Source organism: Pseudoclavibacter sp. VKM Ac-2888, from assembly GCF_015351285.1.
Taxonomy (GTDB): Bacteria; Actinomycetota; Actinomycetes; order Actinomycetales; family Microbacteriaceae; genus Pseudoclavibacter.
In genome coordinates, this window is sequence record NZ_JADKSM010000001.1 from 1605484 (window position 1) to 1660030 (window position 54547).

Consider the following 54547-nt stretch of genomic DNA (forward strand, 5'->3'; position numbering starts at 1 on the left):
GCATTGACGACCTGCTTGGCGCGGATCTCGAACCGCTCGCCGGTCTCGAGGTCGACGACCTGCGCGCCGACGACGCGCTGTCCGACCTTCAGGAAGCCCTCGACGCGCACTCGCGGAGCGACGTGCGCCCCGTAGAACGACGCGGTGCGGGCGAGAACGGCGACGAAGCGAGCGTCGTCGACGCCGGCGTCGTAGTACGTGAGACCGCCGGAGAAGGCGTTCTTGGAGAGCCCAGGCGACATCTTCGCGACCTGGCCGCGGGTGTAGTGGCGGTGCATCGGCACGCCGGGACGCACCTCGCCGGTCTTCGCGAAGAGGTCGTACATGAGCATCCCGGCCCCGATGTAGAACCGCTCGAGCGGGTTCTTCAGCGGGTAGAGGAAGCGGATGGGCTTGACCAGGTGCGGCGCGAGGCGCTGCAGCAGCAGGCCGCGCTCGAGCAGCGCCTCGCGCACGAGCCCGAAGTCCATCTGCTCGAGGTAGCGGATGCCACCGTGGATGAGCTTCGACGAGCGGCTGGACGTGCCGGACGCGAAGTCCCGCGCCTCGACCATGCCGACGCTCAGGCCGCGCGTGACGGCGTCGAGCGCCGCACCTGCGCCGACCACGCCGCCACCGACGACGAGCACGTCGAGGTTCTTGGTCTTGAGGGACTCGATAGCCGCCGCGCGTTCCTGGGGGCCGAGCTTGTCGCTTCGAGAGACGCTGTTCGCCATAACCTGCTCCTCGTTCTCAGTTGCTGCTTGTGGGGGAAGTCTGGACGCTCAACCTTCGGCCAAGCCGTCAGGCGGCTCAGTCGTCCTGATCAGGCGGTCGGCGTGTAGGGCGCGACGACCATCTCGGCTCGCTGGAACTCTTTGAGCCCCGAGTAGCCGGTCGTCGCCATCGAGTGGCGGAGCGCGCCGGTGAGGTTCGAGATGCCGTCGGCGCTCTCGGCGGGGCCGGCGACGATCTCCGCCATGGGCGCGACCTGGCCGACCTGCACGCGGTTGCCGCGCGGGAGCTTCTCGTGGCGTGCCTCGGCACCCCAGTGCCAGCCGCGACCCGGAGCGTCGGTGGCACGCGCGAGCGCGGCACCGATCATGACGGCGTCCGCGCCTGATGCGATGGCCTTCACGAGGTCGCCGGAGGTGCCGATGCCGCCGTCGGCGATGACGTGCACGTAGCGTCCGCCGGACTCGTCGAGGTAGTCGCGGCGCGCGCCAGCGACGTCGGCGATGGCCGTCGCCATGGGTGCGTGGATGCCGAGCACCCGACGGGTGGTCGAGGCCGCTCCCCCGCCGAAGCCGACGAGCACTCCAGCGGCACCGGTGCGCATGAGGTGCAGCGCTGCCGTGTAGGTCGCCGCACCGCCGACGATGACGGGAACGTCGAGCTCGTAGATGAACTGCTTGAGGTTGAGCGGCTCCTGGTTGCGAGACACGTGCTCTGCGGAGACGGTCGTGCCGCGGATGACGAACAGGTCGGTGCCTGCCTCGAGCACATCGTCCATGAACTGCTGCGTGCGCTGCGGGGAGAGTGCGCCGGCGGCCGGCACTCCGGCCTCGCGGATCTGCTGCAGGCGCTCCTTGATGAGCGTGCCCTTGACCGGCTCCCGGTAGATCTCCTGCAGCTTGGCCGTCGCCTGCTTCGCCGGCAGATCAGCGATCTGCGCGAGCAGCGGGGCCGGGTCGTCGTAGCGAGTCCACAGGCCCTCGAGGTCGAGCACGCCGAGGCCGCCGAGCTTGCCGAAGCCGATCGCGGTCTCGGGCGACATCACCGAGTCCATAGGGGCTGCGATGAGCGGGATATCGAACGTGAATGCGTCGATCTTCCACGTGATGGACACGTCCTCCGGGTCACGGGTTCGCCGCGATGGCACGATGGCCACATCGTCGAAGGAGTACACGCGGCGGGCTCGCTTTGCGCGGCCGATCTCGATCTCAGTCACCTGCCTAGCCTAGCCCTCCGCGGTGCTCGCTGCTGCGGCGCGGCGGCGGGGAGACCCCGACCCGCCGCGCCGATCAGGCTGCTAGCGACGGTAGTTGGGGGCTTCCGAGACCATCTGCACATCGTGCGGGTGGGACTCCTTCAGCCCTGCCGGAGTGATCCGCACGAAGCGGCCCTTCTCCTTGAGCTCCGCGACGGTGCGAGCGCCGACGTAGAACATCGACTGGCGCAGGCCGCCTGTGAGCTGGAACACCGACTGGCGGATCGAGCCGCGGTACGCGACCTTGCCCTCGATCCCCTCGGCGATGAGCTCGTCATCGCTCGGCACGTCCGCCTGGAAGTAGCGGTCCTTCGAGTACGAGGTGCGCTCGCCGCGCGACTGCAGGGCGCCGAGAGATCCCATGCCGCGGTAGCTCTTGAACTGCTTGCCGTTGACGAAGATGAGGTCGCCCGGCGACTCGTCGGTGCCCGCGAGCAGCGATCCGACCATGACTGCGGATGCGCCGGCGACGAGCGCCTTCGCGATCTCGCCCGAGTACTGCAGGCCGCCGTCCGCGATGACCGGCACGCCAGCCGGGGTCGCGGCGAGCGACGCCTCGTAGACGGCCGTGATCTGGGGGACGCCGACTCCCGCGACGATGCGCGTCGTGCAGATGGAGCCAGGACCGACGCCGACCTTGACGGCGTCGGCACCCGCATCCACGAGCGCCTGAGCGCCCTCGCGGGTCGCGACGTTGCCGCCGACGACCTGCACGTGGCCCATGACCGGGTCGCTCTTGAGGCGGCGGATCATGTCGAGCACGCCGGCCGACTGGCCGTTCGCCGTGTCGACGACGAGTACGTCGACACCGGCAGCCACGAGGCGCTCCGCGCGCTCCCAGCCGTCGCCGAAGAAGCCGATCGCCGCGCCCACGCGCAGGCGCCCGGCGTCGTCCTTCGTCGCGTTCGGGTACTTGTCGCTCTTGTCGAAGTCCTTCACCGTGATGAGGCCGGCGAGCTTGCCCTCGTCGTCGATGAGCGGCAGCTTCTCGATGCGGTGCTTGCCGAGGAGCTTGTAGGCGTCGTCACCGGAGATCCCGACGGGACCGGTCACGAGGCCCTCGCCCGTCATGACCTCGTGCACGCGGGTCGTGCGCTTCTCCGACTCGGGAACGAAGCGCATGTCCCGGTTGGAGATGATGCCGACGAGCTTGCCCGTCTCCTCGTCGACGACCGGCAGGCCGGAGACGCGGTACTGCCCGCAGATCTCATCGACCTCCGCGACCGTCGCGTTGGGAGTCGTCGTCACCGGATTCGTCACCATGCCGGACTCGGAGCGCTTCACGCGATCGACCATCTCGACCTGGTCGTCGATCGACAGGTTGCGGTGCAGGATGCCCATGCCACCCTGGCGCGCCATGGCGATCGCCATGCGGGCCTCCGTGACCGTGTCCATCGCCGCCGAGACGAGCGGGACGCGCAGGGTGATGCCGCGCGTCAGCCGTGTCGTCGTGTCGACCTCAGACGGGATGACGTCGGTGTGCCCGGGAAGCAGCAGCACATCGTCGTAGGTCAATCCGGTGAAGCCAAAGGGGTCCGACTCGGTCATTACGCTCCAGGAGGTATCTGGGATGCGCCGTTCGGCGGCATCCTCGTGCATCGGGAAACAGCTCAGTGGTGATGGAACAGCGAGGACCCCGGACGCATTCCCGGGACCCTCAGCTCATCAGCCTCGTGTCGGTGGACCGAGTTCGTCCGCGACCGAGGGAATCTTGGCGCCAAGTCTAGCCGTGCGCACGAGGTCGATCGTGAAGAGGATGAGGGCGACCCAGACGATCGCGAACCCGATCCAGCGCTCGAGCGGCATGGGCTCCGAGAAGACCGCCACGGCGAGCACGAACTGCAGGATCGGCGCGATGTACTGCATGAGTCCGAGCTCGATGAGGCGCAGCCTCCTGGCGGCCGCCGCGAACAGCAGAAGCGGCACGCTCGTGACGACGCCCGCGAAGAGCAGGACGCCCGTGTTGACCGCCGACACGGAGCCGAAGGTGATGCCGCCCCCGAAGAGCACCGTCCAGAGCAGGCAGATCGCGCCGATGGGCATGATGAGCGTCGTCTCGACCGCCAGTCCGGAGAGCGCATCCGCCTGGACCCCCACCCGCTTCTTCACGAGCCCATACAGCCCGAAGGTCATGGCGACGCCCAGGCCGAGCCACGGGATGCGGCCGTAGCCGAGCGAGATCACGAGCACGGCGAGGAGAGAGAGCCCGACGGCGACCCACTGCAGGGGCCTGAGCTTCTCGCGGAGGAAGACCAGCCCGAGCGCGACGGACACGATCGGGTTGAGGAAGTAGCCGAGCGCGGCGTCGAGAGTGTGGCCTGTCGCGACCGCCTGCACGTAGAACAGCCAGTTCGCCGACACCAGGACCCCGGCGATGCCGAGGCCGAGCACGACCCGCTTCTTCGAGATGAGCTCCCGGAACGGACGCCAGGCCCGCATGACGAGCACGCCGAGCAGGCAGAACACGACGCTCAGGATGATGCGCCACGCGATGAGCTCCACGGGCGTCGTGGGAGCGGTCGCCACGACGTAGAGGGGCATGAAGCCCCAGAGCGCGTACGCGCTGAACGCCAGCCAGAGGCCGGACCGAGGAGATTCCGTCACCTCGAGATCGTACGCCCGACGTCGGGCCCCTGGAACACGAATGGCGCCCGACCCCGAGGGGTGGGCGCCATGCGCGATGCTGCTCCTGCAGATGAGACCGCCCGAACCGGCTCGGCCTCAGAAGGTCAGGAGACTAGACGATCTTCGCGAGGATGTCGCGAGCGGAGAGCACAAGGAGCTCCTCGCCGCCGTACTTGACCTCGGTTCCGCCGTACTTGGAGTAGATGACCTTGTCGCCGACCACGAGGTCGAGCGGCACGCGGTTTCCGTTGTCATCGATGCGGCCGGGGCCGACTGCGACGACTTCGCCCTCCTGGGGCTTCTCCTTGGCGGTGTCCGGAATCACAAGACCCGAAGCCGTGGTCTGCTCGGCTTCGACCTGCTTGATGACGATGCGATCCTCGAGCGGCTGAATGTTCACCGACACGGTTGACCTCTTTCTCAGCGATAGGAAGTTCAGAATTAGCACCCTCCCCATGAGAGTGCTAACTCAGAGTGTAGGGGCCAGGCGGCGACGACTGCAACGCGGCGACGTCTCGTGGCGTACGCCGGTAGCGTAGTGCTGGTGCAACGCGACGAACTCCTGGCCCTCCTCACACCGGAGGCGATGACCCTGCTCGACGACGCGCCGCCCGTCGAGTCGGCGGGAGACGCGCTCGCCCTCGTGACGAGGCTGCGCGCGGCAGGAGGGTCCGCGGACGTCGTCGCCGCCGTCGTCACGCAGGCGAAGCTCCGGCGGCGAGCATCCGCCAAGTTCGGCCCGTTCGCCGAGCGGATGCTCTTCACCGACGCTGGCCTGCAGCAGGCGACGCGTCTGCAAGTCGCGGCGCACCACGCGAACCGGTTCAGGCAGGCCGGCGCCGTGAGCGTGGCCGACCTCGGCTGCGGGATCGGCGCGGACTCCATGGCTTTCGCATCGCTCGGCCTCGAGGTCACCGCGTTCGACGTCGACGAGGTCACGGCTGCTATCGCGGCCCACAACCTGGCCCCGTTTCCGAACGCGCAGGTCAGGCACGAGCGCGCCGAGGAGGTGGACCTGGATGCCTTCGATGCGCTCTGGTTCGACCCGGCCCGCAGGACAACAAACGGCGGGAGCACGGCACGCCACTTCGATCCGGCGGATTGGAGCCCATCCCTCGACTTCGTCTTCGCCGCAGGCCGCGAGCGCCCGACGGGCATCAAGCTGGGACCGGGGATCGACCACGCGTACCTCCCGGAGGACGCGGAGACGCAGTGGGTGTCCTCCAACGGCGACCTCGTCGAGGCGACGGTATGGATGCACGGCACGGCGAGGGCGGGCATCCGCCGCTCGGCTCTCGTGATCAGCAGGCATGGCACCGCCGAGCTGACGACCGGCGAGGACGTCCGGGACGCGGACGTCGCTGCGCTGGGCGCCGTGCTCTACGAGCCGGACGCGGCGATCATCCGCGCCCGCCTCATCGGCGACCTCGCACGGTCGCTCGAAGCGTCGATGATCTCAGAGAGCATCGCGTGGATGACCGGCGAGCACTTCACGCCGACGCCGTTCGCGAGCGCGTTCTCGGTCCGAGAGGTGCTGCCCCTGCATGCATCGTCGCTCAAGGGCGAGCTGCGGAAGCGAGGCATCGGCGTGCTCGAGATCAAGAAACGGGGGGTCGACATCGACCCTGCGGAGTTCAGGCGGAAGCTCTCGCTCAAGGGAGACGCGTCCGCGGTGCTCATCCTCACGAGGATCGGCGACAAGCGCGTCGCCATCCTCGCCGATCGGCTCAGCTGAGGCCAGCCGAGCCGTCGGCGCGTCTCGTGCCTAGACGACCAGCACCACGACCAGCGTCACGATGGCGAGCAGGACCGCGAGGCCACCCGCCACGAGGCCCACGACGGCAAGGGTGCGTCCGAGGCCCTTCGGGGCGCGAAGCCCGGCGATTCCGAGCCCGACGGCGCCGAGACCGAGCACCAGGGCCACGATGTACGCCCACCCGGGAAGCAGGAGGAGGAGCAGCGAGAGCGCGCCGAGCGCCACGCCGATGATCCCGAGCACCGGCGCAGGAGCCTTCGGCTGCTGGCCGTATCCCTGCACGCCGAACTGCTGGCCGGGCTGCTGCCCGAACTGCCCCTGCTGCGGAGCACCGTGCTGCGGCTGCCCGAACTGCCCCTGCTGCGAGGCGCCGTACTGGGGCTGCCCGAACTGATCCTGTTGCGGGGCGCCGTACTGCGGCTGCCCGTACTGGTTCTGCTGCGGCTGGCCATAGCCCTGCTGCGCCGGAGCCTGCTGCTGACCGGACGGCTGCTGAGCGCCATAGCCAGAGTACCCAGGCTGCTGCTGGCCGTAACCGCCGTCAGCCGGGCCATACCCGGGCTGCTGCTGGCCGTACTGCTGATCGTTCTGCTGCCCGTACTGCGGCTGAGACTGCCCGTACGACCCCTGGCCGTACTGGCCCTGGCCGGGCTGCTGCGCGCCGAAAGGGGGCTGGCCGGTCTGCGACTGGCCGTTCTGGTGGGGCTGCTGCGGGTACTGGGGGCCGTTCGGGTCAGACATGGTGTCCTTCTCAGTCGTCGACAAGGCTGCAGGTGCTGAACAAGCTTAGAGTGCGGGCGGATGCATCCACCCGCACTCCTGCCAGTTCTTGCAGCGGGTGGTCAGTATCCGTAGGACGACATGTCGCCGATGAACATGGCGGCGACGACGATGCCGATGATCGCCACGATCACCGACAGCACGATGGCTGCGATCGAGACCCAGAGGCCCCAGACGCGCAGCGGGCCGGCCTGCGGCTCCCGCGACTTGGCCATGATGGCGCAGACCAGACCTGCGATACCGAGGGGAAGCCCGAGGAACGCCGTGACGAAGGTGAGCAGGATACCCGCACCGCCGAGGGAAAGCGCGACGATGCTGAGCGTGCGCTTGGGAGCAGCGGACTGCGCCGGGTAACCGGGCGTCGCGTATCCCTGCGGCGCCCCATAGCCCTGCGGCTGCCCCTGCGACTGCGGAGCGCCGTATGCCGGAGCTGCGCCGGCGGGAGCCTGGCTCGCGGATGGAGCCTGACCGTAGGGAGCTGCGCCCGGTGCCGCGGCTGGCTCGCTCGGCGGCGTGTAGCTCACCGAACCGGATGCTGCGGGCGGCGTGGAGCCACTGCCGGATGACGAGGGAGCTGAGTAGTCGGTGCCGGATGCCGAAGGCGCCGAGTAGTCGGAGCCAGAGCCAGGCGCGGCCGACGGCGTGTACCCGCTGCCCGACGCTGAGGGTGCGGAGGAGTCGGAGTACGGCGCGGCCGGGGTCGAAGCGTCGGTGCCCGAGACGGAGGGCGGCGTGTAGTCGGTGCCGGTGGCTGCCGGGGCGGAGTAGTCGACCGACTCAGCAGGCGGCGTGTAGGCGGCCGGTGCCTCGTACTGGGGAGGTGTGCTGTCGTCCTCCGGGAGCCGTGGCTTGTCACCTGGGGTTGCGTTGCTGTCGCTCATTGCGGAGCTCCTTCCGGTTCAGCCGATTTCGCGGCGGTTGAGGCTGGTGTTCACGTGCGTGGAGCAAGCGGCGACGCCTTCAGTGGCGCACGCCCATGTCCTAGGTTCCCAGGGTTTGACTGGGAACCGTCACACAAGGTTCAGGAAAGACCACGCTCAGTAAGAGCTGAGGCCTCCGAGCAGTCCGATTCCCCCGAAGAAGAGGAGGGCGAGGACAAGCAGGAGCAGGAGCCCGAAGACCGAGATGAAGCCGAGCACGATGGCGGTGATGGCGAGCGCCCGTCCGCGCGGCTCGCGACGCAGCGCGATGAAGCCGCACACGATGCCAGCGATCCCGACCATCCACCAGACGAACTGGAGGATGGGGATCAGCGAGACGAAGAACGACCCTCCGCTCAGACACAGGGCCACGACGCTCAAGGTCAGCGTCCCGGCACCGGCCGGTCGAGGTGCCGTGTACGGCGCCTGGACGTAGGGCGTCACCGGATAGGCGAGGTGCTGCGAGGGGGCCGCCTGCGCCGCGTTGCCGCCAGGGCCCCAGCTGTCGCTCGGCGCGGTGTGGCCGTAGCCGGCGTCCTGGCCGTAGCCCGAATCCTGGCCGTAGCCGAAACCCTGCCCGTAGCCCGGATCCTGCCGGTAGCCCGAGTCGTGACCGGAGCCGTTCCCGTTGCCGGCCCCGGGGGTGTCGCCTCGCGCTTCCCACGGCTCGCCGACGGGCTGCGCGGCGACGTTCGGGGCCGGTATCCGCTCGACGGGGCCATCTGGTGTCGACCAGGTCATGTCCGCTCCTTTCGAGAGGTGATGAGATGCTCCAACGTTACGGCGACCTGCTCAACGGCACGTCATCCCCATGGCCTCGGCCTCGTCATCCCGCAGGATGACTTCCAACCTCGCGGGGCACGGCGGTTGCTGGAGCGCGGACTCAGGCGACGACGAAGGCGAAGCCAATACAGCCCGCGACCGCCGCCACAGCGAGCACGAGCGCGAGCACCCAACCGCGGTGGCGCCGCCCCAGCACCGCGAGCAGGAGTGCGACCGCGCCGAGACTCGCCCCGAGGTACAGGGGCCAGAGCGGCGAGGGGGTCACGGATGCGGAGAGCGCGAGGGCCAGGACCGCCGCGGCAAGCGAGAGCAGCACGGAGACGATGACCGCGAGGCGACTGAGCCCGAGCGCAGGAGGCGCCGGTGCCGTCGCGGCGCGAGCGGACGCAGGAGCCATCGCGGTCTCCTGCACGTGCGCGACGGCCGGGTCGATGTCCCGGTCATTCTCCGGACTCCGGCGCTCCTCGGACCGGGGCGCAGAGCTCTCCACGGCCGGAGCCGACTTCTCCTGACCCCGCGAGCGCGGGGTGAGAGCCGAGTAGGCGGCGTTGCTGGTGTCATCGACCGGGGTGCGGTCGATCGGGGGAAGCTCCACGGGCTTGCGCGGCGGCAGCTTCGGCTGATCGGGTGCTGTCATCGGTGCTCCCCCAGAGCTGGTCTCTCCTGCGGCGCAGGCTGCGTGGCCACCGGAAGCGTCGAGTCCGCCGCGAAGTCGAGCGGGGACGGAGGCTTGCCGGCAGCGACGAGCATCGCGCCGACGGCTGCGATCATCGCCCCGTTGTCGGTGCAGAGCCGAAGCGGGGGGATGCGCAACTCGATGCCGGCGGCAGCGCACCGCTCCTCCGCGAGCTCACGCACGCGCGCGTTCGCGGCCACTCCCCCGCCGAGCACGAGGCGGGGGACGCCGAGGGCAGTGCAGGCCGCCACCGCCTTCGCCGTCAGCACGTCGGCGACGGCCTCGCGGAAGCTCGCCGCGACATCGGCGACCGGCACCGGCTCCCCCGCGTCCTCCTTCGCCTCGACCCAGCGGGCCACGGCGGTCTTGAGCCCCGAGAAGGAGAAGTCGTAGCGGTGCCGCTCGAGGTCCTTCGGCTTGGTGAGCCCGCGCGGGAACCGGATCGCCTTCGGATCCCCTCCGGCAGCGGCCTTGTCGATCTCGGGTCCCCCCGGGTAGGGCAGGCGCAGCAGTCGCGCCACCTTGTCGAACGCCTCTCCAGCCGCATCGTCGATCGTCTCGCCGAGCTGCTCCACGTCGTCGACGAGGTCGCGAACGTGCAGGAGGGACGTGTGCCCACCCGAGACGAGCAGCGCCACCGCTGGCAGCTTGAGCTGACCCACGTCGTCGCGCAGGACGTCAGCGGCGACGTGACCCACGAGATGGTTCACGGTGTAGAGCGGGATGCCGGTGGCGACGTGCAGGGCCTTCGCCGCAGCCGTTCCGACCATGAGCGCACCAGCGAGGCCAGGTCCCTGGGTGACGGCGATCGCGTCGAGGTCCTCGAGCGAGACTCCGGCCGTCTCGAGCGCCGCCGAGATGGTCGGCACGATCGCGTCGGCGTGGGCACGTGCGGCGATCTCGGGAACGACGCCACCGAAGATGGCGTGCTCGTCCATCGAGGAGGCGACCTCGTTGGCGAGCAGCACCCGACCCCGGACGATGCCGACACCCGTCTCGTCACACGACGATTCGATGCCGAGCACAAGCGGCTCTCTGCGAGCACCGGCCGCGACACGAGCCTCGGCGGACGTCCGCACGCCCGGCAGCTGTCCGCGCATCACGATCGCATCCACGCCCTCTCTCGGGTAGTACTTGGGTCGGCGCCCGATCTCCTCGAAGCCGAGCCGCGAATAGAGGGCACGAGCCGCCTCGCCGTTCTCGCGCACCTCGAGGAACACCTGCTTCGCGCCTCGCCCTTCGGCCCACGCGAAGAGCTCGGCCAGCATCCGGGTGGCCCATCCGCCGCGCCGCAGCCGCTCATCGACGGCGATGGTCTGCACATCAGCCTCACCACCACCCTGGAGAGCCATGACGCCAGCAGCCGCCAGGATCTCGCCGCTCGCGGCGTCCTCGACGACCACGTATCGCGTGTGCTCGCTCTTGACCTCGCCAGCGAGCATCGAGGGCGACCACGGGTCGAGCGGGAAGGCGGCCTCGTCGAGACGCACCATCGAGGGGATGTCCTCGTGCGAGGCATCGCGCAGCACGGCGCGCATCAGCCGGTCACCCGCTTCGGGCCGTTGGACGGCACCGCGTCGGCACCCCGCAGGTACAGAATCGTATTGGCCTCGGCTTCGAGCCCCTGCACCTCGCGGTCGAGCCAGGCGAGCGCGAGGTGAGCGGCCGAGATGGTCCTCGTATCGAAGCGGTGGTCGGCAGCGGGGACGGCATTAGGCCGGTGCAGCTCTGAGCTGCTCGCAACGAGCAGCCCCTGCTCGTACCGCGAGCAGGCGAGCTCCCCCCGGCGGGCATCCGTCGTGACCAGCAGATCGCCGGCAGCCTCCGGATGCTCCGCGCGCCACTCGTGGGCCGCGGCATCATGGCTGGGCATCGGGATGAAACGCGCGGCGCGTGCGAACGCGAACGTGCGCGCGGCGGCCACGCCGACACGCAGCCCCGTGAAGGGGCCCGGACCCATTCCACCGACGACCTGCGTGACGTGCTGCGGAGAGAGCCCGGCCTCTGCGAGCACCTCCGCGATCGCCACGCCGACCACCTCAGCATGGTGTCGAGTGTCGGCGGTGCGCCGTTCTGCGAGCACCCGGCCGTGCGGGGTGACGATCGCGACATCCGTGCCCGCTGACGTATCGATCGCTAAGAGCATGCGAGTGATTCTACGCGGGGGCTGCGCCGAACTCGGTCCGCAGCGCGTCCACGAGAGCGGCGGCTCTCGGACGATCCCACGTGCCCGCGACCGTGAGCGTGACGCGGCGCGGGTCCAACGGCTCGTCGTCGCTCCAGTCGACACCACCGGGCCCATCGACGGCCTCTGGCTCGAGCGGCGGGGATGCCGCGGAACGGTCGATCGTGATCTCCAGCCAGCGGTCGGTGATCAGCGGAACCGCTTCGCGCCCCCACTCGACGACGGTGACGCTGGCTGCCAGATCGAGGCCGAGATCATCGAGCTCGGCCGGATCGCCGAGACGGTACGCATCCACGTGGATGAGCTCGGGCCCCGCTCCGAGGGAAGGATGCGTGCGCGCCAGCACGAACGTCGGACTCGTGACCGGGCCCCGCACGTCGAGCGCGCTCCCGAGACCCCGCGCGAACGTCGTCTTGCCCGCACCCAACGGCCCCGTCAGCACGAGCACATCGCCAGCGAGCAGGAGCCCGCCGATGAGTTCTCCCGCGCGGACCATGTCCTCCGCGGTCGCGAGCTCCACCGTGATGCTCGGAGTCAGGTCAGTGCCCACACCCATCCGCCCCTCCTTGATCGTGTCGTTCCCGCCGCACGACCCGCGGCCCGAGCGCAGCAACGAACGCCTGCGGTGACACTGCTGACCAGGATGCCCACTCTCGCAGGTGGATATCGCCGGGTTCGGGCCCGAACACCGAGACCGGCATGCCGATCCACGCCTCCTGGTCCTGCAGGTCGATGACCACCTGATCCATGGCGACCCGGCCGACGATCGGCCGACGCTGGCCGCCGACGACAACCTCACCGTGCCCCGCGACCCTGCGCGGGATGGCGTCGGCGTAGCCGAGGGGCACGAGCCCGAGCGTCGTGGATTCCTCGGCCACCCAGTCGTAGCCGTAGGAGACGCCGTGGCCGGCCGTCACCCGTTTCACGTGCACGAGCTCCGTCGTGAGCGCGACGGGAAGCGGCGCGCTCGGCTCGTCGAAGCCGTAGATTCCGCGGCTGCCGGGATCCCTGGTCCGCTCGTGGTCGACGAGCGTGCTCGACCGTGCCGCCTGCCCGACGTGCGCGAGGTCCGCGTTCGCCGCGACGAGCGGCAGCAAGCCGTGCTCGAGTGCCAGACCGGCCACGAGAGCCCCACCGAGTCCGTACGCGTCGACGGAGACGTCGACGCTGAAGAGCCTGGCCGCGTGCCGCGCACCCATGCCGTTCCCCAGCGCCGCCGCGAGGTCGCGTGCCCGTTCGCCCATGCGGGCCTGCAGCAGGTCCACGTCGACCCAGAGCTCGCGGCGGGGCGCGAGCGCGAGCGCCGCCGACTCGTCCGGGGCGACCGCAGCCACCCGGTGAGGCTCGACGGGAGAGCTCACGCCCGAGGCGCGGCGCGGGATGCGGGAGCTCAACCGAGTGACGACCTCGTAGTTGATGGTCCCGGCGGCCGAGGCCCAGGCGTCCGCACTCGCCGAGCGTGCGGCGTCGATGACCAGCAGCCGAGGCGGCTCGTCGTTGCGGTCCAGGCGTGCGGACGCCGACACGGTTCCCTCGAGCGGTTCGACTCGCAGCTCGAGGGTGTCGAGGGCGACGACATTCCAGCGAGCACCGGTGTCGTCCGCGAGCTCCAGCGAGCCAGGCTCGATCGGCGGCAGACCCGCAGCGTGCCCGAGGTCGACCCTGAAGCCGCGCTGATCCTCGAAGATCGGGGCGCTCAGCGACAGGGCGGGCCTCAACTCGACCGGGCAATCCGTGTCGGCGGAGAACGGCGAGAGGCCGTACAGGGAGACTCCGAGGCGCACGAGATCGAAGCGCGCCTCCGGCAGCGACATCGAACCGGCCGTCGCGGCGAGGTGACGCACCGACGGGGTCAGTCCACGCCGAGCCGCGAGCTCGAGCGCACGCTCGAACGAAGCCAGCTGCGCACGATCGGCGTCAGGACCCGCACCAGCCAGATGGCTGAACAATCCCTCGAGGCGGATGAGCCCACGCCCCTCGAGCTCCGCCGCCTTCGTGAACGCCGACTCCCACTCCGCCGGGCTGATCCCATTGCGCCCGAGGCCCGTGTCGAGCTTGAGGTGCAGGACCACGCAGCGCTCGGAGTGCTCGAGACGACCCAGTCCGATATCGACGAGCTCGAGCTGCGCGAGCGAGGAGATGCCGAGCTCGATCTCCGCATCCAGCGCGGCGAGCCAGTCGGTGCGAGCCCCGTGCATCCACGCGAGGATCGGCGCGGTGATGCCCGCCTCCCGGAGCGCGAGGGCCTCCCGGAGGTCGACGACGCCGAGGCGCACGGCACCTCCCTCGAGCGCGGCACGAGCCACCTCGGGCGCCCCGTGTCCGTACGCATTCGCCTTCACGACCGCGAGGAGCGGCGTGCGCGTGAGATCCGCGATCGCCCGGACGTTGGCCCGGACCGCGTCGAGATCGACATCGACGCGAGCGCCGCTCACGAGCCTGCCCCAGCCGTTGCCGCACGCTCGGCGATCACAAACGCCGTCGCGGTCGTGCGCTCGTGTGTCAGCGAGAGGTGCAGGTGATCGACCCCCACCAGCTCGAGGTGCGCCCGCAGCGCGGGCGTCACGGCGAACTCCGGACGCCCAGCTGGCCCGCTCTCGACCTCGAAGTCGAGGAAGCTGAGCGAGCCGATGCCGCCGAGCGCCTTCACCGCGGCCTCCCGAGCGGCGAACCGAGCGCCGAGCGACGCCAGCGACCTGTCGCGCTCCGCCGGCGCGAAGAGACGCTCGCGGAGGCGCGGGGCACGCTGCAGAGCCCGCGCGAACCGCGCGAGCTCCACCGTGTCGACACCGATACCGACGATCACGCTCAGCTACTCGACGGTGACGGACTTCGCCAGGTTGCGAGGCTGATCCACGTCGAGCCCCTTCGCCGTGGCGAGCTCGATCGCGAAGATCTGGAGCGGCACGACCGCGAGCAGCGGCTCGAAGAAGGGCTCCGTCGGCGGAACCGCGATGACCTCGTCCGCGTACGGCAGCACGGCCGCGTCGCCGACCTCGCAGATCGCGAGCACACGGGCGCCGCGCGCACGGATCTCCTGGATGTTCGACACGATCTTCGGGTGCAGCGTGTCGTCGTGGCGAGGGCTCGGCACGATCACGAACACCGGCTGGCCGGGCTCGATGAGCGCGATCGGGCCGTGCTTGAGCTCGCCGGCGGCGAAGCCCTCCGCATGGATGTACGCGATCTCCTTGAGCTTGAGCGCACCCTCGAGCGCGATCGGGTAGCCCACGTTGCGACCCAGGTACAGCACAGAGCGGGTGTCCGCCATCCAGTTCGCGAGCTCGTGGATGCGCTCCCGAACGCCGAGGACCGTGCGGACCTTCTCCGGGATCGTCTGGAACTCGGTCAGGAGCTCCTCGCGCCGCTCAGCCGCCATGGTGCCGCGCATCGTCGCCGTGTAGATGCCGAGCAGGTAGAGGGCCGTGATCTGGGCGAGGAACGCCTTCGTCGACGCGACAGCGACCTCCGGCCCGGCGTGCGTGTAGACGACCGCATCGGACTCGCGCGGGATGGTCGCTCCCTGCGTGTTGCAGATGGAGAGGGTCTTCGCGCCGCGAGACATCGCGTAGCGGACCGCCATGAGCGTGTCCATCGTCTCGCCGGACTGGCTCATCGACACGATCAGCGTGCGGGAGTCGAGCACCGGGTCGCGGTAGCGGAACTCGTGCGCGAGCTCGACCTGGACGGGCACGCGTGCCCACTTCTCCATGGCGTACGCACCGACCTGGGCCGAGTAGGCGGCAGTGCCGCACGCGACGATGATGATGCGGTGGATGTCGTTGAAGAAGTCCTCCCCGAGCGCGTCGAGGTCGGGAAGGTGCACGCGACCCTCGACGATCCGGCCGCGAAGCGTGTTCGCCACGGCCTCGGGATCCTCGTCGATCTCCTTGGCCATGAAGCTCGGCCAGCCGCCCTTCTCGGCAGCTGACGCGTCCCACGAGACCTCGAAGGCCTCTGCGGTAGCGGGCTCTCCGTCGAACGTCGTGATGGTCACGGAGTCAGGGCGCACGAGCACGATCTGCTCCTGGCCGACGGCCAGCGCGCGGGGCGTGTACTCGACGAACGCGGCCACGTCCGAGCCGAGGAAGTTCTCTCCGTCGCCGAGACCGATGACAAGCGGCGAGTTCAGACGCGCACCGACGATCAGGCCCGGTTCATCGGCGTGCACTGCGAGGAGCGTGAAGGCTCCATCGAGACGGCGGACCACTGCGCGGAACGCCTGCTCGAGGCTCCCCACCTCGCGGTAGACGTGGCCGATCATGACGGCCGCGACCTCGGTGTCGGTCTCCGACTCGAAGGTGTAGCCGAGCTCCACGAGCTCGGTCTTCAGCTCAGCGAAGTTCTCGATGATGCCGTTGTGGATGACGGCGAGCTTGCCGTCATCTGCGAGGTGCGGATGCGCATTCGCGTCCGTCGGACCGCCATGCGTCGCCCACCTGGTGTGGCCGATGCCCGTGTGACCGTCCGGCAGCGCGTTGCGCTCCAGGTCTTCGCGCAGCACCTTCAGCTTGCCCGCACGCTTGCGGGTCTCGATCCGTCCCTCGTCGTCGATGACCGCGACACCTGCGGAGTCGTACCCCCGGTACTCGAGTCTTGCGAGGCCGCCCATCAGGATGTCAAGGCTCTCTCGTGGACCAACGTAACCAACAATTCCGCACATACGGGCCATCTTAGGGGCACCGCTCTTGCGGGGTCGGACACCGCACTAGACTCGCCTTCTATGTCCGCAACTGGTCAGATTCCGCGCAGCGGAGGAGACTCGCCCTTCGTCGAGATCCTCCGCCAGGACTGGGCCGACCTCGCACCGTCGACGCCGATGGCGCTCGACGAATCGGACCTCATCAGGCTGCGCGGCCTCGGCGACCACCTCGACCTCGACGAGGTGCGCGACGTGTACGTGCCGCTCTCCCGCCTCATCAACCTGTACGTCTCGAACGCTCGCTCGCTGCACCGTGCGACGAGCGGCTTCCTCGGCGAGCGCAGCGCCTCCACCCCCTTCGTCATCGGCGTCGCCGGCTCGGTCGCCGTCGGCAAGTCGACCGTGTCGAGGCTGCTTCGCGAGCTCCTCCGACGCTGGGAGGACACACCCCGGGTCGAGCTCGTCACCACGGACGGCTTCCTCTACCCGAACGCCGAGCTCGAGCGACGCGGGCTCATGGAGCGCAAGGGCTTCCCCGAGTCGTACGACCAGCGTGCACTCCTGCGATTCATCACGAAGGTCAAGAGCGGCGCGGCGGAGGCTCGAGCGCCGTTCTACTCGCACCTGAGCTACGACATCGTGCCGGATGCTGAGATCGTCGTCAACCGCCCGGACGTCCTCATCGTCGAGGGCCTCAACGTGCTCCAGCCGCCCCGCGCTCACTCGCTGGCGGTGAGCGACATGTTCGACTTCTCCATCTACGTCGACGCCCGATCAGAGGACATCGCGCGCTGGTACGAGCAGCGCTTCCTTTCGCTGCAGCGAGGGGCGTTCACCAACCCGCGCTCGTACTTCCGTCGCTTCGCCGATCTGAGCACGGACGAGGCCATCGAGCACGCCCGCAGCATCTGGTCGCGCATCAACGGCCCGAACCTGCGCGAGAACGTCATGCCGACTCGGTCACGGGCTCAGCTCGTGCTGCGGAAGTCGAGCGACCACACGGTCCGCAGCGTCCTGCTCCGCAAGGTCTGAGCGGCCGGGGGCCCGTGCACCCCTCCCCCGCCACAGCTGGCGCCGCGCCATGCTCTCAGCTGCCACCCGTCAGTCCCGGCAATGCCGAGAAAACCTGAAGAAGCCTCTCCCGGGTGAACCCGGGAGAGGCTTCGTCACGACAGGCGAGCTGTCAGAGCATCACGCTGCCACGCGTTCGGCCTGCGCCTGCGCGACCTCGGCGACGACCGCCGCGAAGAGCGCGCCGCCCTCGAGGCCGGTGACCTCCCGCGTGAACGTCTCCGCGTCGAGCGTCGAGAGCTTCTGCTGCAGCTCGACGCTCTCCTGATCGGCCGGGAAGTCGAAGCGGAGGGCCGCACCGATCGCTCGCACGAGCGCGTCGTACGGGAGTCCCGCGGCCTCGGCCTCCGAAGCGGGCCGCACGAAGCGCTCCTTCGCGGAGAGCTTGCGCAACGGCTGACGGCCCACGCGCGCGGGCTGGTCCGGCAGGTCGCGGTTGGCGAAGCGCGAGAGCGTCGTGGCGACGTACTCGGCGTGGTCCTCTTCCGAGAACCCGAACTGCGTCACGAGCACGCGACTCGTCTCACCGAGCACGGCCTCGACCTCGGACGCGACCGCCGAGATGGCGAGCGCGTCCTGCATGTTCGTCGCGCCCGCCACGAAGCCGTGGTACGCGATCGTCGCGTGGCCCGTGTTCACCGTGAAGAGCTTGCGCTCGATGAACGGCTTCAGGTCGTCCACGAAGTGGGCATCCGGGATGCTCGGCTCGGCACCGTTGAACGGTGTCCGGTCGATCGTCCACTCGAAGAAGTCCTCGACGGTGACGTCGACGCCCTCGACCGCCTGCTCCGGGACGATACGGTCGACTGCCGTGTTGGCGAAGACCGCGCGGGCGTCGAGCTCCTCGGCACCCTCGAGGACAAGCCCTTTGAGCGTGTCGGAGGCACCGATCGCGTTCTCGCAGGCCATGACAGCCAGCTTCGGCGCGTCAGCTGCGCGGGCCGCGAGGCCCTTGCGGATGACGGGCGCGATGAAGCGGAGCACGTTCGGACCGACAGCGCAGGTGACGACGTCGGCAGTGGCGATCTCCTGCACGACCTCGTCCTCGTGCGTCGCCGAGTTGATCGCCCTGAAGCGATCGACGACGTGGCTCTTGGCTGCCGGCCCGACCTCGTGCACCGTGTAGGTGTCGACGGCCTGGAGCGCGCCGATGAGGTCGGCGTTGACGTCGGCGTAGACGAGGTCGTACCCGGCTTCATGCAGGACGAGCCCGATGAAGCCGCGACCGATGTTGCCCGCGCCGATGTGGACTGCCTTCATTCCTCGTTCACGTCCCCGAGGAGCTGAGCCAGCTCTTCCGGCGTCTCCGCCTTGAGGAGCGCCTCGACGTTGTCCTCGTCGCTGAACACGATGGCGACGCTCGAGAGGATCTCGAGGTGGCCCCCGTCCTTGCCTGCGATGCCGATGACGAAGCGGGTCTCGTTTCCGCCCCAGTCGATGGGCTCGTCGTACCGGACGACGGAGAGCGCGGAGCCGAGGATCGAGTCCTTGGCCTCGTTCGTGCCGTGCGGAATGGCGAGGTAGTTGCCCATGAACGTCGAGACGCTCTGCTCGCGGTCGTGCATCGCCTGGATGTAGTCCTGCGTCACGGCGCCAGCCGCGACGAGCAGCTCGCCCGCTTCCGTGATGGCTTCTTCTCGCGTGCGCGCGGTTCCGCCGAGGCGGATGCTGTCGAGGCTCAGTACTTCTGCCATTTTCTGCGTTCCTTCCGATAGGAGGCCCCGAGCTGGATGGTCCAGCTCGGGGCCTGGGTCAGTCGAAGGTGCGACTCACTGGTTGGAGAGCCGTTCCACGACCTCGTCGTACCTGGGGCTGTTCATGAAGTTTTCCACGGACACGTGGATGGCGTCTGGAGACTTCTGCTTCGCGCGGTCGGTGAGGTCCTGGTGGGTGACGATCAGGTCGGGGGTCGCGTCGAGGTTCGCGATCGAGACGTTCTTCACGTTGACCCCTTCGATTCCCGCCTTCTTGATCTTGTTGCGGAGGACGGACGCTCCCATCGCGCTCGACCCCATACCGGCATCACAGGCGAAGACGACGTTGGTGATGACCCTCGTGTCGACGGAGCTGCCAGCGGCCTGCGAGGAGAGACCCGACAGTGCGTCGGACTTCTTCCCCTTGTTGGCCTCGGTCTTGGCGACGGCATCGGCGAAGCCGTTGCCTCCCGCGGCCTCTGCAGCGAGGTCCTTCTTGCGTGAGCTGAGCAGGATCGCCGCGGCGATCGCGAACGTGACCGCCGCCGAGAACAGGACCGACAGGATGACACCGAGGTGGCTGCCCTGGGCGGTCATGATCATGATCGCGAAGATCGAGCCGGGAGATGCCGGAGCGACGAGGCCCGAGTCGAAGATGACGTTGGTGAGCACACCCGTCGCGCCACCACCGATGACGGCGAGAATCAGAGCGGGCTTGGCGAGCACGTACGGGAAGTAGATCTCGTGGATGCCGCCGAGGAACTGGATGACGACTGCGCCGGGTGCGCTCGCGCGAGCGACGCCGACGCCGAAGAAGCAGAACGCGAGGAGCAGACCGAGGCCGGGGCCCGGGTTCGCCTCGAGGAGGAACAGGATGCTCTTCCCGGCTTCCTCCGACTGCGCGACACCGAGAGGCGTGAGCACTCCCTGGTTGATCGCGTTGTTGAGGAAGAGGATCTTCGCGGGCTCGATGAGGATGCTCGCGAGGGGCAGGAGCCCTGCGTTGACCAGCGCATCGACGCCCTCGCCGAGGCGTTCCGTGAGCCACGTGATGACCGGGGCGATCGCGAAGAACCCGCCGAGAGCGAGCAGCATCGCGAGGATGCCGGCCGAGAAGTTGTTGACGAGCATCTCGAAGCCGGCACGGATCTTGCCGTCCCAGATGCTGTCGACCTTCTTCATGATCCACGCTGCAAGCGGACCCATGATCATGGCGCCGATGAACATCGGGATGCCCGCGCCCACGATGACGCCCATGGTCGCGATGGCACCGACGACGCCACCACGCGTGTCGTAGACCATCTTGCCGCCCTGGTAGGCGATGAGGAGAGGCAGGAGGTACGTGATCATCGGGCTCACGAGCCCCATGAACGGCGTTCCATCCGGGGTCTCGTCGGTGATGGTCGCGGGGTCGATCGCCCAGCCACCGAGGGTGCCCCAGAGCTGGCCGTTGGCGGGGAACAGCTCGTTCAGCCAGCCGGTCTCGATGAAGAGGCTGGTGATGAGGCCCCAGGCGATGAACGCCGGGATATTCGGCATGACCATGCCGGAGAGGAACGCACCGAACTTCTGGACGCCGACGCGGGCACCCTTGCGTTCAGTCGTTGTGGCTTCTGCAGTCATTATTGCTCCAAGCAATCCCCATGCGCGGGGATAGGAGGGGTGGGGTCAGTGCGACCGTTCCCGGATTTCAAGAATTGGCCGAACGGCCATGAGCGCGCGCGGCGGCTCAAGCGTCGTGGTTGGTCTCCAGGAGAGTCACGAGCTGGTCGGCGACAGCTTCGTCGCCGTCGACGGAGAGGGTGATCTCGTCACCCTTGGACACGCCAAGCGAGAGCACGCCGAGGATGCTGGCCGCGTTGACGCTCTTGTCGCCCTTGGCGATCGTCACCGGGACGCCGGCTTCGGTGGCAGCCTGCACGAAGATCGCGGCGGGACGTGCGTGAAGTCCGTGCTCCGAGGCGACGGTGATCTTGCGTTCGATCATGGAGAGCTCCTTAGGTGTGGCGGGATTTCCGCGTGTTGAGCTTATCTACGCGAGAAGCCCCAGATGCGAGATTGTCACCAAAACTTTGCCTCGGCGCTTGTTTCTTTCTCACACTCGGGTGGTAACCCTGACCGAGAGGCTCTCTGAGGTTCGCCGCTTCGAAGCTGGCAGGGCAAGAGGTGTCCCGCAGAACGAGAAAGAGGTCCCGCTCCACCAGATGACGGTGGGGCGGGACCTCGTTCTGAGACTCGGTCCGAGCGGCATGAGATCAGAGACCTCGCGGAGCCCTGACCTTAGAGGGCCAACCGCTCGCGGACGACTGCGGCGAGGGCCTCCGCGTGACGCTGTGCGGTCTCCTGCTCCCCCGCCTCGATCATGACGCGTACGAGCGGCTCCGTTCCGGATGGCCGCAGCAGGACACGTCCGGTCTCACCGAGTTCGAGGGCGACCTGGGCGACTGCAGCCTGCAGCGGCTCGTCGCTCGCGCAATCCTCCTTGCGCACGCCGGGCACATTGATGAGCACCTGCGGGTACACGCGCATGACGGACGCGAGCTCGGCGAGCGTCTTGCCGGTTCGCCGCATCTCGGCCGCGATGTGCAGACCGGTGAGGATGCCATCTCCCGTCGTGGCGTAGTCGGTGAGGATGACGTGTCCGGACTGCTCCCCGCCGAGGGCGAGCCCCCGCTCGTTGAGCTCCTCGAGGACATACCGGTCACCGACCTTGGTCTCGATCATGCGGATGCCGGCTTCGCGCATCGCGATCTTGAGGCCGAGGTTCGACATGACGGTGGCGACGAGGGTGTCCTCGCGCAGCGCGCCGCGCCGACGCATGGAGACGGCCAGGATGGCCATGATCTGATCGCCGTCGACGACCTTGCCGTCGGCGTCGATGGCAAGACACCTGTCTGCGTCTCCGTCGTGGGCGATGCCCAGGTCCGCCCCGAGCTCCGTGACCGTGCGAGCGAGTTCGCCGAGGTGCGTCGATCCGACACCCTCATTGATGTTGAGTCCGTTCGGCGCGTTGCCGATGACCGTGACTTGAGCGCCCGCGTCGGTGAAGACCTCGGGCGAGACGCCGGCAGCAGCACCATGCGCGCAGTCGAGGACCACGTGGAGTCCACGCAGCGGCGAGGTGCCGTCTTCGCGGAGCGGCAGGCTGCGGAGCAGGTGCAGGGCATAGCGGTCTTCGGCATCGGCGAAACGCTCGATGCTTCCGACCCCAGCTCCCGTCGGGGTCAGCTTCTCCCCGCCGAGGAGCGCCTCGATCTGGTTCTCGAGGTCGTCGGCGAGCTTGCGACCGCCGCGAGCGAAGAACTTGATGCCGTTGTCGGGCGCAGGATTGTGGGACGCCGAGATCATGACGCCGAAGTCGGCCCCGATCTCGGCGGTGAGAAACGCCGCGGCCGGCGTCGGGATGACTCCCGCGTCGAGTACGTCGACACCAGAGGAGGCGAGTCCCGCCGCCACGGCAGCAGAGATGAACTCACCTGAAACCCGCGGATCGCGGGCTAAAACAGCACGAGGCCGCCGCCCGTGCTCGCGAGCTGATGTCGCGAGCACGATGGCAGCGGCCTGGGCGAGGCTGAGGGCGAGCTCGACCGTGAGGTGGTCGTTCGCAAGCCCACGAACCCCGTCCGTTCCGAAAAGCCTAGGCATTCGAAATGTCTGGACTTAGCGCTTCGAGTACTGAGGCGCCTTACGGGCCTTCTTGAGTCCAGCCTTCTTGCGCTCCTTGACGCGAGCGTCGCGTGACAGGAAGCCAGCCTTCTTGAGCTCGGGGCGGTTGTTCTCGCGGTCGATCTCGTTGAGAGCGCGTGCGATGCCGAGGCGGAGCGCGCCGGCCTGACCGGAAGGTCCGCCACCCGAGATGCGTGCGATGACGTCGTATGCGCCACCCAGGCTCAGGATCGTGAACGGGTCGTTGATCAGCTGCTGGTGCAGCTTGTTCGGGAAGTAGTCGGCGATGTCACGGTCGTTGACCGTGATGGTGCCGGTTCCCGGGATGAGGCGCACGCGGGCGATTGCCTGCTTGCGACGGCCGACGGCTGCACCGGGAACGGTGAGCGCCGGACGAGGAGCCTGGACGGCCGCCTCTGCCTCGGGGGTTTCGGTCGAGTAGCTCTGCGGCTGCTCGATGGACTCTGCGATGGTTGCCACTGTGTTCTCTTTCCTAGCTCGGGCCGCTACTGGGCAACCTGGTCGAAGACGTACGGCTTCGGCTGCTGGGCTGCGTGCGGGTGCTCTGCACCTGCGTAGACCTTGAGCTTCTTGAGCTGGTTGCGTCCGAGCGTGTTCTTGGGGAGCATGCCGCGGATCGCCTTCTCGACGGCGCGCGTCGGGTGCTTCTCGAGCATCTCCGTGTAGGAGGTCGCCGTCAGTCCACCCGGGTAGCCCGAGTGGCGGTAGGCGAGCTTCTTCTGGAGCTTGGAGCCCGTCAGCGCGACCTTCTCTGCGTTGATGACGACGACGAAGTCGCCCATGTCAACGTGCTGAGCGTAGGTTGCCTTGTGCTTGCCGCGGAGCAGAGCTGCCGCGTGGGTTGCGAGCCGGCCGAGAACGACATCAGTCGCGTCGATGACCACCCAGTCATGGGTGATGTCACCGCCCTTTGGTGTGTACGTGCGCATGGATGTGCACCTTTCGTCGAAATGAGGAGGTCGTGAATCCCACTCGGTCGTGATGGTTGCGGTTGAGCCTCCGGGAAGGGTTCTCCCGGGGAGGCCTCACCACGAACGTCACCGTCGAGGGCTCAACTTCGAAGCCGACACCGGAGTGCAGACAACTTGAGTAGCTTACGTCAGTGGTCGCCTGGGCGCAATCTCAAACCGACGGAGCGGCGAGGCGTCGCGCTCGAACCGTCCTGAACCGGGCGGCCGCACCGAAGACGCCGACCATGAGCATTGTCCCAACTCCCCCAGCGATGAGCGACGCGGAGAAGAAGAAGGAGCCGAGGAAGACGTCGGGGTCGGTTGGGTCCAGTGCCGGCATCAGGATGCTGAGCAGCGCGTACGCCAGAACGAGGACTGCAACCCCGAGAGCCGACCAAGCCGCAGGCACGATGGCTCGGGGCCACAGCCTGCCGACCACGCTCAGCACGGCGAAGACGGCGACAGGCAGGGCCAGCGCCGCGTAGCTGATGAGGTCGACCATGACCCCAGTCTGGACCCTCGGAGGATTCCTGGGAATCAGTCGAGAGATGTAGATCGGTCAGCGATGCCCGCAGGCGAGGTGAGTGGCTCCACCAGACGGAGGGCGGGCCGCTGCGCCCGCGTCACGGCCTGGCGCTCACGGAGATGAGCGTCCGCCGGGTAGCCCACTCCCGTGAGCGTGAGCCCCTTCGCCGCCAGGACGGGGAAGGCGCTGCTTCGCTCCGTCGCCTGGAGCAGCGAAGGCACGTCCGAGTGCCGGATGCGCCCGGCACCGACCTCAGCGCACATGCCGACGAGGGACCTGACCATGGAGTGGCAGAAGGCATCCGCTTCGAGCTTCGCGACGACGACGCCCTGCTCGTCGCGGACCCAGTCGAAGCGCTGCAGGGTCCGGATCGTCGTCGAGTTCGGGCGCGGTCGGCAGAAGCCGGCGAAGTCGTGGAGGCCGATGAGCTTGTCTGCGGCCACCTGCATGAGGCCCGCGTCGAGCTCTCGCGGGACGACGGCCGTGCGGTGCCGCTCGATGGGGTTCGGAGGCGTTCGGCGATCTGCGATGCGGAACTCGTAGCTCCGGGAGATCGCCGAGAACCGAGCGTCGAACCCCTCCGGCGCAGGCGCCACCGCCGCGAGGACGACGTCGGTGTCTCGACCGAGGACCCCGTTCACCCGACGGAGCAGGATGTCGGACACCTCGTCGCTGGACCGACGTCGGACGTTCTCGACCCCGAGGGCGTCGAGGTCGAGGTGCGCGACCTGCGCCGTCGCGTGGACTCCAGCGTCTGTTCGGCCCGCGACCGTGAGCAGCGGACCATCGGGAAGCTCTCGTGCGACGAGCCTGATGGCGTCCTCGAGGGCGCCCTGCACCGTTCGCAGTTCCGGCTGCGCCGCCCACCCGCTGAACGCGGACCCGTCGTAGGCGATGTCCAAACGGAACCGTGTGCTTCCTCGTCCGTGCCCCATGCGCCCATCCTCCCTCAACCGAACCGGTTTATCGACGACACGACGAAGCCCCCGAGCAATCTCGATGATTGCTCGGGGGCTTCGACGATCAGCTTCGACTACTTGGCGTCGTCGGCCTTCGCGTCAGCGTCCGACTCAGCGGCGTCTGCAGCCTCGGAAGGCTGCGTTCCGCCGTCGGACGTGGGCTCGGAAGCCTCCGTGTCGCCTGCGGCTGCGTCGACCTCGTCGGTCGCGGGCTCGTCGACCTCAGGCTCTGCAGGTGCGGCGGCCGGAGCCGTCTTCACTGCGGATGCCTTCGGCGTGACGGGCTCGAGGACGAGCTCGATGACTGCCATGGGGGCGTTGTCGCCCTTGCGGTAGCCGGTCTTGATGATGCGGGTGTACCCGCCTTCGCGACCTTCCATCTGCGGTGCGATCTCCGTGAAGAGCTCGTGCACGACGGTCTTGTCGGTGACAATCTGCAGCACGCGACGGCGAGCGTGGATGTCTCCGCGCTTCGCGAAGGTGATCAGGCGCTCAGCGAGCGGACGGAGGCGCTTGGCCTTCGTCTCGGTCGTCTGGATGCGCTTGTGCGTGTACAGCTGCGCCGCGAGCGTAGCGAGCATGAGGCGCTCGTGTGCGGGGCCGCCTCCGAGGCGAGGACCCTTGTTGGGCTTAGGCATTCGTCATTCTCTTTCGTGTGAAGTCGGTCTGGCGGGCAGGTCTGTTTAGACGTACTCGCCGGTGTCGTCGCCGGCACCGTAGAAGTGAGCACCCTCGAACCCGGGAACCGAGTCCTTGAGCGAGAGGCCGAGCTCGGTGAGCTTGTCGCGCACCTCGTCGACCGACTTCTGACCGAAGTTGCGGATGTTCATGAGCTGCGTCTCGCTGAGAGCGACGAGCTCGGAAACCGTGTTGATGCCCTCGCGCTTGAGGCAGTTGTACGAGCGCACGGAGAGGTCGAGATCTTCGATCGGCATCGAGAGCTCGTTGGTGAGGACGGCGTCGACCGGCGCTGGGCCGATCTCGATGCCCTCTGCCTGCTCGTTCAGCTCGCGAGCGAGGCTGAAGAGCTCGACGAGCGTGCGACCGGCAGATGCGATCGCGTCGCGCGGCGAGATGGCCGGCTTCGTCTCCACGTCGACGACGAGGTTGTCGAAGTCGGTGCGCTCACCGGCACGGGTCGCGTCGACGCGGTAGGTGACCTTGAGGACCGGCGAGTAGATCGAGTCGATCGGTACCTGACCGGCCTCGGAGAACTCGTTGCGGTTCTGGGTCGCCGAGACGTAGCCGCGGCCGCGCTCGATCGTCAGCTCGAGCTCGAACTTGGCGTCGTCGTTGAGCGTCGCGATGACGAGCTCCGGGTTGTGCACCTCGACACCGGCAGGTGCTGAGATGTCAGCCGCCGTCACTTCGCCCGCTCCGGTCTTGCGGAGGTAGGCCGTGATCGGCTCATCGTGCTCGCTGGAGACGACCAGCTGCTTGATGTTGAGGATGATCTCGGTGACGTCTTCCTTCACACCAGGGATGGTGGTGAACTTGTGGAGGACACCGTCGAGACGGATGCTCGTGACTGCTGCTCCGGGGATGGAGGACAGCAGGGTGCGACGCAGTGAGTTGCCGAGGGTGTAGCCGAAGCCGGGCTCGAGTGGTCCGATCGTGAACTTCGAGCGGTTCTCGGAGAGGCTTTCCTCGGTGAGCGTTGGACGCTGTGCGATAAGCACTATGGGTTCCTTTCGGCAAAGTGTCCGCTATATGACACTTGGCGATTCAGCCGACGCACGTCGTCGACCGGGTGTGGAGTTCGAGCGGGGACGCCGAACATCCGCCACGAGGCCCTCCCTCGCGGGAGAGCCTCGCGGCGGACGGGAGGCTAGACGCGGCGACGCTTCGGAGGGCGGCAGCCGTTGTGTGCCTGAGGGGTGACGTCGTTGATCGAGCCGACCTCGAGGCCTGCGGCCTGAAGCGAGCGGATCGCGGTCTCGCGACCGGAGCCCGGTCCCTTGACGAAGACGTCGACCTTCTTCATGCCGTGCTCCTGCGCCTGGCGAGCTGCAGCCTCGGCTGCGAGCTGCGCGGCGAAGGGCGTCGACTTGCGCGAGCCCTTGAAGCCGACTCCACCGGAGGAAGCCCAGCTGACGACAGCGCCGGACGGGTCGGTGATCGACACGATCGTGTTGTTGAAGGTCGACTTGATGTGAGCCTGGCCCACTGCGACGTTCTTCTTGTCCTTCTTGCGCGGCTTACGAGCGGCGCTCTTTGGGGTAGCCATTTTTCTCTCCTACGAAATCTGCGGGCGCTGTCGCGGCGGCGACTAGCGTGCCTTCTTCTTGCCGGCGACCGTGCGCTTCGGGCCCTTGCGGGTACGAGCGTTCGTCTTCGTGCGCTGACCGCGCACGGGAAGGCCGCGGCGGTGGCGGAGACCCTCGTAGCTGCCGATTTCGACCTTGCGGCGGATGTCAGCTGCGACCTCACGGCGGAGGTCACCTTCTACCTTGAAGTTGCCTTCGATGTAGTCGCGGAGCTGAACCAGCTGCTCGTCGTCGAGGTTCTTGACGCGGATGTTGCCGTCGATGCCGGTGTCCTCGAGTGCCTTGAGGGCGCTCGTGCGGCCGACGCCGTAGATGTAGGTGAGTGCGATCTCAACGCGCTTTTCGCGTGGGAGATCGACGCCTGCGAGACGTGCCATGGGATTTCTCCTGTGGGTTGAGGTGTGATGCACCGGATGGGCCCCGGCCTCGGTCCGAAGGTGTCCCCGCCTGGGCTGAGCCCGGCGGTTCTTACTGGTGCTGTTTCGTATTCAGTTGTGACGTCGGGCGCGTGTGCACCCATGGGACGTCTCGCGCGCCTGAACTGGCCGGCGAGGTGAGTCCCGAGCGATTAGCCCTGGCGCTGCTTGTGGCGCGGGTTCTCGCAGATGACCATGACGCGACCGTGGCGGCGGATAACCTTGCACTTGTCGCAGATCTTCTTGACGCTGGGGTTGACCTTCATTGAAGTTCCTTCTGTGATCGCTGGCCTCGTGCTGGGCAGACGTCTGCCCAGCCGTTCCTTACAGCGTGCCTACTTGTAGCGGTAGACGATGCGGCCGCGGGTCAAGTCGTACGGGCTCAACTCCACGATCACGCGGTCCTCGGGAAGGATGCGGATGTAGTGCTGACGCATCTTGCCCGAGATGTGAGCAAGAACCTTGTGTCCGTTCGAGAGTTCTACGCGGAACATTGCGTTTGGCAATGCCTCGACAACCGAACCCTCGATCTCGATGACGCCGTCTTTCTTGGCCATAGCCTCACTGTCGTTTGCTATTGAATGCACGCTGGTCGTGCGGATGGACGGTGCCTACGCGCGCGGGAACGCAACGCAAAAGACACCAAGCGTCAACTCTAGGCCGTCTCCCCGTGGAGTGCAAGTGCGGGGCCGCACCGCCGATGGAGGTCAGGCTCCCGCGCCGGCCGGCAGGGTGGGGACGACTCCGAACGGCTCGAGACCCGCCGCTCCCCCGTCATGGGCGGTGGAGACCCAGATGCCGTCGGCGTGCACCAGGATCGTGTGCTCCCAATGGGCCCCGAGCGAGCCGTCCGCTGAGCGAACGGTCCAGTCGTCGTCATCGATGACGACGTCAGGGCCCCCGAGCGTGATCATGGGCTCGATGCAGATGGCCAGGCCAGGCTTGACCACCGGCCCGCGCCCGAAGACGCGGATGTTGTGCACGGTCGGTTCCTCGTGCATGCTGCGGCCGATGCCGTGCCCCGCGAAGTCCTCGAGGATGCCGTAGTCACCGGACTGTTCGATGGACTCCTCGACGGCAGCTCCGACCTCGGCGAGGTGCCGAGCGGTCGCCAGCTTCGCGATGCCCGCCCAGAGCGAGCGCTCGCAGGCCTCGCTGAGACGCGACCCGTCAGCCACCGCGTTCGTGTCCGCTGCTTCGCCGGGGACGACGAACGTTCGGGCCGAGTCGCCGTTCCAGCCCTCGAACATGGCCCCGGCGTCGATGGAGACGAGCTGGCCCGCCGTGAGCGGCTTGTCGTCCGGGATACCGTGGACAACCGCGTCGTCGACGGAGGCGCAGATCGTGTGTCGGTACCCCGGAACCAACGCGAAGTTCGGCACTGCGCCCCTCTCGCGGACGACGCGCTCGGCGATGCCGTCGAGCTCCAGCGTCGTCACCCCCGGACGGATCGCCTCGGCGACGGCATCGAGGGCGAGTGCCGTGATCCGGCCGGCTGGCACCATCGCCGCGAGCTCGGCGGGTGTCTTGTAGATGCTCTTGCGCATCAGGAGAGTCTACGCGCCCGGCTCCTTCTCGCCGCCGAGGGCACTCACTCGAGGGCGCGACAGGCTCCCGAGAGGCTGAGCACGTAGACCCCATCGGTGTCGTAATAGAGAATCGCGAAGCGCACGTTCGAGGCGGACTCGGACTCCCCGATGATCTCGCTCATCGTGCCCCGCACGACCAGCGGATGCTCAGCCCACAACGCGCGAACCGCCTCACCATCGAAGGCAGTCCCATCGGTCTGGAAGTACGAGGTCACGTTGACGGCGACGCCCGCTTCATCACCAGCACCGCAAGTGGTCGCCGTGACGAGCAGCGGCTCGGTACCCGCGGAGTCCCGCACGTACTCGGCCGTCGGGACCAACGCCATGGTGCTTTCCGCGAGCGCGAGAACTCCCTGCCGTTGCTCCGGCGTCACCCGCGTCAGCGCGTAGGCCGCGTCACCCTCCGCCGTGTCCGCGATCAATGCCCCGTCACCGCCTTCCTCGTCGGCGCTGCCCGCATACTCCTCGTCGGCTCCGGACGGCCAGGTCGTCCCGAGCGCCGACATTTGAGGTCCGAGAAGGGCCGCAGCAGAGGCCGTGATGAACAGGCACGCGACGAGCAGCGTCGCCATGGCAGAGACGCGCGCAACCGCGCGTGCGGTGACCAGCGTGCCGGACAGGAGCTGCGCATCCTGGCTCCGCAGCTTGACGGCAAGATGCTTCGCGAGGCTCGACAGCACAGCAGGGACGGCAGCGGCGGCAACGAGAACGCCGAGCGCACCGAGCATCGTGAGGAAGGACTGCGGTTCGGGAACGGGGAACCAACCGACCCACGATGGCAACCGCGCGACACCGAGCGGCTGCGGCATGGCCCCCGGTGAGAGGAGCACGAGCCAGATGGCGGCGAACAGCGGAATGCAGAGCGTCAACAGCGCGAGCACGATGACGGTCTTCGCAATCTGCACGTCCCCGGAGGAATGCCGACTGCGTGCATCCGTACGATCGTCGAGTTTCGGATTCATCGTTGCCCCTCAGTCGCTTGGCGAGCAGTGGCTGGTGACGGTGATGTTGAGCCAGCCTTGGGCGTCGCCCCGCATCCTGACCTGGTCGATCGCCTGTGCGGTAGAGCCGCCCGCGTAGTTCGTGCCCATGGCCCGGTCGTATGTCAGTCCCCGCGCCTTCCAGAGCTCGATGATGTTCTGCTCGTCCGTGACGGTGTCGGGGCCGCTCACACTCAACTGCACCTCGTACGCGACTCCACGCGACGTTGTCTCGTCCGGGTAGTCGCCCGTCTCTCCGCCCGGCACACAGGCGATCTCGACCGGTTCGGCATCCAGGGGCCCGACCATGAGGTTGGGGACGGGACTCTCCATGGTCGCCACGGTCGCGTCACGCAGGTCGAGGACGCCGGCCCGCAGCTGGTCGGCAGACAGCGAGGTCACGGCGCCGGGCTCATCCAACGGCTCCTCACCTGGCCAGTAGGTCTGCGCTGGAGGTGCGGAGGGTTCTGCCTGAGGGGCCTCCGTCTGCACCTCCACCTGAGCAACGATCGTGCGCCCCGCCTCAAGCGTCCAGAGCAACGTGAAGCCGAGATGCGTGGCGGCGATCACCGCTGCCACGCTCACCGCCGCCAGCGACACGGACCGTGTGCGACGCAGCGCCACCACCATGCACACCGCCACCACGACAACCCCGGCCGGCCACAGCGCCAGGAGCAATCCGGGACGGACGTACCGGTCCATGAACGCTCCTGGTTCGGGCAGGGACGGCCCTGGCTCCCACGGCACGAGTGCAAACGCATGCCACGGTGTGATGCCGACGAGAAGGGCAGCGAGGAATGTCGCGATGGCGAGGAACTTGAGCCACCAAGCGGGACGTGGTGTGGTCCCCGGCACGTCTGCAGATGGCGTGCTCGCCCGCACACTGTGCTCGACGGTCGACGGTCTCATGGGGCCTCCGTGTTCGTCCCGCACTCGATGATGTGCGGTCCTGTGACGCTAGCCCGACACCGGGATGCGGCCCCCCAACCAGCGACAACGCTTCTGCAACAGCGGCTCTGCGAGGGTCACGGTTGCGTAACCGGGAAGCTATCGCCAGTCGACGGACGTGCCCGCGGAGCCAAGATCTGGTGCCTGCTGTCCGTACACCGCCGGCGTCCGCGACAAGTGAATGGGGTTGGCCGTCAACCGCACCGATTCCCCAGCTCCTGCTCCCAGTTCCACGACAGGCTCAAGGCCAAGGCCCTCTGCGAACGCAAACGCCTCGGCGACGTCGTTCACGAGGCCGGCCGGCACGCGTGCACTCGTCAGGAGCTCGACCCATTCGCTGGCCGCGCGCTCCCCCAGCCTCGCCGCAATGAGCGCACGGAGGGCCTCGCGGTTGTGCACGCGGAGCTGGTTGGTGCTGAAGCGCGGGTCTCCAGCGAGGCCAGGAGCGCCGAGGACCCCGACAAGTGCTGCGAACTGCCGATCGTTGCCGACGGCGATCACGAGCGGACGGTCGCTCGCGTCGAACAGCTCGTACGGGGCGATGCTCGGATGCGCGTTGCCGAGCCGTGCGGGAGCCCGGCCCGTCGCCAGCGTGCTCGATGCCTGATTGGCGAGCGCCGACAGCAGGCTCGTCATCAGGTCCACCTCCACGCGCTGACCCGTCCCAGACCGCTCGCGCTCGCGCAGGGCGAGCAGAATGCCCGTGACCGCGTTCAGCCCAGTCAGCACGTCGACGAGCGCGACGCCGACCTTGCTCGGCTCACCGTCCACCGGGCCCGTGATGCTCATGAGTCCGCCGACGGCCTGCACGAGGAGGTCGTAACCTGGCAGCGCCGCTCCCCCGCCTCCGCCGAAACCGGTGATGGAGCAGAAGATCGCCGACGGGTTCTCGGCCCGCACCGAGTCGAAGTCGAGCCCGAAGCGCGCCATGACCCCGGGCCGGAAGTTCTCGACGACGATGTCCGCCTCCCGCGCGAGTCGGCGCGCGGCCGCAGCGTCCTCGTCGCGGGTGAGGTCGAGCACCAGGGATCGCTTGCCGCGATTCACGCCGGAGAAGTACGTCGACTGGCCGCGCGCATCCACCGGTGGAGTCCACGCTCTCGTGTCGTCACCGCCCGGGGGTTCCACCTTGATGACGTCGGCGCCGAAGTCGGCGAGCATCATCGTCGCGTACGGTCCGGCGAGCACGCGGGAGAAATCCGCGACCCGCACGCCGCTCAGCACGCCGTCGCGTTCGCGATCCGAGAGCACCGGTGCCCCTACCGGAACGCCGGAATGCCGGTGAGCTTGCTGCCAAGCACCAGCGTGTGGATCTCGTCGGTCCCCTCGTAGGTGCGGACCGACTCCAGGTTGTTGGCGTGGCGGAGCGGCGAGTGGTCGAGGGTGATGCCGTTGCCGCCGAGGATCGTCCTCGCCTCGCGAGCGATCGCGATCGCCTCGCGGGTGTTGTTGAGCTTGCCAGCGGAGATATGGTGCGGCTGGATGCGGCCCGCGTCCTTCAGCCGCCCGAGCTGGAGGGCGAGCAGGAAGCCCTTGTTGATCTCGAGGGCCATGTCCACGAGCTTCTGCTGCGTGAGCTGGAAGCCTGCCAGCGGACGGTTGAACGGCTGCCGCTCTCCCGCGTACGCGAGCGCGTCCTCGAAGCTGTCCCTGGCAGCGCCCATGACCCCCCAGGCGATACCGTAGCGGGCCTCATTGAGGCACTCGAACGGCCCACGCAGCCCGCGGGCACCGGGCAGCATCGCAGCGGCGGGGACCCGGACCTCGTCGAGGACGACGTCGCATTGGACGGACGCGCGCATCGAGAGCTTCGGGCCGATGGGGGTCGCCGAGAAGCCGGCGGAAGCCGTCGGCACGATGAACCCCCTGATGCCATCGTCCGTCTGCGCCCAGATGATCGCGATGTGGGCGAGGGACGCCAGGCCGATCCAGCGTTTGGTGCCGCTGAGCACCCAGTCCGAGCCATCTCGACGCGCGAAGGTGCCCATCGTCCCCGGATCGGATCCGGCAGCGGGCTCGGTCAGCCCGAAGCAGCCGATGACCTCGCCAGCCGCCATGCGCGGCAGCCACTCGACCTTCTGCTCCTCGCTCCCGTGCTTCCAGATGGCGCTCATGGCCAGAGAGCCCTGCACGGAGACGAAGGTACGAATACCGGAGTCTCCCGCCTCGAGCTCCGCCGCGGCGATGCCGTACTCGACGGCGCTGCGACCAGCGCACCCGTAGCCGCTCAAGTGCATGCCAAGCAGCCCCTCGCTCGCGAGCATCGGCACGAGGTCGATCGGGAAGACCGCGTCCTCGTACCAGGACGCGATGTGCGGCCTGACGTGCTCGTCGACGAGGAGTCGGACGCGACTGCGCAGCGCCAGCTCCTCCTTGCTCAAGAGCACGTCGAAGTCGATGAGGTCATGGGGCTCAGCTGAGAGTGAGGACATCTGTGTCTCCGTTCCTGGACGACTGCGTCAACAGGGTTCTCCGGCTCTCCGAGCTGGAGGCGCCGACAGGGCAACGCTAGCCGACGAAGACAGCACAGAACCAGGTGCGAACGGCCCTGCGGTGTCTCCGCGGCGTGCATTCCGGCAAACGCAAGAGGACCCGAGCGGGAGAAATCCGCTCGGGTCCTTGCTTGTCTTGCCGGGTGAGTCCTATTTGCCGCTCAGGCGGTGCAGTGGGTGACGCAGGCCCCGCTGCTCGAGAGCAGCGAAGATGCGGTTCCGGACTTCCTCGACGGTGCCGAAGCCGTTGACGCTCACGAGCGATCCGCGAGCGGAGTACGTCTCGAGAAGCGGCGCGGTCTCCTGCAGGTACACGTTCTGACGGTGCCTGATGGCCTCTTCCGTGTCGTCGGCGCGGCCCTGCTCGAGCGCGCGGCGGCGGAGGCGCTCCACGACGCTGTCGATCTCGACCTTGAGCTCGATGACGGCATCGATCGCCGTGCCCTGGTCAGCGAGGAGCTGCGTGAGGAACGCGACCTGCTCGAGTGTGCGCGGGTAGCCGTCGAGGAGGAAGCCGCCAGCGGCGTCGGCCTCCGTGAGGCGGTCGCGGACGAGCTCGTTCGTCAGCGAATCGGGAACCAGGTTGCCGCTCTCGATGATCTCGCGGACCTGGATGCCGAGGTTCGTGCCGTTCTTGATGTTGGCACGGAAGATGTCACCGGTCGAGATGGCTGGGATACCGAAGGCCTCGGCGATGCCGACGGCCTGCGTTCCCTTGCCGGCCCCGGGGGGACCAACGATGAGCAGGCGGAAGGTCTGGTCGTGATGTGTCATCGGAGAAGCCCCTCGTAGTTGCGTTGTTGGAGTTGAGCGTCGATCTGCTTCACCGTCTCGAGTCCGACGCCCACGACGATGAGGATCGATGCGCCGCCGAACGGGAAGTTGGCATTTGCATTGACCGTGGACAGCGCGATGAGCGGGATGAGCGCGAGCACGCCGAGGTAGAGCGAACCGGGGAAGGTGATTCGCGTGAGCACGAAATTCAGGTACTCGGCGGTGGGGCGTCCGGCACGGATGCCGGGAACGAAGCCACCGTGCTTTCGCATGTTCTCGGCAACCTCCTCAGGGTTGAAGGCGATCGCGACGTAGAAGTACGTGAAGCCGATGATGAGGAGGAAGTAGACCGCCATGTAGAGCGGGTGGTCGCCCGTCGTGAAGTTGTTCATGACCCAGGTGACCCACTCTGGCGGGGTCTCCCCCGCGGCAGGCTGGTTGAACTGGGCGACGAGCGCGGGAAGGTACAGCAGCGACGAGGCGAAGATGACAGGGATAACGCCTGCCTGGTTCACCTTGATCGGGATGTACGTGCTGTTGCCGCCATACGTGCGGCGTCCGACCATGCGCTTCGCGTACTGGACGGGGATGCGACGCTGCGACTGCTCGACGAAGACGACGGCCATCATGATGAGCAGCCCGATCGCGATGACGATGACGAGCGTGGTCATTCCACCGGTACCGGCGGCGATGGCGCCGAAGGCGGACGGGAACGAGGCTGCGATCGACGTGAAGATCAGGAGCGACATGCCGTTGCCGACGCCGCGCTCGGTGATGAGCTCGGCCATCCACATGATGACCGCGGTGCCAGCTGTCATGGCTGCGACCATGAGCACGACGCGCACCATGTTGATGACGGCGTTCTCCGGGGTCGCGGCGGACTCGTTGAGCATGTCGAGGACGTTCTCGCAGGCAGGGTTGCCCGTGCCGAAGAGCGTTCCCGACTTCGCCACCGTCACGAGTGTCGTCGCCTGGAGGATCGCGAGGGCGATGGTCAGGTAGCGCGTGTACTGCGTGAGCTTCGACTGACCCGCCTGACCCTCCTTGTGGAGCGCCTCGAAGTGCGGGATGACCACACGCAGCAGCTGCGTGATGATCGAGGCCGTGATGTACGGCATGATGCCCAGCGCGAAGATCGACAACTGCAGCAGCGCGCCACCGGAGAACAGGTTGACCATGTCGTAGAGACCGGCCATCTGCGTTCCAGTGTCGAGACACTGCTGCACGTTGACGTAGTTCACAAATGGGCCAGGAACCGTGGTGCCGATCCGGTAGATGGCGACCATAGCGAGCGTGAAGAGGATCTTGCGACGAAGATCCGGTGTCTTGAACACTCGTGCGACGGCACTGAACACTACGTTCCTGCTTTCATTTCTCGTGAAAGAGACAAACGGGGGTCGGCAACCGCCGACCCCCGCTTGGAGTTGCTACTTGACGGAACCGCCGGCGGCAACGATCTTCTGCTCTGCTGAGCTGGAGACCTTGTCGACCGCGACGTTCAGCTTAACCGCAATCTCACCATTGCCGAGCACCTTGACGGGCTCGTTCTTGCGAACCGCACCCTTTGCCACGAGGTTCGCGATGGTGACATCGCCGCCCTCGGGGAAGAGCTCGGCCAGCTTGGAGAGGTTGACGACCTGGTACTCGACGCGGAACGGGTTCTTGAACCCGCGCAGCTTCGGCGTACGCATGTGCAGCGGCATCTGGCCACCCTCGAAGCCGATACGCACTGTCGTGCGCGCCTTCGAGCCCTTGGTGCCGCGACCGGCGGTCTTGCCCTTGGAGCCCTCACCGCGACCAACGCGCGTCTTGGACTTCTTGGCACCGGGAGCGGGGCGGAGGTGGTGGACCTTGAGCTGAGGCTCGGAGGTCACATCCTTCTCGTTCTCGTTCTTGGTCATTCGGAGATCTCCTCAACTGAAACCAGGTGAGCGACTGTCTTGACGTAGCCGCGGTTCACCGAGTTGTCCGGCTTGACGACGGTGTGGCCAATGCGCTTGAGGCCGAGCGAGCGCAGTGTGTCGCGCTGGTTCTGCTTCTCGCTGATCTTGGACTTGATCTGGGTCACCTTGAGACTCTTGGCCATCAGGCACCGACCTTCTGTGCTTCGGCTGCGGCCTTGGCCGCGTTGGCCTCGGCACGCAGAATGCGCTGCGGAACGACCTGGTCGACGGGCAGGCCACGACGAGCTGCGACTGCGCGCGGCTCCTCGAGCTGCTTCAGCGCCGCGACGGTTGCGTGCACGATGTTGATCGTGTTCGACGAACCGAGCGACTTCGACAGGACGTCGTGGATGCCCGCGCACTCAAGCACGGCGCGGACGGGGCCACCGGCGATAACACCGGTACCTGCAGCGGCGGGACGGAGCAGGACGACGCCTGCTGCTGCCTCGCCCTGCACGGGGTGCGGGATCGTCTTCAGGACGCGAGGAACGCGGAAGAAGTTCTTCTTCGCCTCTTCGACGCCCTTGGCGATGGCCAGCGGGACCTCACGGGCCTTGCCGTAGCCGACGCCCACGAGTCCGTTGCCGTCGCCGACGACGACCAGCGCGGTGAACGCGAAGCGACGACCGCCCTTGACGACCTTGGAGACGCGGTTGATGGTGACGACGCGCTCCAGGAACTGGTTCTTGTCATCGCGCGAGTTGCGGTCGCGGCCGCCCTGGCCACGCTCGCCACGACCACCGCGGCGGTTGTTGTCGCGACCTCCGTCGCGCTGTGCCGACTCACTCGACGCGGCCGTCTCAACGGGCGTGTCGGTCATGTTGTCGGGCGTGTTGGTGTCGATTTTCTCGGTCACAGGTTCAGCCCTGCCTCTCGTGCTCCATCAGCGATGGCCGCGACGCGACCGGCGTACTTGTTGCCGCCGCGGTCGAAGACCACGCTTTCGATGCCGGCGTCCTTGGCGCGTGCGCCGACGAGCTCGCCGACCCGCTTCGCCTTGGCCGACTTGTCACCGTCGAACTCACGCAGCTCGGCTTCCATGGTGGATGCCGAAGCCAGCGTGATGCCCTTGGTGTCGTCGACAACCTGGACGAAGACGTGACGCGCCGAGCGCGTGACGACGAGACGGGGACGCTGTGCGTCGCCGGAGACCTTCTTGCGAAGGCGGACGTGGCGGCGACGGGTCGCTGCCTGCTTGCTCTTTCCTCGAGTTCCGAGTCCCATGGTTACTTACCTGACTTTCCGGCCTTGCGGCGGATCTGCTCGCCCTCGTAACGCACGCCCTTGCCCTTGTAGGGCTCGGGGAGGCGGAGCTTGCGGATGTTCGCTGCGACCTCGCCGACAGCCTGCTTGTCGATTCCGACGACCGTGAGCTTGTTGTTGCCCTCGACCTGGAACGTGATGCCCTGGGGGGGCTCGACGTTGATCGGGTGCGAGTAGCCGAGTGCGAACTCGACGCCCGTGCCCTTGGAAACGATGCGGTAACCGGTTCCAACGACCTCGAGCTTCTTCGTGTAGCCCTCGGTGACGCCGATGATGTTGTTGTTGATGAGCGTGCGGGTCAGGCCGTGCAGTGCACGCGACTCACGCTCGTCGTTCGGACGCGTGACGAGAAGCTGACCGTCTTCGAGCTTGACCTCGATGGGGTTCGCGACGACGAGCGCGAGCTCGCCCTTCGGTCCCTTGACGGTGACGTTCTGCGCGTCGATCTTGATGTCAACGCCTGCTGGGACGCTGATCGGGAGACGACCAATTCGTGACATGACGGATTACCACACGTAGGCGAGGACTTCTCCGCCTACGCCCTTCTGCTCGGCCTGACGGTCCGTGAGGAGACCGGAGGAGGTGGACAGGATGGCAATGCCGAGGCCGCCGAGGACGCTTGGCAGCTCGGTCGAGCGCGCGTACACGCGGAGACCTGGCTTGGAGACGCGCTTGATGCCGACGATCGACCTCTCGCGGTTCGGACCGAACTTCAGCGAGAGAGTGAGGGTCTGGCCCACTCGTGCATCTTCGACTGTCCAGTCGGTGATGTAACCCTCGCGCTTGAGGATGTCGGCAATGTGGGACTTGAGCTTCGAGCTCGGCATCGACACGGAGTCGTGGTGCGCCGAGTTCGCGTTGCGCAGTCGCGTCAGCATATCTGCGACGGGATCTGTCATCGTCATGATGAGTGCCTTTCGCCTGGTTTCGCGGGGCCGTACACGGCCCCGCGACCTGTGGTGGACGGGCCATTGCGGTTGCAACAGCCCGATGGGGTCACGGCATACGCCGTGACCCTCGGGTGTTCAGACTAGTTCTGCTGGAGACCGGCCTGGAACGGGAAGCCGAGCTTGCCCAGGAGAGCGCGCCCATCTTCGTCGTTCTTCGCCGTCGTGACGACGGTGATGTCCATACCGCGTGTGCGGTCGATCTTGTCTGGATCGATCTCATGGAACATTACCTGCTCCGTGAGGCCGAAGGTGTAGTTTCCGTTTCCGTCGAACTGGCGGTCGTTGAGACCACGGAAGTCGCGGATACGGGGAAGAGCGAGCGAGAGCAGGCGGTCGAGGAATTCCCACATGCGGTCGCCGCGCAGTGTGACGTGCGCGCCGATCGGCTGTCCTTCGCGCAGCTTGAACTGTGCGATCGACTTCGTGGCCTTCGTGACCTTCGGCTTCTGACCGGTGATCGCCGTGAGGTCCGTGATGGCACCCTCGATGATCTTTCCGTCGCGAGCTGCTTCGCCAACACCCATGTTCACGACGATCTTCACGAGACCGGGAACCTGGTGGACGTTGCTCACGCCGAGGTCTGCCTGCAGCTGAGCCTTGAGCTCGTCGCGGTACTTCAGCTTGAGACGGGGCTGGATTTTGCCAGCCTCCGTGGCGATGTCAGTCATATCTACTCGTCGTCCTTCTTCTTCGGTGCGGCGGCCTTGGCCTTCGTCGCGGGCTTCTTCTCAGCCTTCTCAGCCTTGTCGGCCTTGGCGGCCTTCTCGACCTTGGCCGGCTTCGCAGCGCGGCGCGATGGCTTGAAGACGCGCGTGCGCACCGTCTTGGTCACGCCGTCCTTCGTGACCTCTTCGACCTGCACACCGGTGCGAGCCGGCTGCTTGGTCTCGGGGTCGACGAGTGCGACGTTGGAGATGTGGATGGGGGCCTCGACGGTCTCGATGCCACCCGTCTTCGTGCCACGCTGCGTCTGTCCGACGCGAACGTGCTTGGTCACGAAGTTGATTCCCTGAACGAGAATGCGGTTCTCTTCGCGGAGCACCTCGAGCACTTCGCCCTGCTTGCCGCGGTCTCCACCACGAGCCTGGCTCGGGCCCGAGATGACCTGGACCAGGTCGCCCTTGCGGATCGTTGCCATGGGTTAAATCACCTCCGGCGCGAGCGACACGATCTTCATGAACTTCTTGTCGCGGAGTTCGCGACCGACCGGTCCGAAGATTCGAGTGCCACGCGGCTCGTTGTCACCCTTGAGGATGACGGCTGCGTTCTCGTCGAACTTGATGTACGAACCGTCGGGACGACGGGTCGACTTGACTGTGCGAACGATGACGGCCTTGACGACCTCACCCTTCTTGAGGTTTCCGCCAGGGATCGCGTCCTTGACGGTCGCGACGATGACGTCACCGATCCCCGCGTAGCGGCGGCCGGAGCCACCGAGTACGCGGATCGTGAGGAGTTCCTTGGCGCCGGTGTTGTCGGCGACACGGACTCGTGATTCTTGCTGAAGCATCTGTCAAATTCCTTCGCTGAGTGGTCGAAGAGGCGAGGCCTACTTCGCCTTCTCCAGGATCTCGACCAGGCGCCAGCGCTTGGTAGCGCTGAGGGGACGGGTCTCTGCAATCAGGACGAGGTCGCCGATGCCGGCCTGGTTGTCGGCGTCGTGCGCCTTGACCTTGCTCGAGCGGCGGAGCACCTTGCCATAGAGGGGGTGCTTGACGCGCTCTTCGACCGAGACGGTGATGGTCTTTTCCATCTTGTCGCTCGTGACGTAGCCGCGCCGGGTCTTGCGGTAGTTGCGCTCGTGCGCTTCTTCCGTTGCCTCGGGCTGTGTCGTGCTTTCAGCCATTACTTGGTCTCCTCGTTCTCAGCCTCGGGCGCAGCCTCGGAGGCTTCGGCCTTCTTCGAAGCCTTGGTGGCCTTCGACTTCTTGGCCGGCTTCTCGACCGGGGCCGGGGTTGCGCGGATCCCGAGCTCACGCTCGCGGATCACCGTGTAGATGCGCGCGATGTCGCGCTTGACCTGACGGATGCGTCCGCGCTCTTCGACCTGGTTGGTCACGGCCTGGAAGCGCAGGTTGAACAGCTCTTCCTTGGCCTTCTTGAGCTCCTCGACGAGACGTCCGTCTTCGAAGTTGTCGAGCTCGGTGGTGGCGAGCTCCTTGGTACCAATCGCCATGATTACTCGCCTTCCTCGCGCGAAATGATGCGTGCCTTGAGCGGCAGCTTGTGGATGGCGCGCGTGAGGGCCTCGCGAGCGAGCTCCTCGCTGACGCCGGCGACCTCGAAGAGGACGCGGCCGGGCTTGACGTTCGCAACCCAGGAGTCGACTGCACCCTTACCGGAACCCATGCGGGTCTCGGCGGGGCGAGCGGTCATCGGGCGGTCCGGGTAGATGTTGATCCAGACCTTGCCGCCACGCTTGATGTGACGCGTCATGGCGATACGAGCTGCCTCGATCTGACGGTTGGTCACGTAGGACGGGGTGAGCGCCTGGATGCCGAACTCGCCGAACGATACGGTGTTGCCACCCTTCGACATGCCGCTACGGTCCGGGCGGTGCTGCTTACGGTGCTTGACTCGACGTGGAATCAACATGGTTACGCCTCAACTCCTGCGGCGACCTGCTTCTCGTTGTCGCGGCGCGGGCCACGGCGTGAGCGGTCGTTACGGTCCCCACGGGACGACTTCTGGTTGGCCTGTTCGCGGGCGAGTTCCTTGTTGGTCATGTCGCCCTTGTAGATCCACACCTTGACACCGATGCGACCGTAGGTGGTCTTGGCCTCGTAGAAGCCGTAGTCGATGTTGGCGCGGAGCGTGTGCAGCGGAACGCGTCCCTCGCGGTAGAACTCCGAGCGGCTCATCTCAGCACCGCCGAGGCGGCCGGAGACCTGGATGCGGATGCCCTTGGCACCTGCACGCTGAGCGCCCTGGAGGCCCTTGCGCATCGCACGGCGGAAGGCGACACGAGCAGAGAGCTGCTCGGCGATGCCCTGCGCGACCAGCTGAGCGTCAGCCTCGGGGTTCTTGACCTCGAGGATGTTCAGCTGGATCTGCTTGCCCGTGAGCTTCTCGAGGTCGGCGCGGATGCGCTCGGCCTCTGCTCCGCGTCGTCCGATGACGATGCCGGGGCGTGCCGTGTAGATGTCGACGCGAACGCGGTCACGCGTGCGCTCGATCTCGATGCGGGAGACGCCTGCACGGTCGAGTGTCTTCTGGAGATACTCGCGAATGCGGATGTCTTCCTTGACGTAGTCGCTGTAGCGCTGACCCGGCTTGGTCGAGTCTGCGTACCAGCGGGAGACGTGGTCGGTCGTGATTCCGAGACGGAAGCCGTACGGATTGATCTTCTGGCCCATTACTTGCTGCTCCCCTTCTCGGCCTCGGCGAGCTCCGGCGTCGCCAGCACAACCGTGATGTGGCTTGTGCGCTTGTTGATGCGGAATGCTCGTCCCTGTGCACGTGGACGGAAGCGCTTGAGGGTTGCACCCTCGTCTACGAACGCCTTGGCGATGTAGAGGTCGCGCTCGTCAAGGAACTGGCTTTCCTTGTCTGCCTTGACACGTGCGTTGGCGATTGCGGATGCAACGACCTTGTAGACCGGCTCAGAGGCACCCTGAGGTGCGAACTTCAGGATTGCGAGCGCTTCGAGCGCCTGCTTGCCGCGGATCAAGTTGACGACGCGACGAGCCTTCTGAGGGGTGACGCGGATGTGCCGCACGCGTGCGGTTGACTCCACCATATTTTCCTCCTTCACGTCGCCGCGTTAGCGGCGACGACCCTTCTTGTCGTCCTTCTCGTGTCCACGGAAGGTGCGGGTCGGTGCAAACTCGCCGAGCTTGTGGCCGACCATGGTTTCGGTGACAAACACGGGGATGTGCTTGCGACCGTCGTGCACGGCGATGGTGTGGCCGAGCATGTCCGGCACGATCATCGATCGGCGCGACCAGGTCTTGATGACGTTCTTCGAGCCAGCTTCGTTCTGCTTGACCACCTTCTGGAAGAGGTGTTCGTCGACGAAGGGGCCCTTCTTGAGACTGCGAGGCATCTTCTGATCTCCTACTTACGCTTCTTGCCGGCAGGGCGACGGCGGACGATGAGCTTGTCGCTCTCCTTGTTGGGGCGACGGGTGCGGCCTTCTGGCTTACCCCAGGGGCTCACCGGGTGACGTCCACCGGATGTGCGGCCCTCACCACCACCGTGCGGGTGGTCGACCGGGTTCATGACGACACCACGGACCGTCGGGCGAACGCCGAGCCAGCGCTTGCGGCCGGCCTTGCCCAGGTTGATGTTCGACTGCTCGGCGTTGCCGACCTCGCCGATCGTCGCGCGGCAGCGCACGTCGACGTTGCGGACTTCGCCGCTCGGCAGACGCAGCTGGGCGTAGGGGCCGTCCTTCGCAACGAGGCGAACGGAGGCTCCGGCCGAGCGCGCCATCTTCGCGCCGCCGCCTGGGCGGAGCTCGATGGCGTGGATGACCGTACCGGTCGGGATGTTGCGAAGCGGGAGGTTGTTGCCCGGCTTGATGTCGGCGCCAGCGCCCGACTCGATGATGTCGCCCTGCTTGAGCTTGTTGGGAGCCAGGATGTAGCGCTTGGATCCGTCGAAGAAGTGCAGCAGCGCGATACGAGCGGTGCGGTTGGGGTCGTACTCGATGTGAGCGACCTTGGCGTTCACGCCGTCCTTGTCGTTACGACGGAAGTCGATGACGCGGTACTGGCGCTTGTGGCCACCACCGATGTGACGGGTCGTGATGCGTCCCTGGTTGTTGCGTCCACCCGACTTGGTGAGGGGGCGGAGCAGCGACTTTTCGGGAGTCGAGCGCGTGATCTCGGTGAACTCGGACACCGAGGCTCCACGACGACCTGGCGTCGTGGGCTTGTAATTGCGAATAGCCATGTGAATTCGTCCTCTGTGCTCTCGATTAACCGGCGTTCGAGAAGATGTCGATGGTGCCGGACTTGAGCGAGACGATGGCGCGCTTGGTGTCCTTGCGCTTGCCGAGCCCGAAGCGGGTGCGGCGCGTCTTGCCCGTGCGGTTCAAGGTGTTGACCTTGTCGACCTTGACGTCGAAGATCTGCTCGATAGCGAGCTTGATCTCGGTCTTGTTCGAACGGGGGTCGACCTCGAAGGTGTACTTGCCCTGGTCGATCAGGCTGTAGCTCTTCTCGGAGATCACCGGCGCGAAGATGATGTCGCGCGGGTCCTTGTTGTTTGCGCTCATGCGCCCTGCTCCTTGCTGGTCTTGCTCTCGACGAACGCGTCGTAAGCAGCCTTCGTGAAGAGGATGTCGTCCGAGACGAGGACGTCGTAGGCGTTGAGCTGGTCCACGAAGAGCACGTGAAGTGCCTGCAGGTTGCGGACGCTCAGCAGGCTGAGCTCGTCGCTGCGGTCGAGGACGACGAGGATGTTGCGTCCCGCCGCGACCTTCGCGATTGCTGCGGCTGCGACCTTGGTCGAGGCCTTCTCGCCCGTGACGAGGGAGTCGACGATGTGCAGGTGGCCACCGCGTGCGCGGTCGCTCAGTGCGCCGATGAGGGCGGCTGCAATCATCTTCTTGGGGGTGCGCTGCGAGTAGTCACGCGGCGTCGGTCCGTGGACGATGCCACCACCCTTGTGCTGCGGCATGCGGACCGAACCCTGACGGGCGCGGCCGGTGCCCTTCTGCTTGAACGGCTTGCGACCGGAGCCGGAAACCTCTCCACGGTTCTTCGTCTTGTGCGTGCCCTGACGAGCAGCCGCACGCTGTGCGACGACGACCTGGTGGATCAGCGGGACGTTGGTCTGCGCGTCGAAGATGGCGGCAGGCAGTTCGACCGAGCCGGACTTCTTGCCGGCTGCGTCGGTGACGTCAATCTTGGTTGCCATAGGAAACTAGGCCCCCTTCACTGCGTTGCGAACGAAAACGAGACGACCCTTGGGGCCGGGGACAGCACCCTTGACGAGGAGGATGCCCTTCTCGGCGTCGGCTGCGTGAACCGTGAGGTTCTGGACGGTGACGCGGTCGCCACCCATCCGGCCAGCCATGCGCGTGCCCTTGAAGACACGGCTGGGGGTCGCGGAGGCACCGATGGAGCCGGGGCGACGGTGGTTCTTGTGCGCACCGTGAGATGCGCCGACACCGGAGAAGTTGTGACGCTTCATGACACCGGCGAAGCCCTTGCCCTTGCTGGTGCCGACGACGTCGATCTTGGTGCCGGGCTCGAACGTGTCTGCGCCGAGCTCCTGACCGATCGTGTACGAGGCTGCATCAGCGGTGCGGAGCTCGGTGATGTGGCGGCGAGGCGTGACGCCCGCTGCTGCGAACTTGCCGGCTGCCGGCTTGTTCACCTTGCGCGGGTCGATCGCGCCTGCGGCGATCTGAACGGCTTCGTAGCCGTTCTTTTCGACGGTCATGATCTCGGTGACGACGTTGGTGCTCACCTGGATGACCGTGACGGGGACGAGACGGTTTTCAGCGTCCCAGACCTGGGTCATGCCGAGCTTCGTGCCCAGCAGACCCTTGAACGTCTTGGTAGCGGTAGACATGTGTTTCCCTAGAGCTTGATCTCGATGTTGACATCGGCCGGAAGGTCGAGGCGCATGAGCGAGTCGACGGCCTTCGGCGTCGGGTCGACAATGTCGATCAGACGCTTGTGGGTGCGCATCTCGAAGTGCTCGCGGCTGTCCTTGTACTTGTGAGGGCTACGGATCACAGCGATCACGTTCTTCTCGGTAGGCAGGGGCACCGGACCGATGACGGAGGCGCCAGCACGGGTTACGGTGTCGACGATCTTGCGCGCCGAGCTGTCGATGACCTCGTGGTCATACGACTTCAGTCGAATGCGGATCTTCTGTCCCGCCATGGTTGACTCTCTCTCTCAATGACGTGCCGCCATTGCGGCTTCGCATGCAACCCCGTGGCGTCTTCACGCCGGGATTCGCACCACTGTTTTTCTGTCAAGTTCACCTGCTCGGAGCACAGGAGTGTACTCAAGCTGATGGACGGCCTTCGGGATTCGACCTCGGTGAGGTGTCTTCCTTTGGCCGGAGCTTTGCTCTGCTGCCGGCGGCCTAAGCTGCACACCAGGCGTCTTGCGACGCGGGGCGCTTATGCACACTCCGGGCAGTGATTCGAACACACGACTAGCGCCGTGCCCCGAAATACTGAACTCACCGAGTTTAGACCGGGGAGGCCTGTTCTTGCAACCCGGGCGTGTCGCGGATTTCGCTGGTCACTCGGCGCGCGCGTCCGCGAGGCCCTGTGCGATGACATCGGCGAGGAACACCGAGTACTCGCGACCCACGTGCGTCGGGTCCGAATGCACGGAGATCCCAGCGACGACGAGGGGGCAGAGCCCGAGCTCCACGTCGCAGAACCAGTCGGAGGTCCGGACGACCGCGGCTCCGCCTGCCGCCATCTGCTCGGCCTGGTGATCGCGACGCTCCACGAACTCCGGCCCGAAGGCGCTCGTGCAGGATTCCTCGGCCTGTTGCCGCGTCGATGCGGCGAGGCAGGCGTCCAGGGAGTTGGCGGGAGTCACTGCGTCGAGCCAGATGACGTCGATTCCCATCTCGGTGAGCTCGCGGACCAGTTCAACGGAGCCCTCGCCGAGCGTGGTTCCCTTGTTCCACGCGAGGTCACCGAACTGCTCCCCCACCCACCAGCCGCCGTAGGAGATGATCACCGTGTCCGGTCGGTCCGCAGCAGCGAGCTCCATGACCCAGTTGTTGTGGGCGGCGCACTCGTCCTTCATGTCGCCTGATCTGTCGAGGGCTGCGCCCTGAGTGAAGGGGCACATGCTCTTGCCAAGCAGTTGCACGGTCGTCTCGTCACCGACAGCTGCCCGGACGCCGGGTGCCCAGGAGACAGCCTGCGAGTCGCCGACGATCCAGAGCTCTTCGCCGGAGTCCTGATCGGTATCTTCGGGTGCGTAGCGGCAGTTGGCTCGATTGTCGTCGGTGACCGTCAGGCAGCCGTTCACCGACCATTCCGGGCCGAGTGCATCCCAGCCCGAGACCGCCTCGCCGTTGAGCGCGGTCGGCTCGAGGAGCGCCTCGGTGATCGCGAGGCTCAGCTGCTGCTCGCTCGTGACGGTCTGCCCGGGACCGAGGTCTGCGATGGCCTCCTGGCGCAGGCCAGGTGCGAGCTGCACACCCACGAAAGCCACGATGGCGATCAACGGCACGCTGACCGAGGTCAGCAGCCGGGGATTGCGCTTCCATCTCGGCGCCGTCGAATCCACCTGGGCCACCGGATTGCGAACCCGGCCAAGGAACGCGAGGAAGCGCGACATCGCCCAGGCGACGGCGATGGACACGGCGAGGAGCAGGAGACCGTCGAGGAACGACACCGGCTCACTGCGCTCGGGAAAGAGCTCGACGAAGAGCTTGAGGATCGGCCAGCTCCACAGGTACAGGCCGTACGAGAAGCCGCCGAGCCAGACGAGCGGTCGCCACGTGAGCAGACGATTCCCGCCGGAGAGCTCCCCTGAGGCACCTGAGATGAGCACGAGGAGCGCACCCCCGACGGGGTACAGGGCGATGAGGCCCGGGTACGGCCATTCACTCGGGAGGAGACCCGCGGTGAGCACGAGTGCGAGGCCGAGGCTGCCGAGAAGCGCTCGCACGGTCTTCGGCAGGTGGATACGCGTCATCACGAGCGCGGCGACGGCGCCGATGCCGAACTCCCAGAGGCGGGCCCAGGTGCTGTAGTAGGTGGGCACAGGATCGCTCGCGACGCCGTTGAGCGCGTAGATGAGCGATGCTGCAGTGAGGAGCGCGAGTCCCGCAGTAGCGACACGACGCACACGCCACTTCGCGAGCTTCGCAATGGCCCCCAGGATGAGCACGAATGCGAGCAGCAGCAGCGTCGCCTGCCCCTGGACCGACATCGCCCAGAAGTGCTGCACGGCCGACTTGTCGTGCCCCGCGGAGATGTAGTCGGTTGCGTCCCCCGCCAACCGCCAGTTCTCCCAGTACGTCGCGGCGGCGAAGATATCCGTCACGTTGCGCTGGAACGACAGCGGCGACTCGGTCATGAGGAGCACTGCGGAGACCACGATGAGGACGAGTCCGGCCATCGGGAAGAGCCGGGTGGCCGTGCGCTTGACGTACTGCCAGGCGCGGATGCTCCCCCGTCGCTCGAGCTCGCCGACAAGCGTCGTCGCCAGCAGGAAGCCGCCGAGGACGAAGAAGAGGTCGACACCGCCGGAGACCGTGCCGAACCAGATGTGGAACGACGCGACGAGCAGCGAGGCGATCGCGCGCAGGCCCTGGATGTCCGAGCGGTAGCGATTCGGCTCCGGCCGAGCTGGCACGCTCGTCGGGCGTTCTGCGCGTACGGACATACGTCGTGCTCCCTGACTGCACTGAGGCGATGGATGGCCCTCGGCTGGGGATGCGGAGGCGACCGATCAGCGCCAGGGAAGGGGCAGGCTTCGACCCGGCACACGAGAGACGAGTGTAGCTCGCATCTCGACTCCGTGAAAACGGATGAAAACACGAAATGGGGCCGGACCCGAAGGTCCGACCCCACTGCGAAGTGAGCTGGAAGCTTACTTGTTGATCTTCGTCACCGTGCCGGCGCCGACCGTGCGGCCACCCTCACGGATTGCGAAGCCGAGGCCCTCTTCCATGGCGATCGGCTGGATGAGCTCGACCGTCATGTCCGTGGTGTCACCGGGCATGATCATTTCCTTGCCCTCGGGCAGGGTGATGACGCCGGTCACGTCCGTGGTGCGGAAGTAGAACTGCGGGCGGTAGTTCGTGAAGAACGGGTTGTGACGGCCACCCTCGTCCTTCGAGAGGATGTAGGCAGTTCCCTCGAAGTTCGTGTGCGGCGTGACGGAACCGGGAGCGACGATGACCTGACCGCGCTCGACGTCCTCACGCTTGGTGCCACGAAGGAGAAGACCACAGTTCTCACCGGCCCACGCCTCGTCGAGCTGCTTGTGGAACATCTCGATACCCGTGACGGTCGTCTTGACGGTCGGACGGAGTCCGACGATCTCGACGTCCGAGTTGATGGCGAGCGTGCCACGCTCGGCGCGACCCGTGACGACGGTTCCACGACCGGTGATCGTGAAGACGTCCTCGACGGGCATGAGGAACGGCTTGTCCTTGTCGCGGACGGGCTCCGGCACGTTGTCGTCGACAGCCTGCATGAGCTCGACGATCTTCTCGGCCCAAGCCTCGTCGCCCTCAAGCGCCTTGAGGCCGGAGACCTGGACGACAGGAGCGTCGTCGCCGGGGTAGTCCTGGCTGGAGAGGAGCTCGCGAACCTCGAGCTCGACGAGCTCCAGGATCTCCTCGTCGTCAACCATGTCGGCCTTGTTCAGCGCGACGACCAGGTACGGCACGCCGACCTGCTTGGCGAGCAGCACGTGCTCACGCGTCTGAGCCATGGGGCCGTCGGTTGCGGCGACCACGAGGATTGCGCCATCCATCTGCGCAGCGCCCGTGATCATGTTCTTGATGTAGTCGGCGTGACCCGGAGCATCGACGTGAGCGTAGTGACGCTTGGGCGTCTCGTACTCGACGTGGGAGATGTTGATCGTGATACCGCGCTGACGCTCTTCCGGAGCGGAGTCGATCGACGCGAAGTCACGCTGCACGTTGGTCGCCGAAGGGTACTTGTCAGCAAGCACCTTCGAGATCGCTGCGGTGAGCGTGGTCTTGCCGTGGTCGACGTGACCGATCGTTCCGATGTTTACGTGCGGCTTGGTCCGCTCGAACTTGGCCTTGGCCACTGTGGTCCTCCTAGGACGTCGTTGGTGTCCATCCGCCAATGATGCAGAAGGACTTCCGGGTTTTCAGTGATGAATGTTACCCGCTCGGGCGACGCGCTGCGTCACCCGAGCCGGTAGAGGCTTATTCGCCCCGGTTCTTCTGGATGATCTCCTCGGCAACGGCCTTGGGGACCTCGGAGTAGGTTTCGAACGTCATCGAGTACACAGCGCGACCAGAGGTCTTGCTGCGGAGGTCACCGATGTATCCGAACATCTCCGACAGCGGTACGAGTGCACGCACTACCTTCACGCCACTGGCATCTTCCATCGACTGGATCTGGCCGCGGCGGGAGTTCAGGTCGCCGATCACGTCGCCCATGTACTCCTCAGGAGTACGGACCTCGACCGACATGAGCGGCTCGAGGATGACGGGACCGGCCTTGGGGGCTGCTTCCTTGAACGCGATCGAGCCCGCGATCTTGAACGCCATCTCCGAGGAGTCGACGTCGTGGGCAGCACCATCGAGGAGCGACGCCTTGACGCCGACCATCGGGTAGCCGGCGAGGACGCCGACCTGCATGGCGTCCTGGATGCCAGCATCCACGGAAGGGATGTACTCACGAGGCACGCGACCACCGGTGACGGCGTTCACGAACTCGTAGGTCTTCTCCGCGTCCATCTCAAGCGGCTCGAGCTTGATCTGGATCTTGGCGAACTGGCCGGAGCCACCCGTCTGCTTCTTGTGGGTGTAGTCGAACTTCTCGACGACCTTCGTGAGCGTCTCGCGGTAGGCGACCTGGGGCTTGCCCACGTTCGCCTCGACCTTGAACTCGCGCTTCATGCGGTCGACGAGGATGTCGAGGTGCAGCTCGCCCATGCCCTTGATGACCGTCTGACCGGTCTCCTGGTCGAGCATGACGCGGAACGTCGGGTCTTCCTCGGCCAGCTTCTGGATAGCCGTTCCGAGCTTCTCCTGGTCGGCCTTGGTCTTCGGCTCGATCGCGACCTCGATGACGGGGTCCGGGAAGGTCATCGACTCGAGGACGATCTGCTTGTCAGGGTCGCTCAGGGTGTCACCGGTCATGGTGTCCTTGAGGCCGATGACGGCGTAGATGTGTCCAGCGGTCATCGACTCGACCGGGTTCTCCTTGTTGGCGTGCATCTGGAAGATCTTCCCGATGCGCTCCTTCTTGCCCTTCGAGGAGTTCACGACCTGCGCGCCGGACGGGACGTGTCCCGAGTAGACGCGCGTGTAGATGAGGCGACCGAAGAACGGGTGCACGGCGATCTTGAACGCGAGAGCCGCGAAGGGCTCGTCGGCGCTCGGACGACGCGTGAGCTCCTCCGACTCGTCACGCGGGTTCATGCCGATGACGGCAGGAACGTCGAGCGGCGACGGGAGGTAGTCGACGACGGCATCGAGCATCGGCTGGACGCCGCGGTTCTTGAACGCGGAGCCGCAGAGCACCGGGTACATCTCGCTCGTGACGGTGAGCTTGCGGATGGCTGCCTTGATCTCGGGAATCGAGATCTCCTCGCCGGCGAAGAAGCGCTCCATGAGCGCGTCGTCGGTCTCGGCGACGGCCTCGAGCAGCTTCGTGCGGTACTCCTCGGCGCGCTCCTTGAGGTCTTCCGGGATCTCCTGGGTCTCGTACGCAGCACCCAGGGTGGTGTCACCCTTGGAGTCGCTCGGCCAGACCTTGGCGTTCATCTCGACCAGGTCGACGACGCCGATGAAGTCGTTCTCAGCGCCGATGGGGAGCTGGATGACGAGCGGCTTCGCGCCGAGGCGGTTGATGATCGTGTCGACCGTGAAGTAGAAGTCGGCGCCGAGCTTGTCCATCTTGTTGACGAAGCAGATGCGCGGGACGTCGTACTTGTCAGCCTGACGCCAGACGGTCTCCGACTGGGGCTCAACGCCCTCCTTGCCGTCGAACACGGCGACGGCACCGTCGAGGACGCGGAGCGAACGCTCCACCTCGACGGTGAAGTCGACGTGACCAGGCGTGTCGATGATGTTGATCTGGTTCTTCTTCCAGAACGACGTCACAGCAGCGGAGGTGATCGTGATGCCACGCTCCTGCTCCTGCTCCATCCAGTCCGTCGTCGAGGCGCCGTCATGCGTCTCGCCGAGCTTGTGGTTGACACCGGTGTAGAACAGGATGCGCTCGGTGGTTGTCGTCTTGCCAGCATCGATGTGCGCCATGATGCCGATGTTGCGGACCTTGTTCAGGTCAGTAAGCACGTCCTGTGCCACGGGTGTCCTCCGAAAGGATTGAAGCGAGAGTGGTGAGGGCTACCAGCTGCTGGGTTACCAGCGGTAGTGCGCGAAGGCCTTGTTCGACTCGGCCATCTTGTGCGTGTCTTCACGGCGCTTCACCGCGGCGCCGAGGCCGTTGGATGCGTCGAGGATCTCGTTCGTGAGGCGCTCGGTCATCGACTTCTCGCGACGGTTCTTCGCGTAGCTCGTGAGCCAGCGGAGAGCGAGCGTGTTGGCGCGGTGAGGCTTGACCTCGACCGGGACCTGGTAGGTCGAGCCACCGACGCGGCGCGAGCGAACCTCGAGCGTGGGGCGCACGTTGTCGAGCGCCTTCTTCAGAGTCGCGACTGCGTCGAGCTCGGACTTGGCAGCGACACCCTCGAGTGCGTCGTAGACGATGCGCTCGGCGAGGCCCTTCTTGCCATCAAGAAGGATCTTGTTGACGAGCTGGCTGACGATGGGGGCGCCGTACACGGGGTCGGCGACCACGGGGCGCTTGGGGGCTGGACCCTTACGTGGCATTACTTCTTCTCCATCTTCGCGCCGTAACGGCTGCGAGCCTGCTTGCGGTTCTTCACTGCCTGGGTGTCGAGTGCACCGCGGACGATCTTGTACCGCACACCCGGGAGGTCCTTCACACGGCCGCCACGGACGAGCACCATCGAGTGCTCCTGGAGGTTGTGGCCCTCACCTGGGATGTAGGCGGTCACCTCGGTGCCGTTCGACAGCTTGACACGGGCAACCTTGCGGAGCGCCGAGTTCGGCTTCTTAGGCGTCGTCGTGTAGACGCGGGTGCAAACCCCGCGCTGCTGAGGGTTGGCCTTCAGGGCTGGCGTCTTGGACGCCGACGCCTTGGGGCGGCGGCCCTTGCGGACCAACTGCTGAATTGTTGGCACGAATAATCTCCTTGGTTTTGTACTGCGTGATCGTGGTAAGCACGATTCCTGTGCCTACGAGGCACTGTTTGCCTCTTGATAACCGACCGGCGGTACAAAATCTCTGGTATCGCTGGTTGGTGAAGCGGTGGCAGTCGAGGCGACTGGCGTTGCTTACAGTTGCGCGTTGAGCTGCGGTTTTACACAGTTTCAACGTTCGCACGGTTTTGGGCGCGACAGGGCGCGCGCACCGAAAAATCCTACCCCGTCAGTTTTGCAGGGTCAAGCCACACCCCGATCGCGTCCGGACGGACGTGCCGTCGAGAGGAGGACGGCGATGATCACGATGATCGCGAGCGGCACGATCGCGATCCCGAACGGACTCGTGGAGAGGCCCACGGCGACCTGGCTTGGAAGCGTGGAGATCGCATCCGACGCCCCCGGCTCCGGCCGGGAGCTCGATACCGCGATGCCGGCCATGATCGCGAACGCGAGCCAGGCGAGCAGGCCGCCCGGAAGCGACAGCCAGAGCGAACCCGGCTTGCCGAGGAACCTCCTGCGGAGTGCAACCGCCGCGGAGAGGGCGACCACGGCCGTCGCGGCCGCCACCGCCAATGGCGCCACGAGGACACCGACGCCTGGCAGCTCGATGACGTCCCGATCGAGGCCGAGGGAGACGAATCCCCACGTCGCGATGACGAGCGACGCGAACACGAGGCCGCTGACGGCACCCCACGTCCCAGCCCTCCCCCACGAGGAGCCGGGATCAGGCGGCAGCTCGGCATCGAAGCGTTCGATCATGAGCTCGCAGCCGCCTTCCTCAGGACGTGACCTCGACCTGCAGGCCGCGGACGATGCCAGCGATGTCCTTGCCGATATGCGCCGACTGTCCTGCGGTGCTCGTCCCGACAGCCGTCACGATCTCCGTGACGGGCCCACGGTGCAGGATCACCATCTTCGAGCGGACCTCGAGTCCGCCCAGCCTCTGGTCCCGCTGCGTGGACTCGACGTAGTGGGACAGCTGGGGCTGGTCGAGCGTCTCCGCGGATCGCTCCTTGCCACCCCCCTGCGTGATGCGCTGCCGGAGCACGGTGAGCGCATCCTCTGGCGAGATCGTTCCAGGCCATCGCTCGATCGTGACCAGCACGTTCGGGTTGAATCCGTTGGTCGCCACCAGGTGGCGGGCGCCGAGCACCGACCCCGCCCACTGCAGCGGCTCCCAGCCGGCAGGGACGTCGAGGGACACAGCTGGGAAAGCGGGGAACTCCTCGCTCGGCAGCGTCAGCCGTCGGAGCTGCGTGCCATCGCTCACTCTGCCGCTCCGTTCGCCTCTGCGGTCTCGGCGGCGCGATCGGCCATGCGCTTCTCGTAGCTGAGCTTGGCCCTGCGGTTCGCGCGGGACACCCGGCGTCCGCGTGCCGCCGCGATGCCTCCGACCCACGTGAAGGCCTCCCGGGCCGCGATGGCCGCGACCAGAGCCGTGAGCAGGTGCTCGGAGGCACCGAACTTCGCGATCACCTCGTCGATCCGGATGCTCGTGAGCGGCAGCCCATCCGCGAGGTGCTGCTGCAGCGCGGCACCGAAGTAGTAGCCGAGGACGACAAGCGCGGCAGCGAGGAAGCCCCCGAGCACGTAGGCCCACCAGCCAGCGCGATTCACGATGAGCGCCCAGATGACTCCGAACGCGGCGAAGACCGTCACCGGCACCGTGAAGGCCGCCGTTATGGCGAACTCCGAAGCCTCGCCGATCGGGTCGAGGCCGGTGTTGAACGCCGTGCGCAGCACAGCGAAGGCCAGCAGATACAGGGCGGCGAACACCACGGCCGCGACCAGCGCGACGAACACGGCGAACATCCGGTTCC

At 66.7% G+C, this 54547-nt stretch carries 66 protein-coding genes and 1 pseudogene (2 of these 67 running past the window's edge); 2 read left to right on the plus strand and 65 right to left on the minus strand.

Annotated elements, in window-relative coordinates; translation table 11 throughout:
- The 5 genes from ITJ61_RS07680 to groES form a co-directional block, all read right to left on the minus strand.
- On the minus strand, positions 1–716 hold the start of the coding sequence (locus tag ITJ61_RS07680; protein WP_104242604.1) for a glycerol-3-phosphate dehydrogenase/oxidase. It extends 1129 nt beyond the left edge of the window; the window shows 716 of its 1845 coding nt (coding positions 1–716); its start codon is at positions 714–716; the stop codon falls past the left edge of the window.
- A gap of 89 nt (positions 717–805) precedes the next feature.
- Entirely contained in the window at positions 806–1930 is a 1125-nt protein-coding gene (locus ITJ61_RS07685) for a GuaB3 family IMP dehydrogenase-related protein (RefSeq protein ID WP_104299419.1), read from the minus strand.
- Between the two features lie 81 nt (positions 1931–2011).
- Positions 2012–3517, minus strand: a complete 1506-nt coding sequence (gene guaB / locus ITJ61_RS07690; protein WP_104242608.1) for an IMP dehydrogenase — start codon at positions 3515–3517, stop codon at positions 2012–2014.
- A 117-nt stretch (positions 3518–3634) separates the two neighbouring features.
- On the minus strand, positions 3635–4573 hold the full coding sequence (gene rarD / locus ITJ61_RS07695; protein ID WP_258063883.1) for an EamA family transporter RarD: 939 nt from the start codon (positions 4571–4573) through the stop codon (positions 3635–3637).
- Between the two features lie 133 nt (positions 4574–4706).
- Positions 4707–5000: a co-chaperone GroES gene (groES, locus tag ITJ61_RS07700; RefSeq protein ID WP_068479200.1), complete on the minus strand. Its 294-nt coding sequence runs from the start codon at positions 4998–5000 to the stop codon at positions 4707–4709.
- Positions 5001–5138: 138 nt separating this feature from the next.
- Here groES and ITJ61_RS07705 point away from each other — a divergent pair, with 138 nt between their 5' ends.
- A complete protein-coding gene (locus ITJ61_RS07705; RefSeq protein WP_194685904.1) occupies positions 5139–6329 on the plus strand; it encodes a THUMP-like domain-containing protein in 1191 nt (396 codons plus the stop codon).
- Positions 6330–6359: 30 nt separating this feature from the next.
- Here the strand turns inward: ITJ61_RS07705 and ITJ61_RS07710 are convergent, their stop codons facing one another.
- From ITJ61_RS07710 to glmS, 10 genes are all read right to left on the minus strand, one after another.
- A complete protein-coding gene (locus tag ITJ61_RS07710) occupies positions 6360–7091 on the minus strand; it encodes a hypothetical protein (RefSeq protein WP_194685905.1) in 732 nt (243 codons plus the stop codon).
- A gap of 101 nt (positions 7092–7192) precedes the next feature.
- The gene (locus ITJ61_RS07715; protein ID WP_194685906.1) at positions 7193–8011 is read right to left on the minus strand and encodes a DUF4190 domain-containing protein; all 819 of its coding nucleotides are present in this window, start codon (positions 8009–8011) and stop codon (positions 7193–7195) included.
- A gap of 156 nt (positions 8012–8167) precedes the next feature.
- Positions 8168–8791: a DUF4190 domain-containing protein gene (locus tag ITJ61_RS07720; protein ID WP_104242614.1), complete on the minus strand. Its 624-nt coding sequence runs from the start codon at positions 8789–8791 to the stop codon at positions 8168–8170.
- Between the two features lie 142 nt (positions 8792–8933).
- Positions 8934–9470: a hypothetical protein gene (locus tag ITJ61_RS07725; RefSeq protein WP_194685907.1), complete on the minus strand. Its 537-nt coding sequence runs from the start codon at positions 9468–9470 to the stop codon at positions 8934–8936.
- Positions 9467–11047, minus strand: coding sequence for a tRNA (adenosine(37)-N6)-threonylcarbamoyltransferase complex transferase subunit TsaD (gene tsaD, locus ITJ61_RS07730; RefSeq protein ID WP_194685908.1), 1581 nt, complete (start codon positions 11045–11047; stop codon positions 9467–9469). The genes ITJ61_RS07725 and tsaD overlap by 4 nt, the downstream gene beginning before the upstream one ends.
- Entirely contained in the window at positions 11047–11655 is a 609-nt protein-coding gene (gene tsaB / locus ITJ61_RS07735) for a tRNA (adenosine(37)-N6)-threonylcarbamoyltransferase complex dimerization subunit type 1 TsaB (protein ID WP_194685909.1), read from the minus strand. Before tsaB ends, tsaD begins: the two co-directional genes overlap by 1 nt.
- A 10-nt stretch (positions 11656–11665) precedes the next feature.
- Positions 11666–12250: a tRNA (adenosine(37)-N6)-threonylcarbamoyltransferase complex ATPase subunit type 1 TsaE gene (gene tsaE, locus ITJ61_RS07740; protein ID WP_194685910.1), complete on the minus strand. Its 585-nt coding sequence runs from the start codon at positions 12248–12250 to the stop codon at positions 11666–11668.
- A complete protein-coding gene (locus ITJ61_RS20255; RefSeq protein WP_194685911.1) occupies positions 12234–14129 on the minus strand; it encodes an alanine racemase in 1896 nt (631 codons plus the stop codon). The genes tsaE and ITJ61_RS20255 overlap by 17 nt, the downstream gene beginning before the upstream one ends.
- Positions 14126–14500, minus strand: coding sequence for a holo-ACP synthase (locus ITJ61_RS07750; protein ID WP_104242624.1), 375 nt, complete (start codon positions 14498–14500; stop codon positions 14126–14128). The genes ITJ61_RS20255 and ITJ61_RS07750 overlap by 4 nt, the downstream gene beginning before the upstream one ends.
- A 6-nt stretch (positions 14501–14506) precedes the next feature.
- A complete protein-coding gene (gene glmS, locus ITJ61_RS07755) occupies positions 14507–16357 on the minus strand; it encodes a glutamine--fructose-6-phosphate transaminase (isomerizing) (RefSeq protein WP_104242626.1) in 1851 nt (616 codons plus the stop codon).
- A gap of 60 nt (positions 16358–16417) precedes the next feature.
- On the opposite strand from glmS, the gene coaA reads away from it, so the two are divergent.
- The gene (gene coaA / locus ITJ61_RS07760) at positions 16418–17368 is read left to right on the plus strand and encodes a type I pantothenate kinase (RefSeq protein ID WP_104242628.1); all 951 of its coding nucleotides are present in this window, start codon (positions 16418–16420) and stop codon (positions 17366–17368) included.
- 159 nt (positions 17369–17527) lie between these two features.
- Here the strand turns inward: coaA and ITJ61_RS07765 are convergent, their stop codons facing one another.
- The 50 genes and pseudogenes from ITJ61_RS07765 to ITJ61_RS08010 all read right to left on the minus strand — a co-directional run.
- Positions 17528–18667 carry a mannitol-1-phosphate 5-dehydrogenase gene (locus ITJ61_RS07765; RefSeq protein ID WP_194685912.1) on the minus strand — a complete coding sequence of 380 codons (1140 nt, stop codon included), beginning with the start codon at positions 18665–18667 and terminating at the stop codon, positions 17528–17530.
- Positions 18664–19101, minus strand: coding sequence for a PTS sugar transporter subunit IIA (locus ITJ61_RS07770; RefSeq protein ID WP_181059421.1), 438 nt, complete (start codon positions 19099–19101; stop codon positions 18664–18666). Before ITJ61_RS07770 ends, ITJ61_RS07765 begins: the two co-directional genes overlap by 4 nt.
- Before the next feature lie 75 nt (positions 19102–19176).
- The gene (locus tag ITJ61_RS07775; protein ID WP_181062982.1) at positions 19177–20724 is read right to left on the minus strand and encodes a PTS mannitol transporter subunit IICB; all 1548 of its coding nucleotides are present in this window, start codon (positions 20722–20724) and stop codon (positions 19177–19179) included.
- A 106-nt stretch (positions 20725–20830) separates the two neighbouring features.
- Positions 20831–21088 (minus strand): HPr family phosphocarrier protein, encoded by a 258-nt coding sequence (locus ITJ61_RS07780; protein ID WP_104242633.1) that lies wholly within the window; start codon positions 21086–21088, stop codon positions 20831–20833.
- Between the two features lie 293 nt (positions 21089–21381).
- Entirely contained in the window at positions 21382–22746 is a 1365-nt protein-coding gene (gene glmM / locus ITJ61_RS07785; RefSeq protein WP_104242635.1) for a phosphoglucosamine mutase, read from the minus strand.
- A 15-nt stretch (positions 22747–22761) separates the two neighbouring features.
- Positions 22762–23247, minus strand: a complete 486-nt coding sequence (gene rpsI, locus ITJ61_RS07790) for a 30S ribosomal protein S9 (protein WP_104242637.1) — start codon at positions 23245–23247, stop codon at positions 22762–22764.
- A 26-nt stretch (positions 23248–23273) separates the two neighbouring features.
- Positions 23274–23717 carry a 50S ribosomal protein L13 gene (gene rplM, locus ITJ61_RS07795; protein WP_104242639.1) on the minus strand — a complete coding sequence of 148 codons (444 nt, stop codon included), beginning with the start codon at positions 23715–23717 and terminating at the stop codon, positions 23274–23276.
- A 193-nt stretch (positions 23718–23910) separates the two neighbouring features.
- Positions 23911–24240 carry a hypothetical protein gene (locus ITJ61_RS07800; protein WP_104242641.1) on the minus strand — a complete coding sequence of 110 codons (330 nt, stop codon included), beginning with the start codon at positions 24238–24240 and terminating at the stop codon, positions 23911–23913.
- Positions 24241–24275: 35 nt separating this feature from the next.
- Positions 24276–25199 carry a tRNA pseudouridine synthase A gene (locus ITJ61_RS07805; protein WP_194685913.1) on the minus strand — a complete coding sequence of 308 codons (924 nt, stop codon included), beginning with the start codon at positions 25197–25199 and terminating at the stop codon, positions 24276–24278.
- Positions 25200–25297: 98 nt separating this feature from the next.
- Positions 25298–25861 carry a 50S ribosomal protein L17 gene (rplQ, locus tag ITJ61_RS07810; protein WP_104242645.1) on the minus strand — a complete coding sequence of 188 codons (564 nt, stop codon included), beginning with the start codon at positions 25859–25861 and terminating at the stop codon, positions 25298–25300.
- Between the two features lie 45 nt (positions 25862–25906).
- Entirely contained in the window at positions 25907–26902 is a 996-nt protein-coding gene (locus ITJ61_RS07815) for a DNA-directed RNA polymerase subunit alpha (RefSeq protein ID WP_104242647.1), read from the minus strand.
- A 149-nt stretch (positions 26903–27051) separates the two neighbouring features.
- Positions 27052–27450: a 30S ribosomal protein S11 gene (gene rpsK / locus ITJ61_RS07820; RefSeq protein ID WP_194685914.1), complete on the minus strand. Its 399-nt coding sequence runs from the start codon at positions 27448–27450 to the stop codon at positions 27052–27054.
- Positions 27451–27492: 42 nt separating this feature from the next.
- Entirely contained in the window at positions 27493–27867 is a 375-nt protein-coding gene (gene rpsM, locus ITJ61_RS07825; RefSeq protein ID WP_068479246.1) for a 30S ribosomal protein S13, read from the minus strand.
- A gap of 191 nt (positions 27868–28058) precedes the next feature.
- A complete protein-coding gene (gene rpmJ, locus ITJ61_RS07830) occupies positions 28059–28172 on the minus strand; it encodes a 50S ribosomal protein L36 (RefSeq protein ID WP_008361054.1) in 114 nt (37 codons plus the stop codon).
- 69 nt (positions 28173–28241) lie between these two features.
- Positions 28242–28463, minus strand: coding sequence for a translation initiation factor IF-1 (gene infA, locus ITJ61_RS07835; RefSeq protein WP_066056559.1), 222 nt, complete (start codon positions 28461–28463; stop codon positions 28242–28244).
- A 150-nt stretch (positions 28464–28613) separates the two neighbouring features.
- On the minus strand, positions 28614–29453 hold the full coding sequence (gene map / locus ITJ61_RS07840; protein WP_104307176.1) for a type I methionyl aminopeptidase: 840 nt from the start codon (positions 29451–29453) through the stop codon (positions 28614–28616).
- 44 nt (positions 29454–29497) lie between these two features.
- A complete protein-coding gene (locus tag ITJ61_RS07845) occupies positions 29498–30457 on the minus strand; it encodes a hypothetical protein (protein ID WP_194685915.1) in 960 nt (319 codons plus the stop codon).
- A 9-nt stretch (positions 30458–30466) separates the two neighbouring features.
- On the minus strand, positions 30467–31384 hold the full coding sequence (locus ITJ61_RS07850) for a hypothetical protein (RefSeq protein WP_194685916.1): 918 nt from the start codon (positions 31382–31384) through the stop codon (positions 30467–30469).
- A 138-nt stretch (positions 31385–31522) separates the two neighbouring features.
- Entirely contained in the window at positions 31523–32674 is a 1152-nt protein-coding gene (locus ITJ61_RS07855; protein ID WP_258063888.1) for a CaiB/BaiF CoA transferase family protein, read from the minus strand.
- 8 nt (positions 32675–32682) lie between these two features.
- Complete coding sequence (locus ITJ61_RS07860) at positions 32683–33855, minus strand: acyl-CoA dehydrogenase family protein (RefSeq protein ID WP_104307182.1); 1173 nt, start codon at positions 33853–33855, stop codon at positions 32683–32685.
- A gap of 210 nt (positions 33856–34065) precedes the next feature.
- The gene (locus ITJ61_RS07865) at positions 34066–34689 is read right to left on the minus strand and encodes an adenylate kinase (protein WP_104242657.1); all 624 of its coding nucleotides are present in this window, start codon (positions 34687–34689) and stop codon (positions 34066–34068) included.
- The gene (gene secY, locus ITJ61_RS07870; RefSeq protein WP_104242659.1) at positions 34686–36044 is read right to left on the minus strand and encodes a preprotein translocase subunit SecY; all 1359 of its coding nucleotides are present in this window, start codon (positions 36042–36044) and stop codon (positions 34686–34688) included. Before secY ends, ITJ61_RS07865 begins: the two co-directional genes overlap by 4 nt.
- A gap of 72 nt (positions 36045–36116) precedes the next feature.
- Positions 36117–36590: a 50S ribosomal protein L15 gene (rplO, locus tag ITJ61_RS07875; RefSeq protein WP_104242661.1), complete on the minus strand. Its 474-nt coding sequence runs from the start codon at positions 36588–36590 to the stop codon at positions 36117–36119.
- Complete coding sequence (rpmD, locus tag ITJ61_RS07880) at positions 36587–36775, minus strand: 50S ribosomal protein L30 (RefSeq protein WP_104242663.1); 189 nt, start codon at positions 36773–36775, stop codon at positions 36587–36589. The genes rplO and rpmD overlap by 4 nt, the downstream gene beginning before the upstream one ends.
- Positions 36775–37452 (minus strand): 30S ribosomal protein S5, encoded by a 678-nt coding sequence (gene rpsE / locus ITJ61_RS07885; protein WP_104242810.1) that lies wholly within the window; start codon positions 37450–37452, stop codon positions 36775–36777. Before rpsE ends, rpmD begins: the two co-directional genes overlap by 1 nt.
- Positions 37453–37484: 32 nt before the next feature.
- On the minus strand, positions 37485–37856 hold the full coding sequence (gene rplR / locus ITJ61_RS07890; protein WP_104242664.1) for a 50S ribosomal protein L18: 372 nt from the start codon (positions 37854–37856) through the stop codon (positions 37485–37487).
- A 2-nt stretch (positions 37857–37858) separates the two neighbouring features.
- On the minus strand, positions 37859–38395 hold the full coding sequence (rplF, locus tag ITJ61_RS07895) for a 50S ribosomal protein L6 (RefSeq protein WP_104242666.1): 537 nt from the start codon (positions 38393–38395) through the stop codon (positions 37859–37861).
- 6 nt (positions 38396–38401) lie between these two features.
- Complete coding sequence (gene rpsH / locus ITJ61_RS07900; RefSeq protein ID WP_068479267.1) at positions 38402–38800, minus strand: 30S ribosomal protein S8; 399 nt, start codon at positions 38798–38800, stop codon at positions 38402–38404.
- A 125-nt stretch (positions 38801–38925) separates the two neighbouring features.
- A complete protein-coding gene (gene rplE / locus ITJ61_RS07905) occupies positions 38926–39513 on the minus strand; it encodes a 50S ribosomal protein L5 (RefSeq protein WP_104242668.1) in 588 nt (195 codons plus the stop codon).
- Positions 39514–39638: 125 nt separating this feature from the next.
- Positions 39639–39983: pseudogene (rplX, locus tag ITJ61_RS07910) on the minus strand (50S ribosomal protein L24); the annotation flags it as partial.
- A gap of 3 nt (positions 39984–39986) precedes the next feature.
- Positions 39987–40355 carry a 50S ribosomal protein L14 gene (gene rplN / locus ITJ61_RS07915; RefSeq protein ID WP_068479273.1) on the minus strand — a complete coding sequence of 123 codons (369 nt, stop codon included), beginning with the start codon at positions 40353–40355 and terminating at the stop codon, positions 39987–39989.
- A 39-nt stretch (positions 40356–40394) separates the two neighbouring features.
- Complete coding sequence (rpsQ, locus tag ITJ61_RS07920; RefSeq protein ID WP_104242672.1) at positions 40395–40691, minus strand: 30S ribosomal protein S17; 297 nt, start codon at positions 40689–40691, stop codon at positions 40395–40397.
- The gene (gene rpmC / locus ITJ61_RS07925; RefSeq protein WP_104299433.1) at positions 40691–41020 is read right to left on the minus strand and encodes a 50S ribosomal protein L29; all 330 of its coding nucleotides are present in this window, start codon (positions 41018–41020) and stop codon (positions 40691–40693) included. Before rpmC ends, rpsQ begins: the two co-directional genes overlap by 1 nt.
- A gap of 2 nt (positions 41021–41022) precedes the next feature.
- On the minus strand, positions 41023–41439 hold the full coding sequence (gene rplP / locus ITJ61_RS07930; protein WP_068479279.1) for a 50S ribosomal protein L16: 417 nt from the start codon (positions 41437–41439) through the stop codon (positions 41023–41025).
- Positions 41440–41441: 2 nt separating this feature from the next.
- Positions 41442–42200 carry a 30S ribosomal protein S3 gene (rpsC, locus tag ITJ61_RS07935; protein WP_104242676.1) on the minus strand — a complete coding sequence of 253 codons (759 nt, stop codon included), beginning with the start codon at positions 42198–42200 and terminating at the stop codon, positions 41442–41444.
- Positions 42200–42583, minus strand: a complete 384-nt coding sequence (rplV, locus tag ITJ61_RS07940; RefSeq protein WP_104242678.1) for a 50S ribosomal protein L22 — start codon at positions 42581–42583, stop codon at positions 42200–42202. The genes rpsC and rplV overlap by 1 nt, the downstream gene beginning before the upstream one ends.
- A gap of 24 nt (positions 42584–42607) precedes the next feature.
- Positions 42608–42889 carry a 30S ribosomal protein S19 gene (gene rpsS, locus ITJ61_RS07945; protein ID WP_068479286.1) on the minus strand — a complete coding sequence of 94 codons (282 nt, stop codon included), beginning with the start codon at positions 42887–42889 and terminating at the stop codon, positions 42608–42610.
- 11 nt (positions 42890–42900) lie between these two features.
- On the minus strand, positions 42901–43740 hold the full coding sequence (gene rplB / locus ITJ61_RS07950; RefSeq protein WP_068479288.1) for a 50S ribosomal protein L2: 840 nt from the start codon (positions 43738–43740) through the stop codon (positions 42901–42903).
- Positions 43741–43765: 25 nt separating this feature from the next.
- Complete coding sequence (rplW, locus tag ITJ61_RS07955) at positions 43766–44065, minus strand: 50S ribosomal protein L23 (protein WP_068479290.1); 300 nt, start codon at positions 44063–44065, stop codon at positions 43766–43768.
- Complete coding sequence (rplD, locus tag ITJ61_RS07960) at positions 44062–44709, minus strand: 50S ribosomal protein L4 (RefSeq protein WP_104307186.1); 648 nt, start codon at positions 44707–44709, stop codon at positions 44062–44064. Before rplD ends, rplW begins: the two co-directional genes overlap by 4 nt.
- 6 nt (positions 44710–44715) lie before the next feature.
- Positions 44716–45369, minus strand: a complete 654-nt coding sequence (gene rplC, locus ITJ61_RS07965; protein WP_104242682.1) for a 50S ribosomal protein L3 — start codon at positions 45367–45369, stop codon at positions 44716–44718.
- 8 nt (positions 45370–45377) lie between these two features.
- The gene (rpsJ, locus tag ITJ61_RS07970) at positions 45378–45686 is read right to left on the minus strand and encodes a 30S ribosomal protein S10 (protein WP_068479296.1); all 309 of its coding nucleotides are present in this window, start codon (positions 45684–45686) and stop codon (positions 45378–45380) included.
- Positions 45687–46055: 369 nt separating this feature from the next.
- The gene (locus ITJ61_RS07975) at positions 46056–48170 is read right to left on the minus strand and encodes an acyltransferase family protein (protein WP_194685917.1); all 2115 of its coding nucleotides are present in this window, start codon (positions 48168–48170) and stop codon (positions 46056–46058) included.
- Positions 48171–48377: 207 nt separating this feature from the next.
- A complete protein-coding gene (gene tuf / locus ITJ61_RS07980; RefSeq protein WP_104242686.1) occupies positions 48378–49571 on the minus strand; it encodes an elongation factor Tu in 1194 nt (397 codons plus the stop codon).
- 121 nt (positions 49572–49692) lie between these two features.
- Positions 49693–51807 (minus strand): elongation factor G, encoded by a 2115-nt coding sequence (gene fusA / locus ITJ61_RS07985; RefSeq protein ID WP_104242688.1) that lies wholly within the window; start codon positions 51805–51807, stop codon positions 49693–49695.
- 54 nt (positions 51808–51861) lie between these two features.
- Positions 51862–52332 (minus strand): 30S ribosomal protein S7, encoded by a 471-nt coding sequence (gene rpsG / locus ITJ61_RS07990; protein ID WP_068479304.1) that lies wholly within the window; start codon positions 52330–52332, stop codon positions 51862–51864.
- Entirely contained in the window at positions 52332–52706 is a 375-nt protein-coding gene (gene rpsL, locus ITJ61_RS07995; RefSeq protein WP_068479306.1) for a 30S ribosomal protein S12, read from the minus strand. Before rpsL ends, rpsG begins: the two co-directional genes overlap by 1 nt.
- Before the next feature lie 261 nt (positions 52707–52967).
- Positions 52968–53486, minus strand: a complete 519-nt coding sequence (locus ITJ61_RS08000) for a hypothetical protein (RefSeq protein WP_194685918.1) — start codon at positions 53484–53486, stop codon at positions 52968–52970.
- Between the two features lie 19 nt (positions 53487–53505).
- Positions 53506–53997 (minus strand): hypothetical protein, encoded by a 492-nt coding sequence (locus ITJ61_RS08005; RefSeq protein ID WP_194685919.1) that lies wholly within the window; start codon positions 53995–53997, stop codon positions 53506–53508.
- Positions 53994–54547, minus strand: partial view of a hypothetical protein gene (locus ITJ61_RS08010; RefSeq protein WP_194685920.1) — the final stretch only. Its footprint extends 1237 nt past the window's final position; 554 of the gene's 1791 nt are visible here — the last part of the coding sequence; the start codon falls outside the window, past its right edge — the gene reads right to left on this strand; its stop codon occupies positions 53994–53996. The genes ITJ61_RS08005 and ITJ61_RS08010 overlap by 4 nt, the downstream gene beginning before the upstream one ends.

Coding starts and splice junctions, on each gene's coding strand:
- rplM (WP_104242639.1), bottom strand. CDS start 23,717: ATGCGCACGTACACACCAAAGGGCGGTGACATCACCCATGACTGGGTG.
- rpsE (WP_104242810.1), bottom strand. CDS start 37,452: ATGACCGACACGCCCGTTGAGACGGCCGCGTCGAGTGAGTCGGCACAG.
- map (WP_104307176.1), bottom strand. CDS start 29,453: ATGCGCAAGAGCATCTACAAGACACCCGCCGAGCTCGCGGCGATGGTG.
- rplV (WP_104242678.1), bottom strand. CDS start 42,583: ATGGTGGAGTCAACCGCACGCGTGCGGCACATCCGCGTCACCCCTCAG.
- ITJ61_RS07975 (WP_194685917.1), bottom strand. CDS start 48,170: ATGTCCGTACGCGCAGAACGCCCGACGAGCGTGCCAGCTCGGCCGGAG.
- glmM (WP_104242635.1), bottom strand. CDS start 22,746: ATGCCTAGGCTTTTCGGAACGGACGGGGTTCGTGGGCTTGCGAACGAC.
- rpsS (WP_068479286.1), bottom strand. CDS start 42,889: ATGCCTCGCAGTCTCAAGAAGGGCCCCTTCGTCGACGAACACCTCTTC.
- rplP (WP_068479279.1), bottom strand. CDS start 41,439: ATGTTGATTCCACGTCGAGTCAAGCACCGTAAGCAGCACCGCCCGGAC.
- rplN (WP_068479273.1), bottom strand. CDS start 40,355: ATGCTTCAGCAAGAATCACGAGTCCGTGTCGCCGACAACACCGGCGCC.
- rpmC (WP_104299433.1), bottom strand. CDS start 41,020: ATGGCGATTGGTACCAAGGAGCTCGCCACCACCGAGCTCGACAACTTC.
- ITJ61_RS07845 (WP_194685915.1), bottom strand. CDS start 30,457: ATGAATCCGAAACTCGACGATCGTACGGATGCACGCAGTCGGCATTCC.
- rplE (WP_104242668.1), bottom strand. CDS start 39,513: ATGACTGACATCGCCACGGAGGCTGGCAAAATCCAGCCCCGTCTCAAG.
- coaA (WP_104242628.1), top strand. CDS start 16,418: ATGTCCGCAACTGGTCAGATTCCGCGCAGCGGAGGAGACTCGCCCTTC.
- tsaE (WP_194685910.1), bottom strand. CDS start 12,250: ATGGGTGTGGGCACTGACCTGACTCCGAGCATCACGGTGGAGCTCGCG.
- infA (WP_066056559.1), bottom strand. CDS start 28,463: ATGGCCAAGAAAGACGGCGTCATCGAGATCGAGGGTTCGGTTGTCGAG.
- tsaD (WP_194685908.1), bottom strand. CDS start 11,047: ATGCGCGCCGTGCTGCGCGATGCCTCGCACGAGGACATCCCCTCGATG.
- rpsM (WP_068479246.1), bottom strand. CDS start 27,867: ATGGCACGTCTCGCAGGCGTCGATCTCCCACGCGAAAAGCGCGTTGAG.
- ITJ61_RS07770 (WP_181059421.1), bottom strand. CDS start 19,101: ATGGCAGAAGTACTGAGCCTCGACAGCATCCGCCTCGGCGGAACCGCG.
- ITJ61_RS07710 (WP_194685905.1), bottom strand. CDS start 7,091: ATGTCTGACCCGAACGGCCCCCAGTACCCGCAGCAGCCCCACCAGAAC.
- rplB (WP_068479288.1), bottom strand. CDS start 43,740: ATGGCTATTCGCAATTACAAGCCCACGACGCCAGGTCGTCGTGGAGCC.
- rplF (WP_104242666.1), bottom strand. CDS start 38,395: ATGTCACGAATTGGTCGTCTCCCGATCAGCGTCCCAGCAGGCGTTGAC.
- ITJ61_RS07805 (WP_194685913.1), bottom strand. CDS start 25,199: ATGGGGCACGGACGAGGAAGCACACGGTTCCGTTTGGACATCGCCTAC.
- rpsK (WP_194685914.1), bottom strand. CDS start 27,450: ATGGCTACCCCAAAGAGCGCCGCTCGTAAGCCGCGCAAGAAGGACAAG.
- rplD (WP_104307186.1), bottom strand. CDS start 44,709: ATGGCAACCAAGATTGACGTCACCGACGCAGCCGGCAAGAAGTCCGGC.
- rplO (WP_104242661.1), bottom strand. CDS start 36,590: ATGACCAAGAACGAGAACGAGAAGGATGTGACCTCCGAGCCTCAGCTC.
- ITJ61_RS07765 (WP_194685912.1), bottom strand. CDS start 18,667: ATGAAGGCAGTCCACATCGGCGCGGGCAACATCGGTCGCGGCTTCATC.
- ITJ61_RS08000 (WP_194685918.1), bottom strand. CDS start 53,486: ATGATCGAACGCTTCGATGCCGAGCTGCCGCCTGATCCCGGCTCCTCG.
- rpsG (WP_068479304.1), bottom strand. CDS start 52,332: ATGCCACGTAAGGGTCCAGCCCCCAAGCGCCCCGTGGTCGCCGACCCC.
- rplQ (WP_104242645.1), bottom strand. CDS start 25,861: ATGCCTAAGCCCAACAAGGGTCCTCGCCTCGGAGGCGGCCCCGCACAC.
- ITJ61_RS07865 (WP_104242657.1), bottom strand. CDS start 34,689: ATGACACATCACGACCAGACCTTCCGCCTGCTCATCGTTGGTCCCCCC.
- guaB (WP_104242608.1), bottom strand. CDS start 3,517: ATGACCGAGTCGGACCCCTTTGGCTTCACCGGATTGACCTACGACGAT.
- rpsJ (WP_068479296.1), bottom strand. CDS start 45,686: ATGGCGGGACAGAAGATCCGCATTCGACTGAAGTCGTATGACCACGAG.
- tsaB (WP_194685909.1), bottom strand. CDS start 11,655: ATGCTCTTAGCGATCGATACGTCAGCGGGCACGGATGTCGCGATCGTC.
- rpsQ (WP_104242672.1), bottom strand. CDS start 40,691: ATGGCTGAAAGCACGACACAGCCCGAGGCAACGGAAGAAGCGCACGAG.
- glmS (WP_104242626.1), bottom strand. CDS start 16,357: ATGTGCGGAATTGTTGGTTACGTTGGTCCACGAGAGAGCCTTGACATC.
- ITJ61_RS07725 (WP_194685907.1), bottom strand. CDS start 9,470: ATGACAGCACCCGATCAGCCGAAGCTGCCGCCGCGCAAGCCCGTGGAG.
- rpmD (WP_104242663.1), bottom strand. CDS start 36,775: ATGGCCAAGAGTCTCAAGGTGACCCAGATCAAGTCCAAGATCAGCGAG.
- rpmJ (WP_008361054.1), bottom strand. CDS start 28,172: ATGAAGGTCAACCCCAGCGTCAAGAAGATCTGCGACAAGTGCAAGGTT.
- ITJ61_RS07800 (WP_104242641.1), bottom strand. CDS start 24,240: ATGGTCGACCTCATCAGCTACGCGGCGCTGGCCCTGCCTGTCGCCGTC.
- rplW (WP_068479290.1), bottom strand. CDS start 44,065: ATGAGCGCAAACAACAAGGACCCGCGCGACATCATCTTCGCGCCGGTG.
- ITJ61_RS07860 (WP_104307182.1), bottom strand. CDS start 33,855: ATGTCCTCACTCTCAGCTGAGCCCCATGACCTCATCGACTTCGACGTG.
- rpsC (WP_104242676.1), bottom strand. CDS start 42,200: ATGGGCCAGAAGATCAATCCGTACGGCTTCCGTCTCGGAATCACGACC.
- ITJ61_RS07850 (WP_194685916.1), bottom strand. CDS start 31,384: ATGAGACCGTCGACCGTCGAGCACAGTGTGCGGGCGAGCACGCCATCT.
- ITJ61_RS07775 (WP_181062982.1), bottom strand. CDS start 20,724: ATGACTGCAGAAGCCACAACGACTGAACGCAAGGGTGCCCGCGTCGGC.
- ITJ61_RS07720 (WP_104242614.1), bottom strand. CDS start 8,791: ATGACCTGGTCGACACCAGATGGCCCCGTCGAGCGGATACCGGCCCCG.
- rplR (WP_104242664.1), bottom strand. CDS start 37,856: ATGGGACTCGGAACTCGAGGAAAGAGCAAGCAGGCAGCGACCCGTCGC.
- rplC (WP_104242682.1), bottom strand. CDS start 45,369: ATGTCTACCGCTACCAAGACGTTCAAGGGTCTGCTGGGCACGAAGCTC.
- ITJ61_RS07715 (WP_194685906.1), bottom strand. CDS start 8,011: ATGAGCGACAGCAACGCAACCCCAGGTGACAAGCCACGGCTCCCGGAG.
- rpsH (WP_068479267.1), bottom strand. CDS start 38,800: ATGACGATGACAGATCCCGTCGCAGATATGCTGACGCGACTGCGCAAC.
- ITJ61_RS07780 (WP_104242633.1), bottom strand. CDS start 21,088: ATGATCGAACGCAAGATCACCGTCGCCTCGGAGCACGGACTTCACGCA.